At 67.9% G+C, this 57,671-nt stretch carries 42 protein-coding genes (2 of these 42 cut by a window edge); 11 read left to right on the top strand and 31 right to left on the bottom strand.

What is annotated here, in order from left to right; translation table 11 throughout:
* The 8 genes from WS57_RS23690 to WS57_RS23655 form a co-directional block, all read right to left on the bottom strand.
* Nucleotides 1-939, bottom strand: the 5' portion of a protein-coding gene (locus tag WS57_RS23690) for a cytochrome C (protein WP_081337659.1). Its footprint begins 450 nt before the window's first position; 939 of the gene's 1,389 nt are visible here — the first part of the coding sequence; the start codon lies at nucleotides 937-939; its stop codon lies off the left edge, out of view.
* Between the two features lie 153 nt (nucleotides 940-1,092).
* Nucleotides 1,093-2,802 carry a c-type cytochrome gene (locus WS57_RS23685; RefSeq protein WP_069244911.1) on the bottom strand — a complete coding sequence of 570 codons (1,710 nt, stop codon included), beginning with the start codon at nucleotides 2,800-2,802 and terminating at the stop codon, nucleotides 1,093-1,095.
* Nucleotides 2,799-3,629 (bottom strand): hypothetical protein, encoded by an 831-nt coding sequence (locus tag WS57_RS23680; RefSeq protein WP_059514376.1) that lies wholly within the window; start codon nucleotides 3,627-3,629, stop codon nucleotides 2,799-2,801. The genes WS57_RS23685 and WS57_RS23680 overlap by 4 nt, the downstream gene beginning before the upstream one ends.
* Before the next feature lie 23 nt (nucleotides 3,630-3,652).
* Complete coding sequence (locus WS57_RS23675; RefSeq protein WP_069244910.1) at nucleotides 3,653-4,474, bottom strand: outer membrane lipoprotein-sorting protein; 822 nt, start codon at nucleotides 4,472-4,474, stop codon at nucleotides 3,653-3,655.
* Nucleotides 4,475-4,546: 72 nt separating this feature from the next.
* Nucleotides 4,547-5,041, bottom strand: a complete 495-nt coding sequence (locus WS57_RS23670) for a hypothetical protein (RefSeq protein WP_040127010.1) — start codon at nucleotides 5,039-5,041, stop codon at nucleotides 4,547-4,549.
* On the bottom strand, nucleotides 5,038-13,515 hold the full coding sequence (locus WS57_RS23665; protein ID WP_167361738.1) for an Ig-like domain-containing protein: 8,478 nt from the start codon (nucleotides 13,513-13,515) through the stop codon (nucleotides 5,038-5,040). The genes WS57_RS23670 and WS57_RS23665 overlap by 4 nt, the downstream gene beginning before the upstream one ends.
* A 17-nt stretch (nucleotides 13,516-13,532) precedes the next feature.
* On the bottom strand, nucleotides 13,533-15,182 hold the full coding sequence (locus WS57_RS23660) for a multicopper oxidase domain-containing protein (protein ID WP_009687438.1): 1,650 nt from the start codon (nucleotides 15,180-15,182) through the stop codon (nucleotides 13,533-13,535).
* 61 nt (nucleotides 15,183-15,243) lie between these two features.
* Entirely contained in the window at nucleotides 15,244-16,827 is a 1,584-nt protein-coding gene (locus tag WS57_RS23655) for a multicopper oxidase domain-containing protein (protein ID WP_009687437.1), read from the bottom strand.
* A gap of 733 nt (nucleotides 16,828-17,560) precedes the next feature.
* Between WS57_RS23655 and WS57_RS23650 the strand changes: the two genes are divergently transcribed.
* From WS57_RS23650 to WS57_RS23635, 4 genes are all read left to right on the top strand, one after another.
* A complete protein-coding gene (locus WS57_RS23650; protein WP_009687436.1) occupies nucleotides 17,561-18,385 on the top strand; it encodes an IclR family transcriptional regulator in 825 nt (274 codons plus the stop codon).
* Between the two features lie 249 nt (nucleotides 18,386-18,634).
* On the top strand, nucleotides 18,635-19,999 hold the full coding sequence (locus WS57_RS23645; protein WP_040127005.1) for an MdtA/MuxA family multidrug efflux RND transporter periplasmic adaptor subunit: 1,365 nt from the start codon (nucleotides 18,635-18,637) through the stop codon (nucleotides 19,997-19,999).
* A 15-nt stretch (nucleotides 20,000-20,014) separates the two neighbouring features.
* Nucleotides 20,015-23,128 (top strand): MdtB/MuxB family multidrug efflux RND transporter permease subunit, encoded by a 3,114-nt coding sequence (locus WS57_RS23640; RefSeq protein ID WP_040127004.1) that lies wholly within the window; start codon nucleotides 20,015-20,017, stop codon nucleotides 23,126-23,128.
* Between the two features lie 3 nt (nucleotides 23,129-23,131).
* On the top strand, nucleotides 23,132-26,440 hold the full coding sequence (locus tag WS57_RS23635) for an efflux RND transporter permease subunit (protein WP_069244909.1): 3,309 nt from the start codon (nucleotides 23,132-23,134) through the stop codon (nucleotides 26,438-26,440).
* 133 nt (nucleotides 26,441-26,573) lie between these two features.
* Here WS57_RS23635 and WS57_RS23630 read toward each other — a convergent pair whose 3' ends face one another.
* The 5 genes from WS57_RS23630 to WS57_RS23610 all read right to left on the bottom strand — a co-directional run bounded on the left by WS57_RS23630 (nucleotide 26,574) and on the right by WS57_RS23610 (nucleotide 32,042).
* On the bottom strand, nucleotides 26,574-27,275 hold the full coding sequence (locus tag WS57_RS23630) for a helix-turn-helix domain-containing protein (RefSeq protein WP_069244908.1): 702 nt from the start codon (nucleotides 27,273-27,275) through the stop codon (nucleotides 26,574-26,576).
* Complete coding sequence (locus WS57_RS23625; RefSeq protein WP_060254955.1) at nucleotides 27,253-28,215, bottom strand: AraC family transcriptional regulator; 963 nt, start codon at nucleotides 28,213-28,215, stop codon at nucleotides 27,253-27,255. Before WS57_RS23625 ends, WS57_RS23630 begins: the two co-directional genes overlap by 23 nt.
* Nucleotides 28,216-28,245: 30 nt before the next feature.
* Nucleotides 28,246-29,334: a porin gene (locus WS57_RS23620; protein ID WP_069244907.1), complete on the bottom strand. Its 1,089-nt coding sequence runs from the start codon at nucleotides 29,332-29,334 to the stop codon at nucleotides 28,246-28,248.
* A gap of 79 nt (nucleotides 29,335-29,413) precedes the next feature.
* A complete protein-coding gene (locus WS57_RS23615; protein WP_069244906.1) occupies nucleotides 29,414-31,618 on the bottom strand; it encodes a xanthine dehydrogenase family protein molybdopterin-binding subunit in 2,205 nt (734 codons plus the stop codon).
* A complete protein-coding gene (locus WS57_RS23610; RefSeq protein WP_040126998.1) occupies nucleotides 31,602-32,042 on the bottom strand; it encodes a (2Fe-2S)-binding protein in 441 nt (146 codons plus the stop codon). The genes WS57_RS23615 and WS57_RS23610 overlap by 17 nt, the downstream gene beginning before the upstream one ends.
* A 230-nt stretch (nucleotides 32,043-32,272) precedes the next feature.
* Between WS57_RS23610 and WS57_RS23605 the strand changes: the two genes are divergently transcribed.
* Complete coding sequence (locus tag WS57_RS23605) at nucleotides 32,273-32,656, top strand: VOC family protein (RefSeq protein WP_059603755.1); 384 nt, start codon at nucleotides 32,273-32,275, stop codon at nucleotides 32,654-32,656.
* Nucleotides 32,657-32,816: 160 nt separating this feature from the next.
* Here WS57_RS23605 and WS57_RS23600 read toward each other — a convergent pair whose 3' ends face one another.
* Nucleotides 32,817-34,304, bottom strand: a complete 1,488-nt coding sequence (locus tag WS57_RS23600; RefSeq protein WP_069244905.1) for an NYN domain-containing protein — start codon at nucleotides 34,302-34,304, stop codon at nucleotides 32,817-32,819.
* A 245-nt stretch (nucleotides 34,305-34,549) separates the two neighbouring features.
* Between WS57_RS23600 and WS57_RS23595 the strand changes: the two genes are divergently transcribed.
* On the top strand, nucleotides 34,550-35,179 hold the full coding sequence (locus WS57_RS23595; RefSeq protein ID WP_040126995.1) for an NAD(P)H-binding protein: 630 nt from the start codon (nucleotides 34,550-34,552) through the stop codon (nucleotides 35,177-35,179).
* Nucleotides 35,180-35,264: 85 nt separating this feature from the next.
* Here WS57_RS23595 and WS57_RS23590 read toward each other — a convergent pair whose 3' ends face one another.
* Nucleotides 35,265-35,813: a peroxiredoxin gene (locus tag WS57_RS23590; protein ID WP_040126994.1), complete on the bottom strand. Its 549-nt coding sequence runs from the start codon at nucleotides 35,811-35,813 to the stop codon at nucleotides 35,265-35,267.
* A gap of 278 nt (nucleotides 35,814-36,091) precedes the next feature.
* Between WS57_RS23590 and cdpA the strand changes: the two genes are divergently transcribed.
* The gene (cdpA, locus tag WS57_RS23585; protein WP_194796380.1) at nucleotides 36,092-37,834 is read left to right on the top strand and encodes a cyclic di-GMP phosphodiesterase CdpA; all 1,743 of its coding nucleotides are present in this window, start codon (nucleotides 36,092-36,094) and stop codon (nucleotides 37,832-37,834) included.
* Nucleotides 37,835-37,858: 24 nt separating this feature from the next.
* Nucleotides 37,859-39,355, top strand: coding sequence for an HDOD domain-containing protein (locus tag WS57_RS23580; RefSeq protein ID WP_059514345.1), 1,497 nt, complete (start codon nucleotides 37,859-37,861; stop codon nucleotides 39,353-39,355).
* Nucleotides 39,356-39,457: 102 nt separating this feature from the next.
* On the opposite strand, the gene WS57_RS23575 is transcribed toward WS57_RS23580, so the two are convergent.
* From WS57_RS23575 to WS57_RS23540, 8 genes are all read right to left on the bottom strand, one after another.
* Entirely contained in the window at nucleotides 39,458-40,252 is a 795-nt protein-coding gene (locus WS57_RS23575) for an ABC transporter substrate-binding protein (RefSeq protein WP_059482621.1), read from the bottom strand.
* A 272-nt stretch (nucleotides 40,253-40,524) separates the two neighbouring features.
* Nucleotides 40,525-41,577: a succinylglutamate desuccinylase gene (gene astE / locus WS57_RS23570; protein WP_069244904.1), complete on the bottom strand. Its 1,053-nt coding sequence runs from the start codon at nucleotides 41,575-41,577 to the stop codon at nucleotides 40,525-40,527.
* A complete protein-coding gene (astB, locus tag WS57_RS23565; protein WP_059603767.1) occupies nucleotides 41,561-42,901 on the bottom strand; it encodes an N-succinylarginine dihydrolase in 1,341 nt (446 codons plus the stop codon). Before astB ends, astE begins: the two co-directional genes overlap by 17 nt.
* A 14-nt stretch (nucleotides 42,902-42,915) precedes the next feature.
* Nucleotides 42,916-44,379 carry a succinylglutamate-semialdehyde dehydrogenase gene (gene astD / locus WS57_RS23560; RefSeq protein ID WP_069244903.1) on the bottom strand — a complete coding sequence of 488 codons (1,464 nt, stop codon included), beginning with the start codon at nucleotides 44,377-44,379 and terminating at the stop codon, nucleotides 42,916-42,918.
* Between the two features lie 7 nt (nucleotides 44,380-44,386).
* Complete coding sequence (gene astA / locus WS57_RS23555) at nucleotides 44,387-45,418, bottom strand: arginine N-succinyltransferase (protein WP_040126987.1); 1,032 nt, start codon at nucleotides 45,416-45,418, stop codon at nucleotides 44,387-44,389.
* Nucleotides 45,415-46,467, bottom strand: a complete 1,053-nt coding sequence (gene aruF / locus WS57_RS23550; RefSeq protein ID WP_009689375.1) for an arginine/ornithine succinyltransferase subunit alpha — start codon at nucleotides 46,465-46,467, stop codon at nucleotides 45,415-45,417. The genes astA and aruF overlap by 4 nt, the downstream gene beginning before the upstream one ends.
* A 31-nt stretch (nucleotides 46,468-46,498) precedes the next feature.
* Nucleotides 46,499-47,731 (bottom strand): aspartate aminotransferase family protein, encoded by a 1,233-nt coding sequence (locus tag WS57_RS23545; RefSeq protein ID WP_009689374.1) that lies wholly within the window; start codon nucleotides 47,729-47,731, stop codon nucleotides 46,499-46,501.
* Nucleotides 47,732-48,179: 448 nt separating this feature from the next.
* The gene (locus WS57_RS23540) at nucleotides 48,180-49,430 is read right to left on the bottom strand and encodes an IS256 family transposase (RefSeq protein WP_038455837.1); all 1,251 of its coding nucleotides are present in this window, start codon (nucleotides 49,428-49,430) and stop codon (nucleotides 48,180-48,182) included.
* Between the two features lie 334 nt (nucleotides 49,431-49,764).
* Here WS57_RS23540 and WS57_RS36145 point away from each other — a divergent pair, with 334 nt between their 5' ends.
* The 3 genes from WS57_RS36145 to WS57_RS23530 are packed head-to-tail and all read left to right on the top strand — an operon-like array spanning nucleotide 49,765 to nucleotide 51,305.
* Nucleotides 49,765-50,334, top strand: coding sequence for a PAAR domain-containing protein (locus WS57_RS36145; protein ID WP_081337658.1), 570 nt, complete (start codon nucleotides 49,765-49,767; stop codon nucleotides 50,332-50,334).
* Nucleotides 50,335-50,337: 3 nt separating this feature from the next.
* Entirely contained in the window at nucleotides 50,338-50,970 is a 633-nt protein-coding gene (locus WS57_RS23535) for a type VI secretion system amidase effector protein Tae4 (RefSeq protein ID WP_059477889.1), read from the top strand.
* Nucleotides 50,967-51,305: a hypothetical protein gene (locus WS57_RS23530; protein WP_059515475.1), complete on the top strand. Its 339-nt coding sequence runs from the start codon at nucleotides 50,967-50,969 to the stop codon at nucleotides 51,303-51,305. The genes WS57_RS23535 and WS57_RS23530 overlap by 4 nt, the downstream gene beginning before the upstream one ends.
* 131 nt (nucleotides 51,306-51,436) lie before the next feature.
* Here the strand turns inward: WS57_RS23530 and WS57_RS23525 are convergent, their stop codons facing one another.
* From WS57_RS23525 to hpnJ, 8 genes are all read right to left on the bottom strand, one after another.
* Entirely contained in the window at nucleotides 51,437-52,477 is a 1,041-nt protein-coding gene (locus WS57_RS23525) for a GlxA family transcriptional regulator (protein ID WP_009693189.1), read from the bottom strand.
* 25 nt (nucleotides 52,478-52,502) lie between these two features.
* Nucleotides 52,503-53,303, bottom strand: a complete 801-nt coding sequence (locus WS57_RS23520; RefSeq protein WP_040126984.1) for an ABC transporter ATP-binding protein — start codon at nucleotides 53,301-53,303, stop codon at nucleotides 52,503-52,505.
* A 21-nt stretch (nucleotides 53,304-53,324) separates the two neighbouring features.
* Entirely contained in the window at nucleotides 53,325-54,038 is a 714-nt protein-coding gene (locus tag WS57_RS23515) for an ABC transporter permease (protein WP_006401214.1), read from the bottom strand.
* Nucleotides 54,035-54,724 (bottom strand): ABC transporter permease, encoded by a 690-nt coding sequence (locus tag WS57_RS23510; protein WP_009690868.1) that lies wholly within the window; start codon nucleotides 54,722-54,724, stop codon nucleotides 54,035-54,037. Before WS57_RS23510 ends, WS57_RS23515 begins: the two co-directional genes overlap by 4 nt.
* A 298-nt stretch (nucleotides 54,725-55,022) precedes the next feature.
* Nucleotides 55,023-55,580, bottom strand: coding sequence for an outer membrane protein assembly factor BamE domain-containing protein (gene bamE, locus WS57_RS23505; protein ID WP_009690867.1), 558 nt, complete (start codon nucleotides 55,578-55,580; stop codon nucleotides 55,023-55,025).
* Nucleotides 55,581-55,665: 85 nt separating this feature from the next.
* Nucleotides 55,666-56,697, bottom strand: coding sequence for a lysylphosphatidylglycerol synthase domain-containing protein (locus WS57_RS23500; RefSeq protein WP_059605567.1), 1,032 nt, complete (start codon nucleotides 56,695-56,697; stop codon nucleotides 55,666-55,668).
* Nucleotides 56,694-57,578: a hopanoid biosynthesis-associated protein HpnK gene (hpnK, locus tag WS57_RS23495; RefSeq protein ID WP_059515473.1), complete on the bottom strand. Its 885-nt coding sequence runs from the start codon at nucleotides 57,576-57,578 to the stop codon at nucleotides 56,694-56,696. The genes WS57_RS23500 and hpnK overlap by 4 nt, the downstream gene beginning before the upstream one ends.
* A gap of 3 nt (nucleotides 57,579-57,581) precedes the next feature.
* Nucleotides 57,582-57,671, bottom strand: partial view of a hopanoid biosynthesis associated radical SAM protein HpnJ gene (gene hpnJ / locus WS57_RS23490; protein WP_310722223.1) — the 3' end only. It continues 1,353 nt past the right edge of the window; only the last 90 of its 1,443 coding nucleotides appear in the window; the start codon falls outside the window, past its right edge; it ends in the stop codon at nucleotides 57,582-57,584.

Genomic DNA, 57,671 nt, shown 5'->3' with positions numbered 1-57,671 from the left:
GGTCCCGAAAATCGGGAAATTGTTCGCGTCGTTCGGATAGACGTCGACGCTGAAGCCGAACGCGCCGACCATCACGCTATGCGGCCCCCAGTCGTGGGTCAGCGCGATGCGCGCATACGGGTTGTAGCCGCGCAGATAGATCTGCGGGTGATTCGGGTTTCCCTCGTTGTTCCCGTGGCTCAGGAACGACCAGATGCCGTCCGCGGTGCTGTAGGCGGTCAGCTCCGCGTACAGCAGCTTGTTCCAGTACACGTAGGCGCCCGTGCCGACCGCCTGCGTCGCGAGCGAGCCGCTTTCGAGCACGGGAAGGTTCGGGATCTTCGCAACCGGGCTGATGGTCGACGAGATGTACGGATAGCCCCATGCCGGCGCGGTGTTGAACACGTCCTGCACGGTCGGGTTGTTGTGCACCGTCACGCCGACGATCAGGTCGTTCGCCGGCGTCATGATCCGGTCCACGAAGCGAAAGTCGGTATTGTCGGACGTCCAGTGGCCTTTCCATCGTCCGTTCGGGTCCTGATGATCATGGGCAATGTAGGTGAACTGCGCGAAGCCGCCGAGATGGTCGGTGATCTTCCCGGCGAGGAACACGCTCGCGAAGTCGAAGATCGGCAGGCCGTCCTTCGGGCTGACCGGGTTGCCGCTCGCGTCGCTGTTGAAGCGCGTCTTGGTCAGATCGCCGACCGCCATCGCGGCAAGCGGAATCGTGCGTTCGCCGAGCGTATAGCCGTTCAGCTTGAACATGCGCCCGTACGGCGTCAGTTCCGGAAACTGTCCGCCGGCATGGCACGCGACGCAGCTCTGCCCGGTCTGTCGGGCAAAGACCGGCAGCGCGTGCGCGACGGACGCCTGAAACAGGACGAGCGCCGCAAGCACGGCCATCCACGCGAAACGCATCCGGCGATGACGTGCGTCATGGCCGGCCAGAGAGGTGCTCATGGCTGTTTCCCCCACACCGAATGTCGTCACGCGCCGACGCAAGCGCAGAGCGGCGGGTGATGTCTTCATTGTGCGATCCGCCGATGCAAGCCGACATGGGGCACCCTCCTCCTTGCATGGTCAGACACCTACTCAATCTGTGCGCGGGCCGGCTCAGGGAACGACCCAGTCGCCGTCCGCGCGAACCGTCGTCCGGTCCGCGCCGGCGAACCGGACGATATAGCCGCCCTTCGACGCAAAGCGCTGCCCGGGCGCAAGCGTCAGGCGCGGGTAGTAGCCGGTCAGGATGCGGCGTTCGAGCATGTCCTCGACGCGCTCGACCAGATACTCGCGCACGAACGCATCCACCAGATGGCTCAGCGTCTCGGCAAGCAGCCCGCACGCGAGATACGTATCCGCCTGCACCTGCGGGGCGACGATCGGAATCTGCCGGATCGCGAACCATCCGAATGCGTAGTCGACGCGCACGCGCCGGGCCGCCGGCAGGTCGAACGGGTATGCGATGCGCGTCACGCCGCGCCACTCGGGCGGCAGCGGCGCGTCGTCGAGTCCGCCCACCAGCCCCGACATGAAGACCAGGTCGGACGTCGGCGGCACGCGATCGAGCGCCGCGAGGTCGGGCGGCCTCAGCCACAGCACGAGCACGTCGCCGCGCGGGATCCGGCGCAGGGCGTCGGCGACGCGTGCGCCGGGCGCGAGCGCGCGATTCGACACCGCGATGCCGCGCGTCTTCAGCGCGGCCGCCAGCGCCTGCGCGCCGCGCTCGCCGTTGTCGCCGGCCCGAAAGACCTGCCATACCGTCGTCGCCGTCTTCGCCGTCTTCGACGCCGGCCGGGCGCCGAGCTCGTCCTCGATCCGCTTCGCGATCAGGTCCGATTCGAGCAGCACGCCGCGCGAGAAGTACACCGAATAGAAATCGTGATCGGTGCCCACCGGGACTTCGACGTTCGGAAACAGGCACGGCACCGCCGCCTCTTCGCAGAAGTCGTGAACGGGCGCCCAGTTCCTGCCGCCGAGCCCCGACACGACGGCCAGCACCGGCTGTCGCGCGAGAAATTGCGCCAGCTGCGCCCGCCAGGTGTCGGGCGGCCCTGTGAGCTGCCACACGTGCAGCTCCCAGCGGCGATTGACCATGAACATCATCTTGCGCGTCGCGCGCAGCGGCGGCGTCGCGCCGATCGGAAACGCGTTCTTGTCGGCGAAATAGTGCTGCAGCACGTCGAGCATGCCGGCCCGTTTCACCGGGTCCGCGTCGGGGGTGATGATCGTCGCGAAGTGCAGCACCGTGTCCGTGACGCCCGCCGGCCTGCGCGCGTCGAGCCGCTTCAGGTATCCGCTCAGCGCGGCCATGTCCGCATCGCTCAGCGCATACTGCGGCATCAGCCTGCCGAGCGGCTTGCCGTCCGCGTCGATGCCGTCGCGCACGGCGCGCGCCAGCGTCGCCTCGGTGTACGGCTCGCGATCGACGCGCATGCCGGGCACGAACGGAATATCGAGATCCTCGGCGGTCTGCGCGCGCGGATGCACGAGATAGCGCCAGGTGATCGGCGGAATCGTGTTGTTGCCCTCCTTCGATCCGAGCCCGCTGCGCCGATGGCAGTTGATGCAGGCGGCGGCCGCGCCGTGCAGGCGCACGCCGTCCTGGTGCACGGCTTCGAGCGGTGCGCCCGAGCCGAGCACCCCGCGCTCGAAGATCGCTGCGCCTGCATCGACCGGCGCGGTCTGCGCCACCCCGTCGGCGCAGACCGCGGTGCGCACGCACGCGCATAGTGCCGCCAGCAGCAGCCAGCGCAGCGGCACGCTGCGTGACGCGATCACGCGAGCCGCCGCGCGGTCACGCAGCCGCGCCCCGATCGCGTTCATGGTCGCGGCATCGGCCGGCCGACGCCCGACGGCACGGGCGCCGCGTCGGCATCGATCGCAACGGGGCGGCGCCCGGACGACGGCGGCCGCGTGAAGATCGCGTCGTCGAGCGGCGGGTTCAGCGTGACCTTGTCGATGACGAGCACATCCTTGTGCGCCGACGAAGCCGCCCCGCTCTCGATCCGGAACGGGATCTGCAGCTCGCCGACGCGCCGGTAGTCGCCGTAGCGCGCCTCCACCGTGACGGGACCGTGCGGGCCGCGCACCTCGCGGTCGATCTTCACGTCGAGGAAGCTCCGGCTGTCGATCCACAGATGCCGGACCGCACCGGACGGCAGCTTCAGCGCCAGGCGGTAAGCCTCGTGTCCGTCGACCTGGTCGACGCCGTCGAGCGTGACGCCGACGCCCTTCGCGCCATGGTCGATCAACGGACCGTCGATCACCTGTTCGTCGCTCGCGGAACGCGCCTCGTCGACCGTGTACGGCCGCATGCTCGCGCTGCCGCCGTTCGCGCCCTGCTTCCAGCCTTCGCGGCCGTCGAACATGCGCACCGCCTTCTGGTTCATCACGGTGATCTCGAAACGCGTCTTGTTCGGCCGCTTCAGCGCGAGGACGAACGGCATGCCCTGCACCGGCGCGTTCGCGCTGTCCACGTGACCGAACCAGACCATCGTCTGGACCTTGCGCCACGCATCGAGCCCGCCGCGCGCCGCGACGTTCTTCTCGACGATCTGGTCCGCGCCGAGCCCCTGCCCCGGCACCTGCCCGCACGCGCACAACGCGGCCGCGACGCAGCCGGCCAGTATCCAGGCCCCGATTCGGCTCATGATGTTCGCCCCCGTGCGTGGTTTCAGCGGCTCGTGACGTGCGTCGCGAAGCTGATCGGCGGCTTGCCGAACAGCGCGTCGTCGGCCGCCTCGTTCAGGGCGACGTGCTCGATCGTGATCCGGTGCGTCGCCTTCACGCCGCTCACGACGGTCTCCATCGTATGCGGAATGACCAGGCCGTTTTCCTTCCGATACTCGCGATAGAACACCGCGACGCTATGCGTGCGGCCGTCCAGCACGCGCGGCTCGCCGTCGATCTTCAGTTCGAGGAAGCTCGACGCGTCGATCCACACGCGCCGCTGCGCGCCGTCCTTCATCGTCAGCTTCAGCACGTACGCGCGATGCCCTTCCACCTGTTCGGTGCCGAGCGCCTCGATCGTGGTGCCCTTGCTCGCGTAGTCGATCAGCGGCCCGTCGAGCTCGGCGGAGTCGGCGGCCGACTTCAGTTGCGCGGGCGTATACGGTTCGACGTCGTTGCGCCCGAGATACGGCCGCACGAGCCAGCCCCTCGAGCCGTCGTACACCTGCAGCGCCGTGCGCTGCTCGAACTGGATCTCGAGCCGGCTCTTGTGCGGCCGCTTCAGCGTCAGCGTAAACGGCAGCCTGACGTTCTTCTTGCCGCCCGCGTCAAGCTCGCCCGTCATCTTCATCGTCGAAATCGCACGCCACGCCTGCAGCCCGCCGCGCGCCGCGACGTTGCGCTCGACGATCTGCGCGACGCCCATGTGCGACGCCGATGCCGCCTGGGCATTCCCCGCCGCCGAGGCAGCAAGGGCTGCCTGGCCACAAGTCAGGAAAGCGGCGGCGCAGGCCGCCGAGATCGACTTGAAAAGAACCCGATTCATGATTTCTTCTCCTCGCGAGGCCGGCCATCGGTTTTCCCCCGGTCCGGCCGGCCGCGCAGATGGGGGATGTGATTACTCGACCACCAGCCCGTCGATGTGCAGCGAACCGATCAGCACGCTGACGCGGTCGCCGCGCTTGATCGGATTGCCCTTGTTCGAAAACACCATCCAGTACTCCTGACCGACCTCGAGATTGCCGGTCTGCCGCAGCGCACCGACCTGGTCCATGGTCGGCACGACGAGCATCGCATGGCTCGCCTCGCCGTACAGATAGGCGGTCGCCCGATTGTCGGCGAGCAGCCGGGCCTTGCGCGGATCGGCGACGCGATAGCTGAAGCGAATCAGGTTGCCGGACGCCGTGCTGCGCACGTGCAGATCGTCGATGCCCCGGGCCAGCCGATAGTACGCACGCGCCTGTCGCGGCAGGCTCACCGGCTGGTACGGCGAGTGCCGGCGAGCGGCCGGCGCGCCTTCGCCGGCCACGGCCGGCGCGGGCCGGACCGTGGCGACGCATGCGGCGCCGGCGAGCAGCGCCGCCGCTATGGTGTGAAAGGTCGAGTGCTTCATGGCAGCGTCCCCGTGACCGGCTTCAGCGCGCCGCTTACCGTGTTGAGCAGGCCGGTCGGCGCAGAAGCCGGCGCGACAACTGGCGCGACGACCGGAGCAACGACCGGCGGCACGACCGGCGCAACGACCGCCGGCCCAACCTGCGGGACGTTCGGCGCGAGGATGCCGGCCAGCAGCGACGACTGGCTGCCCAGCGCGAGCGGGTCGATCTGGCTGCTGGGCAGCAGCCCGGGCAGGCCGATCCCGACGAACTCGACCGCGCCGATGTCGTAGCCGTGCGGCTGGGGCCGCGGCGTCCCGAAGATGTCGTGACGCGGCGCACCGTTCGCCGTGGCCGCGCCGATCGCCGGCGACGTGGACTGGATCGAATAGTTGCCCAGCATCACCCTCGAACCCGAGCTGCCGGCCGGCAGCGCCTCGTTGACCAGCGACAGCGGGCCGTACGACATGTTGATCCACTGGTTGCCTTCATCGGGCGTGGCCGTCGGCATCAGGCCGAACAGCGGATTCGGCAGCACCGCGTCGGCGATCCCGGGCGGCACGGCGAAGCCGTTGCCACCGGCTTCCGGCGGCACGCGCGAGCCGTTGCAGTACTGGCTCACCGTCTGCGGGTTTGCGCCGAGGTTGTCCGCGGCATAGCCGGCCGTGCTCGTCAGGATCGAATGCTGCGGATTCATCGTCAGCCCCGACTGGTGATTGCCCGGCCCGGTGTCGCCGTACGCGCCGATATCCCAGTACATCGGCGGCGTCTGGCCGCCCGTCACGCAGAAGCCCGTCGCGTGGCCCGTCTGGTTCAGCACCGGGTTCAGCGTGACCGCGTTCTGCACGCCCGGGATGTTCGGGTTCGGCTGCGAACTCACCGAGATGTAGAACGAGCGGTTCTGCCAGAACACGTTGTTGGTCAGGACCGGGTTCGAGAACTTCGTGCAGTTCGGCTCGCCCGCGGGGCACGTCACCTGCCCCTTGAAGCCCGCCGGCGGCACGAACGCCGTCATCAGGTTCTGCGTGTGCGACGCGGTCTCCAGGCCGGCCGGCTGCGGCGTCGACGTCTCGATGAAGCTGCTGCAGGTCGGGTCCGGACTGTTCGGGCTGCTCGTGCATCCCGGCGGCGGCACGTTCGACTGCGACGCGGCCGGCGTATTGAAGAGCACGCCCGCCGACGCCGTCGCATCGTTCGCAATCACCGTGTTGTTGACGAACTGCACGCGCACCGCATCCTGCAGCGAGACGCCGCCGCCGGACCAGCCCGCCACGTTGTCCGCGATGATGTTGTTGATCACGCTGACCTGGTACCACCTGCCCGGATTGGCGAGACTGCGCTGCACATCGGTACCGTTGACGCCCTGCAGCCGCAGGCCGCCGCCCTTGCCGCTTTCGGCCGTGTTGCCCATGATCAGGTTGCCGTCGATCACGAGGTTCGGGCCGACCCCGTCGGACAGCTGCGGCGCGCAATCGACGTCGACCGTCGAGTTCTCGCAGAACGTGCCGTCGGGCGGCACGCCCTCCGCGATCATGCCGCCGCCGTACGTCGGCAACGTCGGGTTGGTGCTCTGGTTGAACAGCACGACGTTGTGCGACAGGTCGCCGTCGTAGCTGAAGCCGAAGTGCGCGACGCCGCCGCCGTCACCGCTGCTGATGTTGCCGCATACCCAGTTGTAGTTGAAATGGTAGTAGTCGGAACCCGAGCAGAAGGTCACGCCGCCCGCCGAAGACGGCGTGGTCGAATTGATCTCGTCGCCGTACGACGCGTTCGACGTCACCGCGTTGTGGTGGACGTTGACGTGCGTGTTGTACATGTACGCCAGCTGCGTCACGCCGTCCGCGGCGATCGTCCCGTCCGGCACCTCGACCTGTCCGACCGTGATGCCGCCCGTGAGCGTGCCGGCGTTGCTCGTCACGCGGTTGTTCGATACCTCCGTATAGTGGTTCCAGCCGTGCAGGAAGATCCCGCCGCCGCCTTGCGAGCTGTTGGTGAACGTGATGCCGTCGATGCGCGACGGGTTGCACAGGAAGTTGCTGTAGTTCGGGTTGGACGGATCCGTCGTGCAGTCCCGCGCGGTCAGCGGCGTGCAGATGCCGTTCGCCGTGCAGTTCGCGCTCGGCCGCACGCCCTTGCCGACCACCGTGATGCCCGCGCCTTCATAGGCGCCCATCAGCGACGGCTCCATCAGCAGTTCGCCGAGGTTGCCGTTCAGCGTGCTGTCCCAGCCCACGGTCGGTTCGAGCGGGATCGGGTCCGCGTGCCCCTGCATCAGCTTCGAGCACTGGTAGGTCCCGGACGGATCGTACGGGTTGTTGGTCGGCGAAACCGGTTTCGACGGGTCGTACGTGGCCGTCATCAATCCGCCGTCCAGCGACGTGCCGAACAGGCAGTCCACCAGCCGGCGCCACGGTTCGAGCTTGCCCGACGGATGGGTGTTCGCGTTCACCGTCACCGACGGCGCGCCGACGCCCTGCAGCCGCACGGGCTTCCACATCACCAGCATTTCGTTGTACGTACCGGGACCGACGACGATCATGTCGCCCGCGCTCGCGTTGTCGATCGCGCTCTGGATCGCGTTGTTCGCGCCGTTCTCGCCGCTGACGTAGGTCGGCTGCTTGCCGCCGATCGTGACCGTCACCGTATCGATCGAGTGCTTGTCGCTGTCGGTCGAGATCACGAGTTCGCCGCACTGCGCCGCCGGCGCACCCATCTGGCGAATCGTGCAGCTCGACGCCGCCGCGCCGCCGGGACCGAGCGGCAGACTCAGGTCGGGCACCTTCACGACGATCTTCGAATCGCTCCACGACACGACCGGCGCGGTGACACCGGCAATCGTCACCTTGCCCTTGCCCTGCGTCGAGCCGAATCCGTAGTGCCGCGTGATGAACTTCTGGTTGAACGGCGCGCTGGTCTGGCTCGGTCCCGTGTACGCATGGTTCGGCACCTGCTGATCGCCGAGCGCGTTGATCGTCAGCTGATGGTTCGGCATGCTGACCCACGGCCCCGTCCCGCCGCCGGGAAGCGGATCCCCGGTGACGCTCGAGATCGCCGGCGTCGCGTCCGGATACGCGCAGTCGGGCTGGTTGTAGCCGTCCGCGAACGACTGCACCGGCACGACCGGCGTGTCCATGTACTGCGTCTGCCCGGGCATGAACGGAATCTCGTAACAGAACTGGCTGTACGCCGGGTTGTACATCGGATCGGCGATCATCTTGCCGGGATGAGTCGGATCGGGAATCGGGCCCGGATCGTTCATGCAGGTCACCATCATCGTCGGCGCATAGCCGGTCGGGTTCGGCGGGTTCACTTCCCAGGTCGAGTAGGTCAGTCCGTTGTAGATGCCCCATTGATCGGAATACGTGCGCGAGATTTCATTGCCGGAGAAGTCCTTGAACGACACCGGCACGTTCGGCACCGCGAACTTTTCGCCGAACTGCGGCGAGTACGGGTCGAACTCCGACGAGAAGTCGTCGAGCATGAAGCCCGTATAGTGCGCGGCCACGTGCGTCGAGCTGAAGATCCAGAACTTCGCGAGCACCGATTCCTCGTCCGTCAGCACGACTTCCTTGCGGTCGCACAGGTGGCGCGACGCGCCCGCGAACGGTGCGACTTCCTTCGAGCCCGGGAACAGGCTGATGTAGTCGGGCACGATGCGCAGCTCGCCCACGCACGGCCAGAAGCGTTCGACGCTGCCCGTGTCGCCTTCCGCATGCGGCGTCGAGCCGAGGTCGGTCGTCGGGTTCTGCGCGTTGTTCTGGTTGTAGGTCGAGTTGACCGCGGCCTGGTCGGGCAGGATGAAGACCGCACCGATGCCGGCGAACTGCTGCGTGACCGGCGCGATGTAGTTGTCGCCAATCAGGATGTTCTTGTCCTCCTCCTTCACCAGCTCGTAGCCGGGCGGCACGATGATTTCGACCACGTACTTGCCGGGCGGCAGCATCGGCGTGCCGTCGACCGGGTTCTTGCCGACGCAGATCTTGCAGTTCGACGCGACCGGCTTGCCGCTCGAATCGGTCGCCGTCACGCTCGGGAACTTGTACATCCCGTCGAACGGCGCAGGCTGGATCTGATTGAACACATGCATGCCGTCGTAGCACTTGTACTGCGCATTCGCCGGCAGCTGGCGATGCTGCGGATCGAGCCAGTTCGTGCTGTTCTTCAACGTGAAGAAGAACGGATCGCTCGTGTTCTGCCCCGGGCAGTTCATGTTCGGGTTGCCGTCCGCGCGGAAGCCCTGCGCCCAGTCGTCCCAGCTCGAGGTCTTGGTCGTATCGACGAGCGTCAGGTTGGTGGTGCCGTCCGTGGCCGTGCCCTCCTGGTACAGGTTCACCGTCACGTTCGGCACGTTGGGCGTCCACTTGGTGTGGATCAGCAGCGTCGGATCGTCGAACGGCCGCGTCGACGCATAGATCACCTCGCCGCGAATCCCGCCGTTCTCGCCCTTCGCAAACGGCGCCTTGCCGAATTCGATGAACGAGCTCTGGCCGGAGAAGCCCTGCCATGCCTCCGACGTGACCCACGGCGGATCGACCCGGCCGGTCGAGCCCGTGCCCGTCGATGCGCAGTCGGCGTCCGCGCAGTAGCGCGCGCCCGGCACCTGCAGGTTCGACGGCAGCGGCACGGTTTCGACCGTGTTCGCGAAATTCGCCGCAATCGTCGAATTCCCGCTGCCCGCCTTGCCGGTCCCGTCGACCGGCCCGCCCGCGTCGTACACGACGTGCGTGCCGCTGGTTTTGTAGCGCGTCATGTCGTCGTCCACCACATACCAGTTGAACAACGGGAAGATTTCGTTGAACGGCGCATAACCGTTCGCATCCGTCGTGTTGAAGTTCGAATAGCTGCCGTCGCGGAACCGCATGTTGGTCGACGCCAGCGCGATGCCGGGATCGTCCGGATGCGAGATGCCGTCGCCGTGCAGGTCGATGAAGGTCCGCGTGTAGAGGTTGGTCTGCCACTGCAGCACGGACACGTCGCCGAGATCGACCGTCGTGCTGCCGTCGGCCGCGGGAAGCTGCGTCGCGCGGGCCAGCCCGTCGACGATCTGGTCGTTCCACTGGTCGAACACCGTGATGCGCGTCGTGCCGCTGGGCAGCCCGCTGATGCTGAAGCGACCCTCGCTGTCGCACTTCGTGAAGCCGTAGTCCTCGCCGTCGGGATCGCCGACGCTCACGTAGCATTGCGAAAACGACAGCGCATCGTGCGACCCGCTGCTGTACAGGTTCTCGTTCGGCGGGCGGCTGTAGTGCAGGTTCGTCACGCGCCCCTTCACCGTGTTCGGGCACGGGCCCGTGTCGCAGATGCCCGTCTTCGCCGCGTTGGTCCTGCGCGCGTTGATGGTCTTCGGATTCGCGAAGCCGATCGACACGTGATAGCCCGCCGGCCCGAACTCCTGGAAGTACGCGGGGCCGCCGATCTTGATGAACGCGTCATGCGCCTTCTGGCCGTCGAGCGTGTTGGTCTGCAGCCACTCCTCGCCGCGGCCGATCCGGTCGGCGGCGGGCGTCGCGATCACGCCGTAGCGGCCCGGCATCAGGTTCGCGATGATGGCCTGGCCGACGAGCGGCGACAGCGTCTTGCCGTCCGATTCGTACTTCGGGCAGGTCGGGATCATGCCGACCAGGCCGTCGGTCGCCGACGAAATCGGACATGCGTTGAGCCCGGTCGACGGATCGATCGTGCCCTGCAGCGAATTCGACAGCGGCATGTTGAACATGTCGTAGGTCATCTGCCCGGTCGGGTCGCCGGTGCCGCCGGCGTCGTCCCACAGCTTGATCTCGAAGCCGCCGAGGCCCGGTTCGCGCGCGGTGCCGAACGCATCGGTGCCGCCGCTGACGTCGACTTCGCCGTTCAGCGGCGCGTCGTCCTCGAACACGAACACCGACAGCTTGGCGGTCTGGTACGGCGTTTCCGTCAGCAGCACGTTGAGCTGCCCGGCCTGCCCGCTTCCCGTCTGCCCCGCCTTCGCGGCCGCGATCTGCGCGGGCGAAATCGTCGCGCCGCCCATGCCGTGCCCGCACTTGCCGGTGCCCGGCGCGAAATCCGCGCCGCTCGGGCCCGACGGGCAGTCGAGCGCGATGCTGAACTGGCGCTTGCCGTCGGGCGACACGCCGCCGCCGTTCACGAACGTATTGCCGGCATCGCCCGGCAGGATGGAGATGTAGTAGTGCTTGGTCGGATCGAGCGCCACGTATTTCGGGTCGACCGGCGTCTGCTGCGACACGTTCGCACCGGTGCGGCACGCGCCGTTGCCCACGTCGCAGACGGCCGGCACGTGCGTGTTGTGCACCGGGTCGAACACCGTCTGGCCCGATTCGCACGCGACGGTGCCGACGCACCCGGACGCAACCACCGGCATGTAGCTCGTATGGAAATTCGTACCGAGGCTCGGGACCGGCAGCGGCGGACAATTCGCCGGCCTTCCCGACGCGGCATTCACCTGGCAGGCCGGATCGATCTGCATCGTGCGGTCTTCCTCGATGATCCACCGATAGTCGGTCAGCCTGACCATCTTGTTCGGCGCCACCGCGTCCGGCTGCATGCTGGGCGCGTCCATCACGTTCACGACGAGGCCGCTGCCCGGGTTGAACGTCAGCGTCACGGTCCCGGCATTCGGGCTCGTCTGGTTCTGCGTATTGGTGACCTTGTACTGGAACGTCATCGTCTGCGCGGCGCCGCCCATCGGCGGGGCCGTCGGCACGGCGGTAAACGAGCCGTCCGCGTTGAGCGTCACGGTGCCGTTCGTCGCGCTCGAGGCGACGATCTGCGCGGTGAGCGGCAAGCCGGCCGGATCGCTCGCGCTGGCCAGCACGCCGGGCGCGCCGACCTGCAGCTGCGACGCGATGTTGCTCGAGAACGCGGCATTGCCGGCGCTCGGCACCGACAGGCAGTGGTTGCCGGTCGTACAGGCGGTCAAGGTGACCTTCGCCGTCACCGGCGGCGCGCCGTTGGTCGACTGATAGACGAAACTGTCGTTCGCCATGCTGCTCGACAGATAGGTAAACGTACCGTCCGTATTCAGCGTCAGCGTGCCGCTGGCCGGCGGCGTCTTCACCTTCACGCCATACACGCCGGAATCCGCGGCGATCACGCCCTTGGCCGGATCGGACACGCTCAGCGTCGTGCCCGGCACGAAGTAGTAGTTGGTGCCCGTGGCGGTCGGCGTCTCGCCGATGCCCGCGGTCGCCGACGGCTCCGCGTTGTTCACGGCGATATAGGCCTGCATCCCGCCGTCGCGCTGGTTGTTCGTCGACAGGCTCAGTTCACGGTCGTACACGGGCATCGCGGCCGCGGCCGGCGCGTTCACCAGTATGTCGTAGGTCTTGCCCGCGGCCATGAACACGGAATTCTGGATGCGCGGACGCCCGGGCAGCACGTTGCCGTCTTCGGCAACGAGCGTCACGCCCGGCACGGCCGGGTTGCCGGTCTGCGCGCCCACCACGGCCGGAACGTGCATGCGCAGCCCCGCGTTCACCAGTCGTACGAGGATCTGCCCGGTCTGCGCGGGCACGTTCGCGCTCGGCGGGAAGGCCGATGCGTTCGGGTTGGTGCGATCGAACGCGACGCCGTTGATCAGGAAATAGCGCGGATCGTAATTGACGACCGGCGGGTAGCAGGTGCCGAACGATGCGGACTTCGAATCGCCGCATCCGCCGGGCTGCCCCGACCACGCGGCGGTTTCGCTGAAGCCCTTCGTCGCGACGGCCGCGGCGACCGCGGCGTTCTGCACCGGATCGATCTCGCTCATCACGAGCGGCACGTCGGCGTCGTAGCACGACGCCGTATGGGGATAGGCCTGCTTCGTCGATGCGCAGGTCGAGCTGGCCACGGCCGGGCTCGTCACGACCAGCACGCCGTACAGGCCCATCGGCCCCTGGATCGACGGGTGCGTGCCCGACTCGAGCAGATAGGTGCCCGGCTTCAGGTTCGGCCAGGTCAGCGCGGTATGCGATTTCGGATCGGTCGACGGCGCGACCTCGGTCCCGAACGACTGGACGCGCGGCCCCTGCGCGGGCGGCACGAACGACGCCAGCGGCGCGTTCGACGTCGCGGTGACGATCGGCCAGGTCGTGGCGGTCTGGGTCGGATGCACGGGGCTCGGCGTCGTGGTCGGCGCATTGCCGAGACCGCCGCCGAGCTGCCCGACGAGCACGAGCGACGTCGGCACGGGCGCGGGCAGGTTGTTCGTCAGGTTGATCTGCAGCTGGCCCGCCGGGACCGTGACCACGACCGGCGACCAGTTCGCGCCTGCGCCGGGATTCGCCGCCGCGCAGGTCGCGTTGGTGGTCGGCGCGGCCGCGACGGCGGCCGGCGTGCAGCTGTAGCCCCACATCGGCACGGACTGGCCGTCGGGCAGCACCGCCACGGAGGCCTTCGCCGTCAGATTGACGACCGACTGCGCGAAACAGGCCTCGCCTGCCGCCAGCAGCATCGATGCCGCGACCCCGGCCTTGAACAGGCCCAGCAGGGTCATCGTGAGTTTGGTGGTTCTCATCGCCGTTCTCCCCGCCCTCAATTGGATTCGTCGATCGGAAATACCGGGGGGTCGACGAGCATCATCATCATCATTCCGCCTGGGAAGATGTTGTTCGTCGTGATTTCCCGTTCGTTATGCGAGTGCCACATGAACGCGAAGCCTGCTTCCGTCGCCGGCGGGTTGAGGATCGTGTTGCTCGGTGGCGATGTGCCCGTCGGCGCCGTGGCGCGCGTGGTCGCATCCGGTCCGAGGTAGGGACTGCCGCCGTACCACGCACCGTTGGTCAGGATGTTCGAGTCCGGCAGCGTGACCGGCCCGCCGCTCGCGACCTTGCCGAACGGCGCCTTCTCGAGCGCCTTGCCATGGTCCTGGCACCACTCGTAGTAGTTCGGCGCATTGCGCGGGGCCGGCGGGTTCGATGCCGTCGTGTAGTAGCCGTTCGCATCCGGGATGCAGACCGAGCCGTCGCCCGCGTAGTGCCCGTAGACGTCCCAGTTCAGCCCCTTGCCGGTCCAGTAGAAGATGCCGTCCATCGTGAGGCCGGGCGTCGTGGTGGTCGTGAACAGCAGCGGGCCCGCCGGCAGCGGCGGCTTGCCGGGGTTGTTCGGGTCGGGCGGCGTCAGCAGCAGGTTGCCGTCGCGCGCGAGCACGCGCACGTGGTTGCCGTGCTCGTGGAACGGATGCTGCCAGCGACCGGTGCCGATGATGCGCAACAGCACCAGTTCGCCCGGGTGCATGTGCGGATTGCCGTTGTACGGCTGGTGCGGGTACTGGGGCGCATAGTTCGGATCCATGTCGTCCGGCATCGAACGGCCGTTGACCATGAAGTACGCCGGGTGATACGGCTCGGTCTCGACCGTCATGCAGCCGGTCGGCCTCGTGCAGGAAGTATTGGCCGCCACCTGCTGCTCCGCCTGCTGGTGGATGCGCGGATCCATTTCGGAGAACTGAAAAAGATATTCACGATCGTAGCAGGCTGCGCTGTTGTCGAACGCCGCCGGTGCGTTGCGGAAATCGTGCTGCCCGAACGGCCGGCCCGCATCCGGAAAGGCCATGCAACCCGCCGTGTTGACCGCGGTATTCGGCAGCACGATGATCGCGCCGTACAGTCCCATCTCGACCTGCAGGTCTCCCTGCGTGCCGCTGAAGTACGTGTGCGTGCCCGGTGTCGCCGCGACGAACCTGTAGGTGACCGTCGCGCCGTGCGGCGCTTCCTGCGCGAGCAGCCCCGGCACGCCGTTGTTGGCGCCGGTGCCGCTGCAGGTCTTGCCGTCCGCGCTCAGCGTCCCGGTACACACGACGAATCCCGGGAACAGGATCGACGTGTTGCCGGCGGCGGCCGGCAGGTTGTTGGTGAGCGTCACGGTGATGACGTCGCCCTGCCGCACGATCAGCGTCGGGCCGGGGATCTGCATCGTCGGGCATGTCGCGCCGGCGATCGCCGACGGCGAGAACACCGGCGGCGTTGCGCTGTTCGCCGCGCAGCCATAGCCCCACGAATAGACGCTCGTGCCGTCCGGCTGCGTAATGCGCGCCTCCTGGGCCGTGAGGTTGAAGACCTTGCCGGTGATCCCGGGCGCCGCGGCGTGCGCGTGTATCGACAGCAGCGCGGCGAGCGTCGCGACGCCGATCCGTACGAGACGGACGAGCGTCGCGCGCCACGCGTGGTGAGTGATGTGTCCCACGGTTTTCTCCTCAGTGCAGGACTACGCGGCCGGCTCGCGCGAGACGCGCGAGCCCTCGCCTTCAAAGAGTGCAATGCTTGGTGATCGGATCCACCGCACTGCAGACATGAATTTCGGTCATCAGGCCGCCGAAGTTCTCCTGATCGTTCGACAGGTGATCGAGATTCGGCGTGTACAGATAGAAAATCTGGCCCGAGTGGTATTTCGTCTTGTCGCTGGCGTCCAGAATCAGGTCGAGCGATTCGCCGCCGCCGAGCGTGATCGAATTGGTGTCGTAGGCCATGTTGTTGCCGGCCATGTCGCGCAGCATGCGGGCGTTGATCGCGATCACGTGCATCGGGATGCCGAGCGACGCGAGCGTCTGGTATTCGGTCACGTCGAGGTCGGAAATGCGCAGCAGCGCGCGGCCGCCGGCCGGGATGTTGATCAGCGTCGGCAGCGGCTGCGACGGGTGCATGGCGGAATCCGACGAAGGCGTCGACATCGGCCCTTGCGTGACCGTGTCCGGATAGCTGCGGCCGTTCAGCATGAAGAACTTGTCCTTCATGTCGGTGAACGGTTCCGGATTGAACGTCATGCCGACGAAGTGGAAGTTCGGATCGAAGCCGTGGATCTGGATCGGATACTCGACGTCGTACGCGGTCGAGCCGTCGCCGTCGTTGTACGCATAGAGCGACAGCGTTTCCGGCGAGGTCGCCGGGATGTTCGGATTCGCGGCGCGCAGCAGACCGTTGTTGTGCGCCGGCAGCGGCGTCGAACAGAGTATGTCGTTGCCGCAGCGCGTCCTCAGGTCCGCCTGTTGCGTGACCAGCGCCTCGTACAGCGACACGCCCTTCGGCACGCGGTCCTGGCGCGGGCGCACGTAGATCTGCCCGACCATGCCCATTTGCAGGTGCTCCGGCGGCGTGATGTGGCAGTGCCAGAAATAGGTGCCGGCATCCGGCGCCAGGTAGTAGTAGGTGAAGCTCGCGCCGATGTTGATCGCCACGGACGCATCGGGCACGCCGTCGTAGAACGACGACGCGTTCGGATAGCCATGGAAGTGCACCGTGTGCTTCTCGAACAGGTCGGGACGCATGATCATCCCGACGTTGGTCAGCGTCAGGAAGAATTCGTCGTCCTCGTCGATCGCCATCAGCGGCGCCGGTTCGTTGCCGTTCATCACGCCGATGTCCATGATCGGGCGCGGGTCGACGTGCCCGGTCAGCGCGCCGCCGGCGTCCGGATCGGGCGCGAGGCCGACCGCGCCGTTGTAGGTCGGGTCGGTTCGCGGGTCGCCGACGGTGTTGAATACCGACGCGAGCTCCGTACCGGGCAGCCCGGCCTTGACGTCGGCCAGCCCGGAGAGCGGACCGAACGCGAACAGGTAGGTCTGCACGCCGTTGGCCATCGTCGCGTAGCCGTCGCCGCCGGAGATCTGCTGGCACTTGATCGCGCCGTTGATGGCGCCGGTCGCGGTCGAGGCCTGTCCGGTATAGGTCGGTTTCGTGTAGGCCGGCTCGCCGACGCCCGGTGCGAGCGCGGTCGGGTGGGCAGGCGTGGTGAACGGGCATTGGACCCGAAACGACTGCGCGAACGCGGGAACGGTCGACAGCGCCAGCAACAGTGCCGCCACACTGCTGCAATATGCGCGGGTACTGAACATATGACCTCCATCCGAGGGGTCCGCCAGCGACACGCGCTGGCCGTCATGCTCTGCTGCAGACGCGGGCCGCGAAGCTTTCACGGCCCGTACCGGCATTCTGCAGATACGCACGACGGGCCGGGATGGGTCACCCCCCTACTTTTGCATAGGGGGTCTCCGGCGAATGACGCGCATCGTTCGGGCGGGGTGCGCCAGGACTTGCGGCGGCCGAATGCCGACGCCGCGCGAAGCGGATCGAGACGACGGAATCGAGGCGCGCGCCGGACAGCGCAGCGGCGCCAGGGGCGGGATGACGGGCGACGCGGTAGACTTCGCGGTGGCGCCACGGCTGCGTTTCGGCCGTGGCAGCGGGCTTGCCGGCCTGCGAACGGAAGGCGAAGGGCAAAAAAAAAAGCGCCACGGAGACCGTGGCGCTAAAAAAGTTCTAGCCATTCCGAGGGCCGTGCTAGAACCTGAGAGACTGCGCGAAACACCGTTGCCGGTTAAACTCCTGAAACGATGTTTCGAAAACGTGAGACATTCTTTCCGTTTCCGTCCGCCAAGTCAAGCGGTATTTGCACGGGTTCATGCACTTTCCGGCAAGGCTGCTTTGGGGGTTTTCCTAATAAACCAAGGGTGAACCCGTAAAATCGCACCGCATGACCGATTCACATATCGAACATGCATGGTTTGACAATTATCTGACAATACCAACAAAATTGAAATCGAGTTTCGGAAATAGAGAGAATCCCTCGTGTCGACATCTGTAACTTCTGCCGCCCCCCGGGAACGCGAATCGTCGCCCGACGAAATCACCGCGCTCGCGCGCGGCCTCGCCGTCCTGCGGCGCATCGCGGCGGCCGACGCGCCCGTCAGCAACCGGGAGCTGACCGAACTGACCGGCATCCCGAAGCCGACCGTGTCGCGCATTACCGCGACGCTGGTCAGCGCCGGCTTCCTGTTCCAGCTGCCCGACAGCGAGCGCTTCGTGCTGACCGCGTCGGTGCTCGAGCTGAGCCACGGCTTCCTGCGCAACTTCGACATCCGCGCGCGCTCGCGGCCGTTCATGATCGAGCTGGCCGAACGCACGTCGCTGTCCGTGCACCTCGCGGTGCGCGACCGGCTCGACATGGTCGCGATCGACGTGATCCGGCCGCGCTCGGCCGTGCTGGTCACGCGCCTCGAGATCGGCTCGCGGATGGACATCGCGCGCACGGCCGTCGGCCGCGCGTATCTGGCCGCGCTCGAAAACGACGAGCGCCGCGCGCTGATCGACGCACTGCGCGCGTCGGCCGGCGACGACTGGCCGCACGTGCATGCGCGGCTCAATCCTGCGCTCGACGATGCGATGCGCGAGGGCTACGCCATCGCGATCGGCGAATGGCGCGAAGGGCTGAACGCGGTCGCGGCCGGCTTCGTCGGACCGTCGGGCCAGCGTTATTCGGTGAACTGCGGCGGCGCGTCCAGCCAGTGCCCGCCCGAATGGCTGCACGAGCACGTGGTGCCGGCGCTGCACGAATGCATCGCGAAGATCACGCGCGAGATCGGCGGCGCACCGGCCCGGCGCATCGCGGTGTAATCGGTTCGTCATCGTTCTGTCGCGTTCTGTAACGACCGTAACCCGTTGAAAGATAGAGCACTGGACTCTAACGGGGACGGGACGTAGGATCATGCCCATCGTCGCACCGCCGTCGCGGTGCGCACTGCTCTTTCCCGCGCGGGCTGGAGAGGCCCGGGCCGAGCCGGGCCCGCCGCTCCGGCAGCCGAAGCCCGCCCGCCGCCCGCAGCCCGTTTCCGGCACGCCGCGCCGTCTTCCTGACAGAACACGATGGACAACCAACAAAAGCCCACGCCCCCTTCAAAAGATCCCGTGCCGCCCGCCCGGCCCCCGCGCCGCAAGCTGATCGTCGGCGTGCTCGCGGTCGTCGTCATCGGCGGCCTGCTGTGGTGGCATCCGTGGAGCCGCACGCCGGCCGGCAAGCCGGCGGCCGGCGGTGCGGCAAGCGGCGCCGCCGCAGGCGGCGGCCATCGCGGCCGCGGCGGCCCCGCTGCGATGGCGAACGTTCCGCAGCCCGTGCAGGTCGCGCCCGCGACCAAGGGCGAGATGCCGATCGTGCTGAGCGCGCTCGGCACCGTGACGCCGCTCGCGAACGTGACGGTCCGCACGCAGCTGTCGGGCTACCTGCAGTCGGTCGCGTTCCAGGAAGGCCAGATCGTCAGGAAGGGCGACGTGCTCGCACAGATCGACCCGCGCCCGTACCAGGTCGCGCTCGAGAACGCCGAGGGCACGCTCGCGCGCGACCAGGCGCTGCTCGCGACCGCGCGCCTCGACCTGAAGCGCTACCAGACGCTGCTGTCGCAGGACTCGATCGCATCGCAGACGGTCGACACGCAGGCCTCGCTCGTCAAGCAATACGAAGGGACGGTGAAGACCGACCAGGCCGCGATCGATTCCGCGAAGCTGAACCTCACGTATGCGCGCATCACGGCGCCCGTGTCGGGGCGCGTCGGCCTGCGGCAGGTCGATCCGGGCAACTACGTGACGCCGGGCGACACGAACGGCATCGTCGTGATCACGCAGCTGCAGCCGATGAGCGTGATCTTCACGACGTCCGAAGACAACCTGCCGCAGATCCTCAAGCAGGTGAACGCGGGCCAGAAGCTGTCGGTCACCGCCTACAACCGCAACAACACGATCCCGCTCGAGACGGGCTCGCTCGCCACGCTCGACAACCAGATCGACACCAGCACCGGCACCGTCAAGCTGCGCGCGACCTTCGAAAACAAGGAAGGCCTGCTGTTCCCGAATCAGTTCGTCAACACGCGGCTGCTGGTCGACGTGATGCGCGATGCGACGATCGTGCCGACTTCCGCCGTGCTGACGGGCTCGATCGGCCAGTTCGTGTATGTCGTCAAGCCCGACAACACGGTGACGGTGCGCAAGGTCAAGACCGGCCCGGTCGACGGCGAACGCACCAGCATCATCGACGGCGTCGCACTCGGCGAGCGCGTCGTCACCGACGGCTCCGACCGGTTGCGCGAAGGCTCGAAGATCTCGATTCCGGCCGACAAGCCCAAGGGTGCGTCAGGCGCAGGCGCGGCATCCGGCGCGCATGCGGCGTCGGGCGCATCGGGCGCGGCCGGCCGTCACGGCGGGCACAAGCGCGGTGCATCGCAGGCAGCGGCCCAATAACGCGCGGGCCGCTCGATGAATCCATCCCGCCTCTTCATCCTCCGGCCGGTCGGCACCGCCCTCCTGATGGCGGCGATCATGCTGGCCGGCCTGGTCGCGCTGCGCTTCCTGCCGCTCGCCGCGCTGCCCGAAGTCGACTACCCGACGATCCAGGTCCAGACCTTCTACCCGGGCGCGAGCCCCGAGGTGATGACGTCGTCGGTCACGGCGCCGCTCGAACGGCAGTTCGGGCAGATGCCGTCGCTGAACCAGATGTCGTCGCAAAGCTCGGCCGGCGCGTCGGTGATCACGCTGCAGTTCTCGCTCGACCTGCCGCTCGACATCGCCGAACAGGAAGTGCAGGCCGCGATCAACGCGGCCGGCAACCTGCTGCCGTCGGACCTCCCTGCCCCGCCGATCTACGCGAAGGTCAACCCGGCCGATGCGCCGGTGCTGACGCTCGCGGTCACGTCGAAGACGCTGCCGCTCACGCAGGTGCAGGACCTGACCGACACGCGCCTCGCGATGAAGATCTCGCAGATCGCCGGCGTCGGCCTCGTCAGCCTGTCGGGCGGCAACCGCCCGGCCGTGCGGATCCAGGCGAACCCGACCGCGCTCGCGCAGTACGGGATGAACCTCGACGATCTGCGCACGACGATCTCGAACCTGAACGTCAACACGCCGAAGGGCAACTTCGACGGCCCGACGCGCGCCTACACGATCAATGCGAACGACCAGCTGACGAGCGCCGATCAGTACAACAGCGCGGTCGTCGCGTACAAGAACGGCCGGCCGGTGATGCTGACCGACGTCGCGAAAGTCGTGGCCGGCTCGGAGAACACCAAGCTCGGCGCGTGGGTCAATTCGGAGCCCGCGATCATCCTGAACGTGCAGCGCCAGCCCGGCGCGAACGTGATCGCGACCGTCGACGCGATCAAGGCGCAGCTGCCGAAGCTGCAGGAAACGCTGCCCGCCGCGCTCGACGTGCAGGTCGTCACCGACCGCACGACGATGATCCGCGCGGCCGTGCGCGACGTGCAGTTCGAGCTGATGCTGTCGGTCGTGCTGGTCGTGCTCGTGATGTACCTGTTCCTCGCGAACATCTACGCGACGATCATCCCGAGCCTGTCGGTGCCGCTGTCGCTGATCGGCACGCTCGCGGTGATGTACCTCGCCGGCTTCTCGCTGAACAACCTGTCGCTGATGGCGCTGACGATCGCGACCGGCTTCGTGGTCGACGATGCGATCGTGATGATCGAGAACATCGCGCGCTACGTCGAGGAAGGCGATTCGGGGCTCGAGGCCGCGCTGAAGGGCTCGAAGCAGATCGGCTTCACGATCATCTCGCTGACGGTGTCGCTGATCGCGGTGCTGATCCCGCTGCTGTTCATGGGCGACGTGGTGGGCCGCCTGTTCCATGAATTCGCGATCACGCTCGCGGTGACGATCGTGATCTCGGCGGTCGTGTCGCTGACGCTCGTGCCGATGATGTGCGCGAAGCTGCTGCGCCATTCGCCGCCGCCCGAGAGCCACCGCTTCGAGGCGCGCGTGCATCGCACGATCGACTGGGTGATCGCGCGCTATGCGGTCGCGCTCGAATGGGTGCTGAACCGGCAGCGCGCGACGCTCGTCGTCGCGCTGCTCACGCTGGTGCTGACCGGGCTGCTGTACGTATTCGTGCCGAAGGGCTTCTTCCCCGCGCAGGACACCGGCGTGATCCAGGCGATCACGCAGGCGCCGCAGTCGATTTCGTACGGCGCGATGGCCGAGCGGCAGCAGACGCTGGCCGCCGAGATCCTGAAGGATCCGAACGTCGACAGCCTGACCTCGTTCATCGGCGTCGACGGCTCGAACATCACGCTCAACAGCGGCCGGATGCTGATCAACCTGAAGGCGCGCGACGCGCGTTCCGAAACCGCGAGCCAGATCATCCGCGACCTGCAGCAGCGCGTCGCGAACGTGACGGGCATCTCGCTGTTCATGCAGTCGGTGCAGGATCTGACGATCGACTCGACGGTCAGCCCGACGCAGTACCAGTTCATGCTGACGAGCCCGAATTCCGACGAATTCGCGACCTGGGTGCCGAAGCTCGTCGCGCGGCTGCAGCAGGAGCCGTCGCTCGCCGACGTCGCGACCGACCTGCAGAGCAACGGCCAATCGGTCTATATCGAGATCGACCGCGCGAGCGCCGCGCGCTTCGGCATCACGCCGGCGACCGTCGATAACGCGCTGTACGACGCGTTCGGCCAGCGCATCGTGTCGACCATCTTCACGCAGTCGAATCAGTACCGCGTGATTCTCGAATCGGAGCCGAAGGACCAGCACTACGCGCAGTCGCTGAACGACATCTACCTGCCGTCGGCGGGCGGCGGCCAGGTGCCGCTGTCGTCGATCGCGTCGTTCCACGAGCGGCCATCGCCGCTGCTCGTGTCGCACCTGTCGCAGTTCCCGTCGACGACGATCTCGTTCAACCTCGCGCCGGGCGCGTCGCTCGGCGAGGCGGTCAAGGCGATCCAGGCCGCCGAGCAGGAGATCGGCCTGCCCGCGTCGTTCCAGACGCGCTTCCAGGGCGCCGCGCTCGCGTTCCAGGCGTCGCTGTCGAACCAGCTGTTCCTGATCCTCGCGGCGGTCGTCACGATGTACATCGTGCTCGGCGTGCTGTACGAGAGCTACATCCACCCGATCACGATCCTGTCGACGCTGCCGTCGGCCGGCGTCGGCGCACTGCTCGCGCTGATGCTGACCGGACACGACCTCGACATCATCGGCATCATCGGCATCGTGCTGCTGATCGGCATCGTGAAGAAGAACGCGATCATGATGATCGACTTCGCGCTCGAGGCCGAGCGCGTCGAGGGAAAGCCGCCGCGCGAGGCGATCTACCAGGCGTGCCTGCTGCGGTTCCGGCCGATCCTGATGACGACGCTCGCCGCGCTGCTCGGCGCGGTGCCGCTGATCGTCGGCGCCGGCGCCGGTTCCGAGCTGCGTCAGCCGCTCGGGATCGCGATCGCGGGCGGCCTGATCGTGTCGCAGGTGCTGACGCTGTTTACGACACCGGTGATCTACCTCGGCTTCGACGCACTCGCGCGCCGCATGCGCGGCTGGTTCGAACGCCGCGGCCCGGCCGCCGGCACGCATACGGATGCGTAAGCGATGAACCTGTCGCGTCCCTTCATCACCCGCCCCGTCGCGACGACGCTGCTCGCGCTCGGCGTCGCGCTCGCGGGCCTGTTCGCGTTCATCAAGCTGCCCGTGTCGCCGCTGCCGCAGGTCGACTTCCCGACCATCTCGGTGCAGGCTTCGCTGCCGGGCGCGAGCCCGGAGACGGTCGCGACCAGCGTGACGAGCCCGCTCGAACGGCACCTCGGCTCGATTGCCGACGTCACCGAGATGACGTCGACCAGCACGGTCGGCAATGCGCGGATCATCCTGCAGTTCGGGCTGAACCGCGACATCGACGGCGCCGCGCGCGACGTGCAGGCCGCGATCAACGCGGCGCGCGCCGACCTGCCCGCCGCGCTGAAGAGCAACCCGACCTATCGCAAGGTCAACCCGGCCGATTCGCCGATCATGATCGTGTCGCTGACGTCGGAAACCTCGTCGGCCGCGAAGCTCTACGATGCCGCATCGACGGTGCTGCAGCAGTCGCTGTCGCAGATCGACGGGATCGGCCAGGTATCGGTGAGCGGCTCCGCGAACCCGGCCGTGCGCGTCGAGCTCGAACCGCAGGCGCTGTTCCACTACGGAATCGGCCTCGAGGACGTGCGCGCCGCGCTCGCGTCCGCGAACGCGAACAGCCCGAAGGGCGCGATCGAGTTCGGCCCGCAGCACTTCCAGCTCTATACGAACGACCAGGCGTCGCAGGCCGAGCAGTACCGCGACCTCGTCGTCGCGTACCGCAACGGCGCGGGCGTGCGGCTGTCCGACCTGTCCGAGGTCGTCGATTCGGTCGAGGACCTGCGCAACCTCGGCCTGTCGAACGGCAAGCGCGCGGTGCTGGTGATCCTCTACCGCTCGCCCGGCGCGAACATCATCGAGACGATCGACCGCGTGCGCGCGGCGCTGCCGCAGCTCACCGCGTCGCTGCCGGCCGACATCACGGTCACGCCGGTGCTCGACCGTTCGACGACGATCCGCGCGTCGCTGAAGGACACCGAGCGCACGCTGCTGATCGCGGTCAGCCTGGTCGTGATGGTCGTGTTCCTGTTCCTGCGCAACTGGCGCGCGACGCTGATCCCGAGCGTCGCGGTGCCGATCTCGATCGTCGGCACGTTCGGCGCGATGTACCTGCTCGGCTTCTCGATCGACAACCTGTCGCTGATGGCGCTGATCGTCGCGACCGGCTTCGTCGTCGACGACGCGATCGTCGTGCTCGAGAACATCGCGCGCCACATCGAGAACGGCACGCCGCGGCTGCAGGCCGCGTTCGACGGCGCGCGCGAGGTCGGCTTCACGGTGCTGTCGATGAGCATCTCGCTGGTCGCGGTGTTCCTGCCGATCCTGCTGATGGGCGGCATCGTCGGGCGCCTGTTCCGCGAGTTCGCGCTGACGCTGTCGCTCGCGATCGCGGTGTCGCTCGCGGTGTCGCTGACCGTCACGCCGATGATGTGTGCGCGCCTGCTGCCCGAGACGCACGACCCGCGCGCCGAAGGCCGCTTCGCGCGTTTCCTGGAACGCTGTTTCACGCGCATGCAGCGCGGCTACGAGCGCTCGCTGTCGTGGGCGCTGCGCCGGCCGCTGCTGATCCTGCTGATCCTGTTCGCGACGATCGGGCTGAACGTCTACCTGTACGTGATCGTGCCGAAGGGCTTCTTCCCGCAGCAGGACACCGGGCTGATGATCGGCGGCATCCGCGCCGACCAGGCCACGTCGTTCCAGGCGATGAAGCAGAAGTTCACCGAGATGATGCGGATCGTGCAGAGCAACCCGAACGTGAAGAGCGCCGCGGGCTTCACGGGCGGCACGCAGACCAACTCGGGCTTCATGTTCGTTACGCTGAAGGACCGCACCGAGCGCAAGGTGTCGGCCGACCAGGTGATCCAGCAGTTGCGCGGGCCGCTGTCGAACGTGGCCGGCGCGAGCACGTTCCTGCAGTCGGCGCAGGACATCCGCGTCGGCGGCCGCCAGAGCAATGCGCAGTACCAGTTCACGCTGCTCGGCGATTCGAGCGCCGACCTCTACAAATGGGGGCCGCTGCTGACCGAGGCGCTGCAGAAGCGCCCCGAGCTCGCCGACGTGAACTCCGACCAGCAGCAAGGCGGCCTCGAGGCGATGGTGACGATCGACCGCGCGACGGCCGCGCGGCTCGGCATCAAGCCCGCGCAGATCGACAACACGCTGTACGACGCGTTCGGCCAGCGCCAGGTCTCGACGATCTACAACCCGCTGAACCAGTACCACGTCGTGATGGAAGTCGCGCCGAAATACTGGCAGAGCCCGGAGATGCTGAACCAGGTGTGGATCAGCACGTCGGGCGGCAGCGCCAACGGCTCGCAGACCACCAACGCGGCGGCCGGCACCTACGTCGCGACGTCGGCCGGCACGTCGAGCGCCGGCACGGCCGCCACCAGCGCCGCGGCGATCGCGTCGGATTCGGCGCGCAACCAGGCGCTGAACTCGATCGCATCGAGCGGCAAGTCGAGCGCGTCGTCGGGCGCGGCCGTGTCGACCTCGAAGTCGACGATGATCCCGCTGTCGGCGATCGCGACCTTCGGCCCGAGCACGACGCCGCTGTCGGTGAACCACCAGGGGCTGTTCGTCGCGACGACGATCTCGTTCAACCTGCCGCCGGGCGTGTCGCTGTCGCAGGCGACGCAGGTGATCTACCAGACGATGGCGCAGATCGGCGTGCCGCCGACCATCGTCGGCAGCTTCCAGGGCACCGCGCAGGCGTTCCAGCAGTCGCTGAACGACCAGCCGATCCTGATCATGGCCGCACTGCTGGCCGTCTACATCGTGCTCGGGATCCTGTACGAGAGCTACATCCATCCGATCACGATCCTGTCGACGCTGCCGTCGGCCGGCGTCGGCGCGCTGCTCGCGCTGTTGCTGTTCAAGACCGAGTTCAGCATCATCGCGCTGATCGGCGTGATCCTGCTGATCGGCATCGTGAAGAAGAACGCAATCATGATGGTCGACTTCGCGATCGACCAGACTCGCAACGGCCACAAGTCGTCGCTCGAAGCGATCCACGAGGCGTGCCTGCTGCGCTTCCGGCCGATCATGATGACGACGATGGCCGCGCTGCTCGGCGCGCTGCCGCTCGCGTTCGGCAACGGCGACGGTGCCGAGCTGCGCGCGCCGCTCGGGATCGCGATCGCGGGCGGCCTGATCGTGTCGCAGGTGCTGACGCTCTATACGACGCCGGTCGTCTATCTGTACATGGACCGGCTGCGCGTGTGGGGCGAGAAGCGGCGCAACCGCCGCGGGAATTCGGGCGGGCCGGCGGTCGCGGGCGAGTGACGGCAGGCTGGGCACGGGGCCGACGCGCAGCCTGCGCCGCCCGTCGTCCCGCGTGCCGGCCGGCGCGGACTCCGGCCCGGCATCGAAACGTGGTGGGTGGCCTGCGCCGGCGCATGCGCGCCGCGCGCGGCAGTCAGCAGTCGGCCGCCGCGGCCAGCGTGCGCGACAGGCGTCGCGCTGCGTCGTCGATCAGCGCGGGCACCTGCCGCCATCGCGCATCGTCCGGCGCATCGAGCGCGACACCGATCGCCAGCGCGCCGCGCGCATCCAGCGGCATCGCGACGAGGCCGGGCGCGCGCTGCGATGCACCGCGCAGGCCCAGCCGCCAGACGGGCGGCGCGCCGCGTTCGGCTGCCTCGCTCCTGTCGCCCCCGCCGCCTGTCTCGCCCGCCTCCGCGGCCAGCCCGTTGAACCGTGCACCGACGCGCGTGACCACGCACGCGGCCCCGGCGGGCGCCGCCTGCGCGAGCACGACGACGTCCGCGCCATCGCGGCCGAGCAGTTGCGCGGCCAGCCCAGTGCGCGCGCACAGCGCGTCCAGCACCGGCTGCGCCTGCTTGACTTGCGGTTGCGCATCGAGATACGCGGCCGCGACCCGCGCGCTCGCCGGCCCGGGCCGATAGCGACCATGCGCGTCGACGACGAGAAAACCTTGTAGCACCAGCGTTTTCAGCAATCGCGCGACGGAGTTGCGCGGCGCGCCGAGCCGCGCTGCCAGTGCCGCGCCGCTCGCGCCGCCGGGCGCGGCCGCGACCGCGCCGAGAATCGCGAGCCCGCGCGCAAGCGCCGGCACGCGGTAGCCCACGGCGCCGTCATCGTTGCCGGGCGAGGTCATACAGATCCCGTGCGTTGCGCGCATAGCGGCGCGGCGCCATCCCCGACCAGCGGTGGAACGCGCGCGCGAACGCCTTCTCCGACGTGTAGCCGACCCGCTCCGCGATCTCGATCAGGCGCAGCCTGCCCTGCGCGAGCTCGCCGCTCGCCAGATACATCCGGTACGCGGTCAGGTGGCCGATCGGCGTCTCGCCGACCAGCTCGGCAAAGCGCGCGCAGAACCGCGAGCGCGACATGCCGGCTTCGGCGGCGAGACTCGCGAGCTGCCAGTTGCGGCGCGGGTCGCGGTGCATCAGCGCCATCGCGCGGCCGATCTGCGGATCGGTCAGGCCGCGCAGCCAGCCCGTATGATTGGCCGACGACTGCAGGTGCGCACGCAACAGCTGCACGAACAGCACGTCGGCGAGGCGCGTCGCGGCCACGGCCCAGCCCGGCTGGCAGGCCATCGATTCCTCGATGAAGCTCTGCAGCGTGCTCGCCAGCCACGGCGCGACGGCCGCGTCGTGCGCACGCACGTGGATCAGCGTCGGCAGCACGGAGAACAGCGGGCTGCGCACGATGTCGCGATACACGACGATGCCCGTATAGAGCTCGCTGGTCGCCCCGCCGCCGCCGGCGACGAATTCGAGCGGCGTGTCGAAACGCGGCCGGATGCCCTTGTCCGCCATCAGCGTGTCGAACGGCACGGGCGGCTCGTCGAGCGACGACGCCATCACATGCTCGTCGCCGTGCGGCAGCAGCACGAAGTCGCCCGGCTCGACGTGCACCGGCGGCGCCCCCGCGACCGACAGATAGAACGGACTGCCCGCGCAGGTGCGAAACGGCGCGCCGGCGACGGCCGGCTTGCGGATCGCCCACGGCGCACTCAGCGTGAAGCGCCCGGTGACGACCGCGTCGGCCCGCAGGTCGGTCAGCACGTCGCTGAGAAGGTCGATCGTCATCGTCGGAGTCTCCGTGGTGCGCGCCGCCGGCTAGAAGCGCTGCTGAATGCCCGCCATCACGCCGACCTGGTTCTGGCCGGCGCCGACCGTGCCGCCGGCCGCCACCGCCGACGTGCCGAGCGCGCTGTTCATCATGTAGCCGACCGACGCATAGACCATCGTCCGCTTCGACAGGCTGTAGTTCGCCCGCGCGACGAACAGGTTCGAGTCGGAGCGGCCGCGCAGCAGATAGCGCAGGGCCTGTGCGTCGAATGATAGCGCCGGCGTCGCGTAGAGCGTGCCGCCCGCGAAGAAGAGGTCCGACTGGCTGTGGACCGCGGCCGCCGTGTTGCGGCGGATCCAGCCCGCGCCGAGTTTCGCGATGCCGAATTTCACGTACGCGTCGACGATCGTGCGCGTGTCGGTATAGCCGGGGCTCGACAGCGGCGCCGATGCGCCGGTGCCGCCGTGCATCACGTCGTACGAGGCGGCCGCGCCGAGCTGCGGCGCGTCGTACGCGACCATCATCGTGTATTGCCGGCATGCGACCGGGTCGCCCGGCACGTTGCCCGCGCAGTTGGTGGCCGACGGGCCGGCCGGGCCCGCGCCGTCGCGTCCGGTGCTGTAGGTGCCGCCGAGCGTCAGGCCGCCGAAGCGGCCGAGATAGCCGAGCGCGTTGTCGCTGCGCGCGTTCGGCAGATAGCTGTCGAAGCTCGCCATCGAATGGATCGACGGGCCGATCACGTCGGCATTGAGCAGCACGAGCATCGACATGTTCATCTGCCGCCCGAGCGTGAGCGTGCCGTACGGCGATTCGATGCCGAGGTTCGCCTGCCGGCCGAACAGCCGGCCGCCGTAGTTCAGTGCGCCCGAATTCATCGCGAAGCCGTTCTCGAGCACGAAGAACGCGCGATAGCCACCGCCGAGATCCTCGACGCCGCGCACGCCGAAGCGCGACGGCACTTCGCCGGTCAGCGCCGGCATGCCCGCGACCGAGCCGCCGCCCGCCGCGTTGTTGTAGTACTGCACGCCGGTGTCGACGATGCCGTACAGCGTCACGCTGCTTTGCGCGTGCGCGCCGGTCGACACCGCGGCTGCGGCAAACGAAACGGCCGTCGCGGCCGTGCGGAACGTTTTCATCGAAATCTCCAGACCTGTCGTATCGTTGTGCTTATGAAGGCCGGCGATGCCGGCCGGTGGGAAAAAGCGCGGCGGCCGCTCAGCTCGCGAGCGGCGTGTCGAACGGCATCGAGCGCGGGCGTTGGCCGGTGGCGCGCCAGATCGCGTCGGCCACCGCCGGCGCCACCGGCGGCAGCGCGACTTCGCCGCAGCCCTGCGGATCGCGGTCGCTGTCGACGATCACCACTTCGATCCTCGGCATCGCGGCCAGCCCGAGCAGCGGGTAGTCCGCGAAATTGCGCTGCACGACCGCACCGTGCTCGAACGTGATCTCGCTGCGAAACGTATTGGTCAGCGCGAAGCCGACGCCGCCCTCGACCATCTCGCGAATCAGCAGCGGATTGATCGCGCGGCCGCAGTCGATGCCGCAGACGATCCGCTCGAGCTTCACGCTGCCGCCCGTCACGCGCAGCTCGGCAATCGTCGCGACATAGGTGCTGAACGCGCCGCCGCGCCCGGTGTAGAGCGAGTACGCGACGCCGCGCGACACGCCGGCCGGCGCGCGGCCGAACCAGTTCGCGCGCGCGGCCGTCGCGTCGAGCACGCGCAGCGCGAGCGGGTCGTGCTTGAGCAGCGCGCGCCGGTAGCGCACGGGATCGGCCCGCACCGTATGCGCGAGTTCGTTCACGAAGCTTTCGAGGAAGAACACCGTCGAGGTGCTGCCGACGCTGCGCATGAAGCTGACCGGAATCGGCTGCATCACCGTGACCGAATCGACGAGCAGGTTCGGCACGTCGTAGCAAAGGTCGTACAGGCCGTCGAGCATCGTCTCGTCCCAGCCGCCCGCCTTGTCGTAGCGGTCGCGCTTGATCGCCGCGTACAGCGAATGGCCGGCGACGCGCGCATGCAGCGCGACCGGCAGCCCGTCGCTGCCGAGCGCGGCGCGCAGGCGCGCGGACGCGCAGGGCCGGTAGAAGCCGTGACGGATGTCGTCCTCGCGCGAGCGGATCACCTTGACCGGCCGCCCGACCGCCTTCGACGCGACGGCCGCATGCACGACGAAATCGGGCACGTACTTGCGGCCGAAGCTGCCGCCGAGGAACGTCGTGTTGACGATCACCTTCCCGGCCGGCACGCCGAACAGCGACGACAGCGTCCAGCGCACCTTGTCCTGGCCCTGGATCGGCCCCCACACCTCGATCTCGTCGGCGCGCACATGCACGGTCCCGTTGACGGGCTCCATCGTCGCGTGGACGATGTACGGCGTGTGATAGTCGGCTTCGACGACGGTGCCGGCCTCGGCGAGCCGGCGCGCGGGTTCGCCGATGTGCGTCGCGACCACCGCGTGCGGCGCCTGCAGCGCGCCCTTGCGCTGCGCGAGGATCGTCGCGCTGTCGAACGGCGGCGTCGCGCCCGCGTCCCATGCGACGTCCGCCGCGTCGCATGCCTTCTTCGCCTGCCAGTAGGTCTGCGCGACGACGATCACCGCGTCCTTCGCGAGCACGACGTCCACGACGCCGGGCATCGCGCGCAGCGCGTCGCGGTTGTGCACGGCGGTCGGCCGGCCGTTCAGCGTCGGCGCCATCGCGAGCGCGCCGACCAGCATGCCGGGCACCCGCACGTCGATGCCGTAGATCGCGCTGCCGTCGACCTTCGCGGGCACGTCGAGCTTGTGCAGCGGACGGCCGATCAGCGTGTGCGCGGAGGCCGGCTTCAGCTTCGGCTGCGGGTCGTGCGGCAGCTTCGCCGCGTCGTCGACGAGCGCGCCGTACGACAGCGACCGGCCGCTCGGCGGATGGACGACACGGCCGTCGCGCGTCACGCACTGCGTGTCGCGCACGCCGAGCCGCGCGGCGCCGGCGCGCAGGAACGCCGAGCGCGCCTGCGCGCCCGCGATGCGCAGCCGCGTGTAGAACATCGTCGCCGACATCGACGCGCCGACGAACTGCTGCGGCGCCTCGTTCGCGGCGTCGATCCGGTACGCGTCGCGCCCGGTGACGAACTCGATCGTCACGCTGCGCCAGTCGGCGTCCATCTCGTCGGCCAGCACCTGCGGCAGCCCCGTGTAGACGCCCTGCCCGACTTCCGCCTGCGACAGGCCGATGATCGTGCGGCCGTCGGCGTCGACGCGCACCCAGTCGTTGATCTCGCGAAACTGCGCGCCGTCGCCGGCCGCATGCACGACGTCGCCGATCGCGAGCGGCAGCAGCAGGCTGCCCGCGAGCGCGACGCCGCCCTTCAGGAATACGCGCCGCGACGCGCTCGGCGCGACACGCGCGTGCACTGCGTCAGCCGGCCGCGACATGGATCGCCTCGCGGATGCGTTGATAGGTCGCGCAGCGGCACAGGTTCGTGACGGCCGCATCGATCTGCGCGTCGGTCGGCTTGCGGTGGCGCGCGAGCAGCGCGGCCGTCGCCATCACCATCCCCGACTGGCAGTAGCCGCACTGCGGCACGTCCTTCTCGATCCACGCGCGCTGCACCGGATGCGAGCGGTCGTGCGACAGCCCCTCGATCGTCGTCACCGCGCGGCCTGCGACGCCGGCCACCGGCAGCACGCACGAACGCGCGGCTTCGCCGTCGAGATGCACGGTGCAGGCGCCGCACGCGCCGATCCCGCAACCGTATTTGGTGCCCGTCAAGCCGGCCGCGTCGCGCACGACCCACAGCAGCGGCGTGTCGGGATCGCCGTCGAAATCGAACGGCTGGCCGTTCAGCATGAAGCGCATCGTCTGTCTCCCTGTTGCGCGTCGCCGTTCGCCATCCGGCGGATGGCGGCGATCGCCTGACAGGGATTCTTGGCGGCGTAAAAAACCGCGCCAATGACCTTTGCTCCCGAAAAAGTAGCCGATCGTCCAGATCGTTCCGGCCGACGACGCGCGGCGGCTGCGGCCGGTCCGGCTTGAACGCCGGCCGCGTTCGACTATCGTCTGTGCATGGGTACTGCCGGGAATCCGTCATGAACGTCCAGCTGAACCATACGATCGTCTGGTGCCGCGACAAGCGCGCGTCGAGCCGCTTCCTCGTCGATCTGCTCGAACTGCCCGCGCCGACGCCGTTCGGCGCGATGCTGGTAGTCCCGCTCGACAACGGCGTATCGCTCGATTTCTATGAAAAGGACGGCGAGATCGCGTCCCAGCACTACGCTTTCCTGCTCGACGAAGCCGGCTTCGACCGCGTGTACGCGCGCATACGCGACCGCGGGCTGCCGCACTGGGCCGATCCGGCGAAGCGGCAGCCCGGCGACATCTACCGTCACAACGGCGGACGCGGCGTGTATTTCGACGATCCGGACGGGCACTTCCTCGAGGTGATGACGCGGCCGTATGCGCTGAACGGCTAGGGCCGCGGGCGGCCGGGCCGGCGGGCGCCGGCCGGTGTGCCGGGGCGGCAATCGATACCGCCCCGTTTCCGGCACAGGCCGGGCGATACGTATTGCGCGGCCCCGCGTCCGGTCGCGTCCTGCTTGCGAACCGGAGCGGCTGCGGCCGCGACGGCGACCGTTACTCGGCGGTCGTGGCCGTCTTGCGCGGCCGACGCGCGCGCGGCGCCGCCTTGCGGGCCGGCTTCTTCGGCTTGGCAGCGGCCGGTGCGTCGTCGACCGGCGCGGTGTCGGTCGCCGCTTCGTGCACCGGTTCAGGCGCCGCTTCATGCGCCGCCTGCGCGACCGGCTCGGCCACGACCGCCTCGGCCTGCGCCGCTTCGGCGGGCCGGCTGCCGGCATCCGCGGCGTCGTGCGGCTTCGCCTCCGCCTGCGCGGCGTCGCCCTGCTGCGCGTCCGCATGCCGGTCGCCGCCATGATGCTTCGCGCCGCCGTGCGCGGCATCCTCGTCCTTCGCTGCCGCGCGACGCTCGCCGCCCTTCGCGGCAGCGCCCTTCTTCGGACTGGCCTTCTTCGCGGCGCTCTTGCGTGCGCGCTTGCGGCCGTCCTTGCCGTCGCCGTGCGTGTCGGCCGCCTCGACCGCCACGGACGCCGACGCCTCGACTTCGTCGATGCTTTCGACGAAGGCCGGCTCGACCGGCGCGGCTTCCCGCGCGCGCGGCTCGCCCTGCCCGCCGCGGCGGCGCGATTCGCGCTCGCCGTGCGCCGGCTCGGCCGCACGCGCGCCGTGCTGGGACGCCGCATGCTGCGCCGCGCCGGCGTCCGCCGCGACCGGCTCCGCGGCCGCCGCATGACGCGCGCGCGACACGAACGCGCCCGACTTGTCGTCGCGCCCCACTTCGAGCAGCCCGCGCGCCTGCGCTTCGTCGAGCAGGTTGCCGAACGCGCGGAATCCGTAATACGACTCGTTGAAATCCGGCTTGCGGCGCTTGATCGCGCTCTTGAGCACCGACGCCCAGATCTTGCCGACGTCGTCGCGCTCCGACGCCAGCGCGTCGAAGGTCTCGACCGCCAGCGCGATCGCCTCGGCCCGGCGCATCTCCAGCTCGGGCTTGCGCGACGGCTCGTCGGGCCGCTTCGCGCCGCCGTTGCCCGCGCGCTGCTGTTCGCGCTTCGCGAGCGCACGCTGTTGCTCGCGCACCAGGTCGTCGTAGAAGATGAATTCGTCGCAGTTCGCGACCAGCAGGTCCGAGGTCGACTTCTTCACGCCGACCCCGATCACCTTCTTCGCGTTCTCGCGCAGCTTCGACACGAGCGGCGAGAAATCCGAGTCGCCGCTGATGATCACGAAGGTGTCGACGTGCGACTTCGTGTAGCAGAGGTCGAGCGCGTCGACGACGAGCCGGATGTCGGCCGAGTTCTTGCCCGACTGGCGCACATGCGGAATCTCGATCAGCTCGAAGCTCGCCTCGTGCATCGCCGCCTTGAAGCCCTTGTAGCGATCCCAGTCGCAATACGCCTTCTTCACGACGATGCTGCCCTTCAGCAGCAGCCGTTCGAGCACGGGCTTGATGTCGAACTTCTCGTACTTCGCGTCACGCACGCCGAGCGCGACGTTCTCGAAGTCGCAGAACACCGCCATGCTGATGTTGTCGAGGGGTAATGCCATGTGTACTCCAACCGGTTGGCCGACGCGTTGTATTGCGTAGCGGCAGGAAATGCGTGGCGCACATGATAGCCGGTCGGCGGCGCATCGCCCGCATTCGCGCGCCGACACGGCGTAATGTGCGCCGGCGCACCGTAGACGATATGCCCCCCTTTACGTCGCCGCCGCCGGCCCAATTCGACATACACTTGAGTATCGGTCGTCCGTCCCTATCTGGAAGGACGACGCATCGATCAAGGAGCGGTTTCATGACGACGAAGGTACTGCTGATTGGCGCGACCGGCCGCACGGGCCAGGCCTGTGCGGATCTGCTGCTCGAGCAGCCGGAATTCGAGCTCACGGCGCTCGTGCGCCGGCACGGCTATGCGCTGCCGGGCGCGAAGGTCGTCGAGGCCGATCTGACGGGCGATTTCTCGCACGCGTTCCAGGGCGTCACGCATGTCATCTATGCGGCCGGTTCGGCCGAGTCGGAAGGCGCGGCCGAAGAGGAACAGGTCGACCGCGACGCGGTCGCGCGCGCGGCCGAGTATGCGCTCGCGTACAACGTCCAGAAGCTGGTCGTGATCAGTTCGCTGTCCGCGTACTGGCCCGAGCGCAGCCCCGAGGCGCTGCGTCATTATTCACAGATGAAACGCGAAGGCGACGAGCGCGTGATCGCGTCGGGCGTCGACTACGTGATCCTGCGCCCGGGCCCGCTCGCCGACACGCCCGGCGTCGGCAAGATCGCGCTGACCGAGGAGCGCGTCGAGCCCGCGCCGCCGGTCTCGCGCCAGGACGTCGCGTGGGCCGCGATCGAGGCGATCAAGCTCGGCATCTCGCGCAAGATCATCGGCTTCGTCGGCGGCAGCGTGCCGATCGAGCAGGCGCTGCGCGCGTGACGCGCGCGCAGCCGGCGAGGCGACCGCCGGCCCGCGCCTGCCGGCGCGAGCCGCCCGCACGGGCGGCGTTCGCGCCGCCTCGCCGTTACGGCTTCGGATGCGCGTCCGCCCACGCCTTCACGGCGGCCAGCGTGTTCTCCACGTGCTTGTCGGGCGACAGGCTCGTGTATTCATACAGAATCTTCCCTTCCGGCGAAATCACGTAGGACACGCGGTTCGCGCGGTCGAGCGCCGGCAGCTTCGCGTCGTACTCGCGGATGATCTTCGCGTCCGGGTCGGCCGCGACCGGGAACTTGCTGCGGCACTCGCTCACCGAAAACTTCGTCAGCGTGTCGATATTGTCGGCGGATACGCCGATCACCGTCGCGCCGTACGCCTTGTAGCGGTCGACCGCGTCCGCGAACGCGTGCGCCTCGATCGTGCAGCCCTTCGTGAACGCGGCCGGGTAGAAATACAGCACGACCGGGCCGTGCTTCAGCGCATCGGCGAGCGAGTACGTGTAAGTCTTGCCGCCCAGCGACGCCTGGGTCGTAAAATCGGGCGCCGCGTCGCCCGGCTTCAGTTCCGCCTGCGCGAGCAGCGCATGGCCGGCCACCAGCGCCGCGACGGCGCCCACCAACAGTTTTCGCTTCATCTGCGTCCTCATTTCTTATAAAGTCAGCCTCGTTGCAGGCCGCGCCGGCGCTCGACCGCCGCATGCGCGTGCCCGATCCGGCCCGGCGGCAGCGCCGCCCGCGGGCCGGTCCGTTAAAGATTCGCCGCAGTCTGCCGTTATTCCTACCGGACAACCGGTTCCAGCCCTTCACGTCAGCGAGAAACATGGAAGCCAACAGGAAACAGACGCCGCGCAAGGGCCCCTGGCGGAGCGCCCTGCGTACGCTGCGCCGCTTCGCATGGTCGGGCGGCGCGCTGATGCCCGCGCGCGCCGGCGCGCCGCGCCGCGACGACACCGTACGCAACTGGCTGGAACAGACGGTCGGCACGGTGGACTTCCTCGCCCATGTCGACCGCGAACTGCGCTTCCTGTACGTGTCCGACGCCAGCCTGCGCTTCATCGGCTACCACCGCGACTATCTGCATACGCTGACGCTGCGCGACCTGATCGCCGAACAGGATACCTCGGCGCTCGAAGGCCTGCTTGCGCGCGCCGCGCGCTCGGGCCAGGTCGAGAAGGCGACGATGTGCATCGTCAAGTCGCTGACCTACCCGCTCGACGTCGAGCTGCGCGCGGTCAAGAGCCGCCACCACGGCGTCGACGGCTTCGCGATCGCGGCGTTCGACGTGTCGTCGTGGCGCGCGCTCGAGGCGCGCCTCACCTACGAGATGCATCACGACCCGATGACGGGGCTCGACAACCTGTCCGCGCTCGTGCCCGCGCTGATGCGCGCGCAGCAGTCCGCCGACGAGGGCGGCACCTGCGCGGCGCTGCTGCTGCTCGATCTCGACGACTACCAGCGGATCAACCGCGCGCTCGGCTACGACGCCGGCGACACGCTGCTGCGCGAAACCGCGCAGCGGCTGCGCACGCTCGTCTCGCCCGGCGAGCGGCTCGCGCGCGTCGCGAGCGACAAGTTCGCGGTCGTGCTCGGCGCGCCGGACCGCGCGCAGGCCAGCGACGCGGCGGGCGCGCTCGCGCGCCGGCTGCAGGCCGCGGTCCGCGAACCTTACGTGTATCACGGGCAGCCCGTGCACCTGTCGGCGAGCATCGGCATCGCGCTGTACCCGGACGAGCGGCCGCCGTCGCATCGCGCGCAACACCACAGCCCGCTGCTGCGGCGCGCGGACCATGCGCTCGCCCAGGCGAAGGCCTCGGGCGGCAATGCGCTCGCGTTCCATACGCCGGTCGACGATCCGGCCGACGCCGAGCGGCTGAAGCTCGAAGCCGACCTGTACGACGGCGTGCGCAACGGCGAATTCTCGCTGCACTTCCAACCGATCACGCGCAGCCAGTCGGGCGCCGTGGTCGGCGTCGAGGCGCTGATCCGCTGGCGCCATCCGGTGCACGGCCTGGTGCCGCCGGCGACCTTCATCCCGCTCGCCGAATCGATCGGCCTGATCAACTATCTCGGCAACTGGGTGCTGAAGGCCGCGTGCATGCAGCTCGTCGCGTGGGACCGCCAGGGCCTCGCGCTGCAATACGTCGCGGTCAACGTGTCGCCGCAGCAGTTCCGCGACCCGCGCTTCACGCAGAGCGTGCGCGAGGCGATCACGCTGACGGGCATCGACCCGCGCCGCATCGTGCTCGAAATCACCGAAAGCCTGCTGATGCACGATCCCGCGCACGCGAAGGAACTGCTCGAGGAACTGACCGAGCTCGGCATCCGCTTCGCGATCGACGATTTCGGCACCGGCTATTCGAGCCTCGCCTACCTGCAGCGCTTCCCGCTCGCGAAGCTGAAGATCGACCGCAGCTTCGTCGAGAACCTGCTGACCTCGCGCAACGACCGCGCGATCGTGTCGGCGGTGGTCGGCCTCGCGCAGACGCTCGACCTCGAACTCGTCGCGGAAGGCGTCGAGACCGAGGCGCAGCGCGAATTGCTGACCGAGATGGGCTGCAACCATATCCAGGGCTGGCTCGTATGCCAGGCGCTGCCGTCCGAGGAACTCGCGCGGCGCTTCGAGGCGCAGCAGCTGCGCCTGCACGCGGCGGCCTGACGCGCCCGCGAACCGGACAGACGCATGTCAATCACCGAACACCTGCCGCCGACGGCCCTGCTCGACAAGCTGTGGGCCCGGATGAACGAACGGGGCGACTTCCCGCTGCTGTCGGAATCGCTGCGCGCGACGATGGCCGCGATGAAGAACGACGACCTCGACTTCACCGCGCTCGTCCGGGTCGTGCTGTCGGATTTCGCGCTGACGCAGAAGGTGCTGCGGCTCGCGAACTCCGCGATGTACATGGCGTTCGGCGGCAACATCACGACCGTGACGCGCGCGCTGATGGTGCTCGGCATGGACGCCGTCGGCCATCTGGTGGTCGGACTGAAGCTCGTCGACCACTTTCACCACAGCACGCCGCGACGCATCGACGCGAAGCTCGAGCTGAACCGCGCGCTGCTGTCGGGCTGCGTCGCGCGCAAGCTGACCGAGCGCGCCGAGCTGCGCTCGGGCGAAGAAGCCGTGGTCTGCACGCTGATGCGGCAGGTCGGCAAGCTGCTGGTGGTCTGCTATCTCGACAGCGAATGGGACCGGATCCGCCGGCGCGCGGCCGAGCTGAACGGCGACGAAGCGGCCGCCTGCATCGAGGTGCTCGGCGTCGGCTTCGACGAGATCGGCCTCGAGGCCGCCGCGCGCTGGCGGCTGCCCGACCTGATCCGCGCGGGCATGGCCGACGACGCGCACGCGAGCGTGGCCGACGCGCACGACGACGGCGGCCCGCACGGTACGGCGCTCGCCGACGAAGACGACCCGGACGGCCGTGCGCACTGGCTGCGCGCGGTGAGCCGCTGCTCGACCGACGTCGCGGGCGCGCTCGCGATGCCCGCGAGCCCGCAGCGCGACGCGCGCATCGTCGCGCTCGCACAGCACTACGCGCCGATCCTCGATACGGAGTCCGGCACGCTGGTCGAAATCGCCGAGCAGCTCGCGCGCGAGGAAGCGAGCGACACCGTGATGCGCGAGATCGTCGAGCTGCGCGCGAACGCCGACGCGATCGCGCGCGCGCAGGCCGAGCCCGAGGCCTGCCTCGAAGCCGGCCTTGCCGACCTGCGTGCGCTGCCGTCGGAGCACGTGCTGACGCCGGTGCTCGCGCTCGCGTCGGAAAGCCTGCTCGCCGGCCTTGCGTTCACGCGCACCGTGATGTTCGTGCGGCACGCGGACGGCACGTTCGCCGCGCGGCTCGGCTTCGGCCCCGACGTCGATGCGGTGCTCGACCGGCTGCGCTTCGACGAACGCTTCGAGCCGGACGTGTTCCATCTCGCGATCACCAACTCGGTCGGCATCTTCATCGAGCAGGCGCAGGAGCCGAAGATGCTCAGGCGGCTGCCCGCGTGGTACCTCGACGCGTTCGACGACACGCGCGCGTTCGTGCTGCTGCCGGTGCGCGTCGGCACGACGACGGTCGCGCTGCTGTACGGCGACTGGGCCGGCGCCCAGCCCGCGCGCAAGATCGCGCAGCAGGAAATGGCCGTGCTCAACGAGCTCGCGCGCGAACTGAGCCGGTTCTTTCCCGCGTAGCCTCGCGCTCGCCGCTGCGCATCCGCGCCGGCGACGCCCCGCCCCCAAAAGCAAACCGGCCGCATGAGCGGCCGGCTGCGAGCGTGCAATGAAACGAGACGCTTACTTGAGCGTGACGGGCACGCTGAAATACTTCTTCGCGAGATTGTCGATCGTGCCGTCGGCCTTCAGCTCCTTCAGCGCCTGATCGAGCGCGGTCTTCAGCGCCGCGTCGTTCTTGCGCAGGCCGAAGCCGACGCCCGAGCCGAGGATCTCGGTATCGCTGACGGTGCCGCCCGCGAACGCGAAGCCCTGGCCTTGCGGCTTCGACAGGAAGCCCTTCGCGCCCGCTTCGGAATCCTGGAAGGTCGCGTCGAGGCGGCCCGACTTCAGGTCCGCATACGCGAGATCCTGCGTCTGGTACGGCACGACTTCGACGCCGGCCGGCGCCCACTTCTTCTTCGCGTACGCTTCCTGGATCGTGCCCTGCAGCACGCCGACGCGCTTGCCCTTCAGCGACTGCGGGGTCGGCAGCAGGCCGCTGCCCTGCTTCGCGATCAGCTGGTTCGGGATCGTGTAGATCGGATCGGTGAACGCGATCGCGTGCTTGCGCTGGTCGGTGATCGTCATGTCCGAGTTGATCGCGTCGAACTTGCGCGCCTGCAGCGCGGGGATCAGGCCGTCGAAGTCGTTCTCGACCCACACGCACTTCGTCTTCAGCTTCGCGCACACCGCGTTGCCGATATCGATGTCGAAGCCGGTCAGCTTGCCGTCGGGCGTCTTGTATTCGAACGGCGCGTACGAAGCCTCGACGCCGAACCGGATCTCCTTCAGGTCCGCCGCAACCGCGCTGCCGGCCGCCACTGCCGATGCCGCCACCGCCGCGTACGCGGCCACTTTACGCCAATCCAACTTCATCAAATGCTCTCCTCGATACTCGAATGTTCCGGAACTACGGGCGCATGCATCATTGCAGGGTCGGATGACAACGGCAATCGCGACGCCGCGCCGTGATGCGGCGCAACAGCCGCAAGGCCGCGATTGTACCAACCCGCGCGGCCCGGCACGGCAAAGCGCGCGATGCTGCGCTGCGCGCAGGCGTGCCCCGGACCGCACGCCGAACTTGCAAGACGATGTCGCAAACAGGCAAGGCACGGCGCGCAGCCGCCGCCGCGCCGTGCACCGGCAGGTCAGACGAGCGACGCGAGCGTCTCGCGCGTCGTGTCGACGACGAGCAGGCCCGCGCGCAGGCCCGGCTTCACGGCCGGATTCGGGAACACGATGCGCTCCTCGTCGTGCCGCACCGTGTAGCGGTAGTCGCCGTCCTGCGCGAGCACCGTGCCGCGCGCGAACGCGGTGAAGTTCGCGACGTCGGCCGCGACGAACAGCTCGAGCGCGTCGCTTTGCTTGGTGATCTGGTCGATCACCGTAAACACGCGCGGCAGCGGCGCATCGGCGTCGCGCGGCGTGCCCGACACGAGCCGCCGCACCGCGCGATCGGCGCCGTCGAAGCGCGTCAGGTCGTTCTGGCCGAACGGCCGCACCTTGCCGAGCTCCAGCGTGCAGGCGAGCGCGCCGCACTGCTCGGCCGTGAAATGCGAATAGGTGTTGCCCTTCGCGGTATGCAGCAGCACGGCCGCGATGCGCGCATCGCCGAGCCATTCGACCATCGCGCGCGACGGCGGCGCGCCCGTGTGCGGCAGCAGCGCGAACTGCTCGAACACCGACGCGCGGATCGCCGTATGCATGTCGACATGCCAGCGTGCGCCGCCCGCCGGCGCCGCCGCGAAGAACGCGCGGGCAACCGCTTCGAGCTGCGCGGCGCGCGGCGCCTCGCGGCTCGTCGGCACCTGCGCATGGCGGCCGCTGAACAGGCGGTTCAGGTCGTCGTCGAGGTAGCGCTCGCCCGCACGCATCGCCGGCACGTTGCCGAGCACGACGAGCAGCCGGCACGCGAGCGGCAGCGCGCCCGCCGCGAGGTCGCGCACGAGCCGCGACAGCAGCTCGATCGGCGCGGTTTCGTCGCCGTGCACGCCGGCCGACACCAGCACGCTGGCGCGCGGCGCAGCGGCCGGCGCGTGCGGTTCGAGCGCGAGCAGGCCGTCGCCGAGCCAGTGCCAGCGCAGCGCGCCGCCCGCGCAGGCGCCGCCCGTCACGGCCGGCGCATCGCCGGCGAGCGTGAATGCGAGAAAATCGTCGAGCATCGGCGTGCCGGACATATGCGGCTCAGCGCTGGAATTCATACAGCGAACCGACGCGCAGGATCTGCGTGAGCTCGTCGAGCGCCGTGCGCGACTCGTCGAGCAGCGCCGGGTCGGCGAGGTCTTCCGGCGCGAGGCGATCGCGGTAGTGCTTGTCGATCCACGCGTCGAGCGATGCGAACAGCGTGTCGTTGATCCACACGTTCGATGTGACGGCCGCGCGCTCCGCATCGTTCAGCACGACGCGCAGGCGCAGGCAGGCGGGGCCGCCGCCGTTCTTCATGCTCTCGCGCAGGTCGAACACCAGCACGTCGCGGATCGCGCCGTTGCCGGCCGCGAGCTGGTCGAGATAGGCCGCGACGTTCGCGTTCTCGCGGCACTCCTGCGGCACGACGAGCACCTGCGAGCCGTCCGCGCGCGACAGCAGCTGGCTGTTGAACAGGTACGACGTGACCGCGTCGTTGACGCTCACCGCCGCATCGGGCACCTCGATCACGTTCAGGCGCGCGCCGCGCGCGTCGAGCGCGGCGGTCAGCGTGTCGTAGACCGCCTGCTTGTTGACGAACGCGCGCTCGTGCGTGAACAGCGTGTCGCGGTTGCCGACCGAGATCACGTCGTTGTGGAACACGCCCGCATCGATCACGTCCGGATCCTGCTGTGCGTAGACGGTCGCCGCTTCCGCAAGCCCGTGCCGATGCGCGACCGCGCGGCTCGCCTCGAAGGTCTGGCGCGCCGGGAAGCGCTTCGGCTCCGGGCCGCGGCGGTATTCGGCGCGCCCGTACACGAAGAACTCGACGCCCGGCTTGCCGTATTCCGCGCAGAAGCGCGTGTGGTTCGCCGCGCCTTCGTCGCCGAGCGCCGGCGTGCCGGTCAGCGCCTCGTGCACCGCGAAGTGCGCGGGATCGGCGAACAGCGTCGACAGCGTGCGGCGCGTCGCTTCGTGCTCGATCGCGCGGTGCAGCTTGCTGCACAGGTTGGCCGGCGTGAAATGCACGCGGCCGTCGTTGGTATCGGCCGACGGGCTGACGGTGGCCGCGTTCGCGGTCCACATTGCCGAGGCCGAGCTGGCCGCGGCCAGCAGTTCGGGCGCCTGCTTCGCGGCCTTCGCGATCACGTCGGCGTCCTTGCCCGAGAAGCCGAGCTCGCGCAGCAGGCGCAGCGACGGCCGCTCCTGCGGCGGCAGCACGCCCTGCACGAAGCCGAGATCGGCGAGCTGCTTCATCTTGCGCAGCCCCTGCTTCGCGGCGGCCTTCGGGTTCGCGGCCGACTTTTCGTTGTTCAGCGACGCCACGTTGCCGAACGACAGCCCGGCGTAGTTGTGGGTCGGGCCGACGAGTCCGTCGAAATTGGCTTCTTGTGCGTTCATCGTCGCTCCGTCGATCAGAAATGCAGGCCCGGCGACAGGCTCGCGGGCAGGGTCAGTTGGGCGCTTTCCACCGACGCCATCGGGTACGCGCAGTAGTCGGCCGCGTAGTACGCGCTCGGGCGATGGTTGCCGGAGCGGCCGGTGCCGCCGAACGGCGCCGCGGACGATGCGCCGTTGGTCGGCCGGTTCCAGTTGACGATCCCTGCGCGGATCGTGCGGCGGAAGTGCTCCCAGGCGCGGGCGTCGTCGGCGAGCAGGCCCGCCGACAGCCCGAACGCCGTGTCGTTCGCGCGCTCGATCGCTTCGTCGAACGTCGCGTAGCGGACGATCTGCGCGAGCGGGCCGAAATGCTCTTCGTCGGGCAGGTTCGCCAAGCCGGTCACGTCGAGGATCGACGCGTTCACGAAGCCCAGGCGCGGATCGCGCTGCGTCATCGCGATGATCGGCCTGGCGCCCTGCTCGACCAGGCGCGCCTGCGCGTCGACGAGCTTCGCGGCCGCGCGCGCCGAGATCACCGCGCCCATGAACGGCTGCGGATCGGCATCGAACACGTCGGCCGCGATCTTCGACGTGACGTCGGCGAAGCGCGCGAGGAAGCGGTCGCCGAACGCGCCCTGCGGCACGAAGATGCGGCGCGCGCACGTGCAGCGCTGGCCGGCCGACAGGAACGCCGACTGGATCGTGTGATGGACGGCCGCGTCGATGTCCTCGACCTCGCCGATCACGAGCGGGTTGTTGCCGCCCATTTCCAGCGCGAGCACGATCTCCGGGCGGCCGCCGAACTGACGGTGCAGCAGCGTGCCCGTGTCCGAGCTGCCGGTGAAGAACAGGCCGTCGATCTGGCGATGGTTCGCGAGCGCGATGCCGGTGTCCCTCTCGCCCTGCACGAGGTTCAGCACGCCGGCCGGCAGGCCTGCGTCCTGCCACACTTCGACCGTCGCGCGCGCGACGCCCGGCGCGAGCTCGGACGGCTTGAACACGACCGCGTTGCCCGCGATCAGCGCCGGCACGATATGCCCGTTCGGCAAGTGGCCGGGGAAGTTGTACGGACCGAACACCGCGACGACGCCATGCGGGCGATGGCGCAGCACGGCGACGCCGTCGGCCATGTCCTGGCGCTTCTCGCCGGTGCGTTCCTGATACGCCTGGATCGAGATGCCGACCTTCGCGGCCATCGACGCGACTTCGGTGCGCGCTTCCCACAGCGGCTTGCCGGTCTCGCGGCCGATCGCGGTCGCGATCGCTTCCTTACGCTCGTTGAGCAGCGCCGCGAAGCGCTTGACGATCGCGCAGCGCGCTTCGAAGTCGAGCGCCGACCAGCCGGCGAACGCGCGGCGCGCGCTCGCGACCGCGCGATCGACGTCGGCCGCCGATGCGCTGGCGCCCTGCCACGCGATCTCGTCGGTGCCCGGGTTGCGCGAAGCGAACACGGGGCCCGAGCCTGCGACCCAGGCGCCGTCGATGAAGAGTTCCGTCATGATTCGTTTATCCCTGTTTGACTTTGAGCGGCAGCACGCGGACCGGATCGCCGGCCTTCACGTCGAGTGCGACGGCATCGTCGGCCGACAGCACGAACGAGCCGTTCGCGACCACGCCCGGCGCGACGCCGACGCGGAAGTCGCCCAGCGACGTGTTCGACACGAGCGACTTCGGCGCGTCTTCGCGCGCGTCGGGCACGCCGATCGCAACCGGCACGACGACGCTCTCGCGCACCGTGCGCAAGTCGTTCACGTGGCATTCGAGCACCGGGCCCGCGTCGAAGATGTCGACATGGTTCTGGTAGCGCAGCCCTTCCGCCTCGAGCATCTTGCGGGCCGGCAGCGTATCGCGGTGCGTGAGGCCGACCGCATCCTGCGCGTCCTGCGGCAGCAGGTCGACGTACACCGGATAGCGCGGCATCAGCTCGGCGAGGAACGACTTGCGGCCGTGCGAGCTGAGGTAGTCGGCTGCGTTGAAATCGATCTGGTAGAAGTGCGAACCGACCGCGCGCCAGAACGGCGACGTGCCGTCGTCGTCGAAGTGGCCGCGCAGTTCCGCGCAGATGCGTTCCGGAAAGCGGTCGCGGAACTGCGCGATGAACATGAAGCGCGAGCGCGACAGCAGGCCGCCGACGCCGCCCGTGCGATAGCGCGGGCTCAGGAACAGCGAGCACACCTCCGCGTAACCGGTCAGGTCGTGCGAGATGTTTAGCGCGGACATCCGCGTCCACACGCCGAGCTCCTGGCTCGCATGCACGACCGTGCTGACGCGATAGTTGTAGAACGGCTGTTCGAGGCCGACCTGCGTCTCGATGCCGCACACGCCGGCGATGTCGCCCGTCTTCGAATCTTCCATCACGAAGAAGTAGCCGGCCTCGCCGGGCGCGGCCTCGCCCGCGAGCGTGCGGCGCGTGCGCTCGATGCGCGCGGCGAGTGCGTCGCGGTCGGGCTTGAACGTGGTCAGCCCCGGCCCGGTTTCCTTGGCGAGCGACACGAGCGCGTCGACGTCGCCCGTTTGTACGACCCGAACGACGATCATGCTGCGTCTCCCTTCAATTCCTCATCGTCGCGGCGGTGCAGCGGCACGCAGCGCACGACATCGCCATCCTTCACATCAAGCGCCGCGCGCACGTCGCCCGCCAGCGGTGCGTCGGCCGCATCGCCCGGCAGATCCGCGAGCACGCAGCGGAACGATTCGCCGCTGCCGGACGACACCATATAGGCCACATCGCCCTGCTGATGCGCCGCTTCGCGCACGACGCGCTCGGCGCCGTGCTTCACGCATGCGGTGCGGTCGACCTGCGCGGTCAGCACCGGGCCTGCATCGAAGATGTCGACGAAGCGGTCGGGCTCGAAGCCTTCTTCGAGATGGATGTCGTACGCGAGCAGCGCCGTCTGGTTCGGCTCGCCGAGCACGCGCTGCGCGGCTTCCGGCAGCAGCGGCACATAGAGCGGATAGGCCGGCATCACTTCCGCGATGAAGGTGCGGCTGCGGCCGCCCGACGCGATGTCGACGTCGGTGAAATCGCGGCCGAAGAACTTGCGGCCCACCGCTTCCCAGAACGGCGACGCACCGTTTTCGTCGCTCACGCCGAGCAGCAGCGTGAACACTTCCGGCGTGAAGCGGCGGCGGTTCGCGGCGATGTACATCATGCGCGCGCGCGAGATCAGGTGCGCGGCCGCGTCGCCGCGCAGCGACGGGTCGACATAGAAGCCCGCGAGGCGGCTCTTGCCGGTCAGCTCGTGCGACATCGTGAGCGCGTGGATCTTGCGGTTCACGTGCAGTTCGCGCGACGCGTGGATCAGTGCGTCGTTGCGAAACGCGTAGAACGGCTCCGAGTAGCCCGCCGCGGCCACGATGCTAGCGGTGCCGAGCAGCTTGCCGGTCGTCGAATCCTCGAGCACGAAGAGGTAGAACTCCTCGCCGGCGAAGTCGACGTCCGCGCGAAACGAATCCTCGGACAGCGCGACGCGCGCTTCGAGCGCCGCGCGGTCGTGCGGCAGCGAGTGCAGGACCGGCTGCGCGGTGCGCGCCATGTGCGCGAGCGCATCGAGATCCGTGAGTTTGCCGGGGCGAACAAATAGCATCGTCGTTCCTGTTCTGCGATGGGCGCGCCGCTCAGCGCGCGGTGGCTTCCTGTGCGGCGAGCACCTGTTCGACCGCCTTCTCGAAGCGCTTCATGCCTTCGTCGAGCTCGTCGAACGGAATCACCAGCGACGGCACGAAGCGCAGCACGTTCGGGCCGGCGATCAGCATGATCACGCCGTGCTCGGCGGCCGCGGTCACGAAGTCCTTCGCGCGCCCGTCGAAGGCGGCGGTCAGTTCCGCGCCGACCAGCAGGCCCTTGCCGCGCACTTCCTTGAAGATGCCGAAGCGTGCGTTGATGCGTTCGAGCGCGCCCTTCAGGCGCACGCTGCGTTCGCGCACACCTTCGAGCAGTTCGGGATTGCCGATCAGTTCGACGACCTTGTCCGCGATCGCCGATGCGAGCGGGTTGCCGCCGTACGTCGTGCCGTGCACGCCGACCTTGAAATGCGCGGCCAGTTCGTTGGTGGTCAGCATCGCGCCGATCGGGAAGCCGTTGCCGAGCGCCTTCGCGGTCGTCAGGATGTCGGGCGTGACGCCGGTGTCCATGTAGGCGTAGAACTGACCGGTGCGGCCGACGCCGGTCTGCACTTCGTCGAAGATCAGCAGTGCGTCGTTGGCATCGCACGCTTCGCGCAGCGCCTTCAGGAAGGCCGGATCGGCCGGGATCACGCCGCCTTCGCCCTGCACCGGCTCGACGATCACCGCGCAGGTTTGCGGGCCGATGGCGGCCTTGGCGGCTTCGATGTCGTTGTACGGCAGGTGCTTGATGCCGGCCGGGACCGGGCCGAAGCCTTCCGAGTACTTCGGCTGGCCGCCGACGCTGACCGTGAAGAACGTGCGGCCGTGGAACGACTGCACGAACGAGATGATTTCGAATTTGTCGGCGCCGTGGCGATCGAACGCGACGCGGCGCGCGAGCTTCAGTGCGGCTTCGTTCGCTTCCGCGCCGGAGTTCGCGAAGAACGCGCGGTCGGCGAAGGTCAGCGATTCGAGGCGCTTCGCGAGGCGCAGGACCGGCTCGTTCGTGTAGCCGTTGCCGATGTGCCAGAGCTTGCGGCTTTGTTCGTCGAGCACCTTCAGCAGTTCAGGATGGCCGTGGCCGAGCGACGTGACCGCGATCCCGCAGGCGAAGTCGATGTATTCGCGGCCAGCCGTGTCCCACACGCGGGAGCCCTCCGCGCGATCCGGCACGAACGGGGCGGGGGAAAATACCGGCACCATCACTTCGTCGAATGTCTGGCGGGTCACGGTCGAGGTCGTCATGGTCGTTCCTTTCGGTTTCGTAAGAGGGTTCAACAGGATCAAGTTTAGGTAAGGGTGACGCAAGCGTCTTGCGGAATTGCGACGGGTTCTATCGGAAGCGGATAGTGCGGGGTATTTTGCCCTCTCGGGCGGGGGGTACGTGGTTTTGGTTCGTATTTTTGGGGGGCTTTTGGTGGTTCGCTTAGGTGGTCGTGAAGCACCTGTGATCGTGTCGGTCTATTAGTGTCGCCCCTGCGCGGGGCGGCGGTTACTTTTCTTTGTCTTGCCAAAGAAAAGTAACCAAAAGAAAGGCGCTTGGGATAACGCATGGCTTCCCGGTGCCGTGGCCAACGGAGTGGTTCGCACCTAAGTGTCCGCGCCAGGCAAGAATGCGGAGTGGTTCGAGCAATGGATCCGACCCGCCGCACCGGGGGTGTCAGGATTTCCGTGTTCAAGGCGGGTGGAGTAATTACACGGAAGGCCGAACGAATCGATCTGCGTAAAGGATAGCGAATTGGTTCATGGCCGTCTTCCAGTCGTGAGCGGCGCTCCCCCAGTTCGCGGTGATGTTGCGCAAGGCCAGCCAGATGAGCTTGGTGGCAGCCTCGTCGGTCGGGAAGTGACCACGGGTCTTGATGATCTTGCGCAACTGCGAGTTGATATTTTCAATCGCGTTCGTCGTGTAAATGATCTTGCGCACACCCGGCGGAAACGCAAAGAACGGGATCACGCGATCCCAGGCGTTGCGCCACGCGCTACTGACAGTCGGGAATTTCTGACCCCACGGCCCATCCGCAAACGCATCGAGTTCGGCCTGAGCGGCTTCCGCGCTGGGAGCGGCGTAGATCGGCTTGATCGCCGCGGCCAAGCCTCGGCGGTCCTTCCAACTGGCGTAATCGAGGCTGTTGCGGATGAGGTGGACGATGCAGGTCTGCAGCGTGGTGGCCGGGAACACGGCGGCCAGCGCTTCGGGCATGCCCTTGAGCCCGTCCGTGACGGCAATCAGGATGTCGTGAACGCCGCGCGTCTTCAGATCGTTGAACACCTTCATCCAGAACTTGGCCCCCTCGGTATTCTCGATCCACAGGCCCAGGATTTCCCGCGTGCCGTCGGGCAGCACGCCCAGCGCCAGATAGACCGCCTTGTTGCGCACGACGGCGTCTTCGCGAATCTTGACCCGCAGTGCGTCGAAAAACACGACCGGATACATCGGCTCAAGCGGTCGGGCCTGCCAGGCGGTTACTTCGGCCATGACCTCGTCGGTGACCGAACTGATGAAGTCGGGCGAGACCTCGGTGCCGTACTGTTCCAGCAAGAAGCCCTGAATCTCGCGTACGGTCATGCCTCGGGCATACATGGCGACGATCTTGTCGTCGAAGCCCGTGAAGCGCCGTTCGTGCTTGGGAATCAGGATGGGTTCGAAGCTGCCGTCGCGGTCACGCGGCACCTCGATACGGATCGGGCCGTCTTCGGTCAGAACCGTCTTGGCCCCTTTGCCGTTGCGCTGATTCGTGGCGTTGACCGGCTTGGCAGCACCGGGAGGGTAGCCGAGATGATGGTTCATCTCGCCGCCCAGCGCCCGTTCGATCAGCGCCTTCTTGAGCGCCAGCGTCGCGGCGTTGATGGCTTCGGCCGTCATCGGACCGTTGCCGAACTGCTCGAGCAGCTCGGCCGGAATCGCCGGCAGAGCCGCCGGCTGGGCTTTCGGTTTGCGAGGCATAAACTCTCCTTGGGAGCATGTTATGCCTTAAACACAAAATTCCTGACAGGCCCGCCGCACCACCCGACGAAGTGGTATACCGCCCGCTGGCTCCGTCCTCGCTTCGCTCGGCCGACAGGGACACACCCCTCAAACAACGCAGGCGGTTCATTGCCGCCAGCAGGACGGCGGCGCCGGATGCCAAAAATGGCGATCCTCCCCACGCGCGCTCCAAGTTCGCCCTTCGGGGTCGCGCAATCGATCGACGTGGCGCGATCTCAAACGTCTCGAACAATATCGAGATGGCCCTTTGCGCCGCGCGACTACGATTGAGACTTTCCGCGAGGGACCCAACATGAATAGAAGAATTGCAGTCGTCGGCGATAGCCTGTCAAGCGGCGGAACAATCCGCTCATATGACGGACCACGATTCTTGGTTCGCGGGCATCAAGTAGCCTTGATCGGCGGTAGTGCATTCTGCTCGGCCTGCCAAAGCACCGGCATCATCGCAAAAGCCGGCGGCCCCTATCGACTCAAGTTTCAGGGCGAGGTTGCGCTCGACGGCGATATTGTCCTGTGCGGCTGCTCGACTCCACCAAGCATCGTTGCTGAGCTTGCAGATCGAGCGTGGTGCGATGATCGACTAAAGGGTCTGGGAGAAGTCGTTTCCAGCCGCACGGCAACAGGCGGTGTCAGGTCGCTCAAGAAGGGTGCATTTGATGAACAGATCAAGGCTGCGACTGACGGCAGTATTCCCGTCGGCCCAGACGGTTACCCGTATTACATCGAGACAGCCGACGGCCGCATCCATTCTGGCGTACTCGACGCAAGCGGCGAGCTACCGCGCATCAACACCGGCGATGAATCGGGAAACTACACCGTGTATTGGGGTGACGAAGCCATAGCAAAAAATATTGCGGGGTGAGCCATGCCTAATCGACCTACAAAGGTCCGCACGAACGACACCCCAAATTCAAAGAAGCCCGTGCAACTACAAGCCTTGTCCTTCCAAGCGCTTTGGAACGCGTACCCGAAGAAAGACCCCTACGATGACCCGACCGGCGAATATGCCAATCAATGCGCCATTCGCATGAGCGTCGCGTTTCACGGCATTGGAAGCGACATGAAGTCGTTTTCTCAAAACGTGCTGAAGCCGATGCCTGGCAAGAAGACACTGGGGCGCCTGCTACTTGGCGGGAAAGCGACAGCGACGCGCGCTTACGAACTCGCTGAATGGTTGAAGCTTCGCCCGTTCCTCGGTCTCGGCAAACCTGAAAACATTACCGGTTCGGATTGGCAGGACAAGGTAAAAAATCGAACCGGTATCATCTACTTTTTCGGCTACTGGCGTCAGGAGGGCGACTCAGCCGACTCGCTGAGCGGTGGCCATATCGATCTCTGGAACAAAGACACGCTCACGCCTTCGCTCGTGAACTTCCTTCGATTCCGCGTCGGCATGTCGCAGTTCCGCAGCCTTCGCTCCTACCTGACCGGCAGCGACGATAACTGGTTTTCCGATCTATCGAATTCGAAAGAAATCCTCTTTTGGGAAGTGAAATGAAGCGTACGGTACTGGCGGTTCTAGGTATTGCATGGGGCTTGTTCGTCACATGGGCGTCCATCTATGCAGCGAATCATATTCACTGGCCCGAAGTGAAATCACATGCAACCGGATGCAACGATATGGAGCACTGCGCACCGCATGCGAGATTCGTCGCCGAATTGCTTGCGTCACTGCTATGGCCTGCCGTCGTGTTCGGTATGCTGAACGCCGTGGCCTATCGACGATGGTCGGGGCGCAGTTGGTCTATCGCTTTCGGCGTCGCGACGCTGCTGGCGATCCTGTTCTATGTCGCCCCCTACGCCATACCCTCATTTGGGCTTGCCCACGACTAATACTGCATTAAGGAAAGCCAATTGAGCCCACCGCCCCGCGCAGGGGCGACGCTAATAGACCGACACGATCACAGGTGCTTCACGGCCACCCAAGCGGACCACCACCCACCCCCAACCCCAACCCCCAGCCCTCAATCCTTCCCGCGCTCAACGAGCGCCCCCGCCCGCGGTTCACTGCCCCCACCCGTCTGCTTCTCGAGCCACGCCCTTCGATCCTCCCGCGGCGTCACCCCAAACCGCTCCCGATAGGCATTGGAAAAATGCGCAGCCGAAGAAAACCCGCATGCGAGACTGACCTGAACGACCGACTTGCTGGTCCGCTGCAACTGGGTGCGCGCCTTGAGCAATCGCAGATTGAGGTAATACTTGGAGGGCATCGCCCCGAGATACTGCCGAAACAGCCGCTCCAGTTGCCGACGCGACACCCCGACCAGCCCGGCGATTTCATCGGTCGTCAGCGGATCCTCGATATTCGCTTCCATCAGCAGCAACGCATCGTTGAGCCGAGGATGCCGCTCGCCCGGCGCAGTCACGAAAGGAATGCGCTGCCGCTCCTCGCCGCTGCGCAGCGTGCCCGCCCCGAGCGCATCGGCAATCCGCTCCGAAAGCTCGGGCCCGTGCTCGCGGCCGATCATCGCCAGCATGAAATCGACGGTGGCCTGACCGCCCGCACAGGTCGCCCGGTCCCGATCGATCTCGAAGATCTGCTGCGTGACGATCGACCGCTCGAACTGTTCGGCAAACTGCTGATACGTCTCCCAGTTCACGCTCACGCGATACCCGGACAACTGCCCGGCCATCGCAAGCCACCACACGCCGTGATGTATGCCGCTCACCAGCGGCGTGCGCGGCCCGACCCGCGCGAGACTCGCGAGAAACAGCCGATAGTCGGCGAACTGCTGAAACCGCTCCGACACGACGATCAGCCAGTCGCACGCGATCGCATCGTTGAACGCTGCATCGGCATGCCACTGCGCACCGCCGGCGAGCGGCACCGGCCGCCCGTCCCACGAGCACACCTGCCAGCGGTACAGCAGGCGCCCGTCGATCTCGTTCGCCAGGTTCAACGCATCGACGATCGGACCCACGCCCGACATCGACACGGGCGGCAATGCGACGATCGCCACCTGCGTCGTGCGGGTGGCGCCTGCGGGACGAGACACCGGTACCACGTGCAGCCTGCCTGTTCCGTTACCGTTACTTGAGGCTGCCCGACAGGAACTGCTTCAGCCGCTCGCTCTGCGGGCGCACCAGCACCTCCTTCGGATCGCCCTCTTCCTCGGTCCGCCCCTGGTGCAGGAACATCACGTGGTTCGACACGTTGCGCGCAAAACCCATCTCGTGCGTGACGACGATCATCGTGCGGCCTTCCTCGGCCAGCTTCTGCATCACCTTCAGCACTTCGCCGACGAGTTCCGGGTCAAGCGCCGAAGTGGGCTCGTCGAACAGCATCACGTCGGGATGCATCGCGAGCGCGCGCGCGATCGCGACACGCTGCTGCTGGCCGCCCGACAGGTGCGACGGATACTGTTTCTCCACGCGCGGCGGCAGGCCGACCTTCTCCAGATACTCGCGCGCGCGCTCCTCGGCTTCCTTCTTCGAAATGCCGAGCACGTGCACGGGCGCTTCCATCACGTTCTCGAGCACGTTCATGTGCGCCCACAGATTGAAGTGCTGGAACACCATCGCAAGCTTCGTGCGAATGCGCTGCAGCTGCTTGTGATCGGCCACCTCGAGCGCACCGGCCTTGTCGGTCTTCGTGCGCACGGCTTCGCCGTCGACGACGATCTGCCCCGCATTCGGCCGTTCGAGGAAATTGATGCAGCGCAGGAACGTGCTCTTGCCCGAGCCGCTCGCGCCGATGATGCTGATGACGTCGCCCGCTTTCGCGTTCAGCGACACGCCCTTGAGCACCTCGTTGTCGCCGTAGCGCTTGTGAATGTCGACCGCGGCAAGCTTCACGGAAGCGGACGCGCTCGTTTGAGTGATCTCGGCCAACTGGCTCTCCTCGAAGTGAAATCAATGACGGCCGGCCGCGAGATACGCGAGCCAGTGGCGCTCCGCGCGACGAAACGCCGCGACGAGTGCGAACGATACCGCAAGATAGATCAGCGCGGCGATCCCGAACGACTGGAACGCCATGTAGGTCGCCGAATTCGCATCGCGCGCGACCTTCAGGATGTCCGGCACGGTCGCCGTGAAGGCGACGGTCGTCGCGTGCAGCATCAGGATCACCTCGTTGCTGTACAGCGGCAGCGCGCGGCGCAGCGCCGACGGCAGGATCACGCGGCGATACATCGTGAACGGCGTCATCCCGTAGGCGCGTGCGGCCTCGACCTCGCCGTGCGGAATCGCGCGGATCGCACCGGCAAAGATCTCGGTCGTGTACGCGCAGGTGTTCAGCGCGAACGCGAGAATCGCGCAGTTGAAGCCGCTCCTGAAGAACGCGTCGAGCAGCGAGTGCGAACGCACGAACTCGAGGCTGTACATGCCCGTGTACATCAGCAGCAGCTGCACGTAGAGCGGCGTGCCGCGAAACACGTAGGTGTAGAACCGCACCGGCATCGACACCCACTTCTTCTTCGACACGCGCGCGACCGCGAGCGGCACCGCGCACACGAAGCCGAGCGAAATCGACGCGACGAGCAGCCACAGCGTCACCGCAAGGCCGGACAGGCGCTGGCCGTCCCAGTAAAGGAACGCCTTGCCGAATTCCTGGAGGATCTCGATCATAGTTCTGCGTGCCGCACGCCCATGGAATAACGCTTCTCGAGCTGGATCAGCACGAGGTTGGAAACGGTCGTGATCGCCAGATAGATCAGCGCCGCGACGAGAATGAAGAAGAACATGTTGAAGGTGCTCTTGCCGGCGTCCTGCGCGGCCTTCACGACGTCCGCGAGACCGATGATCGACACCAGCGCGGTCGCCTTCACGAGCACCTGCCAGTTGTTGCCGATGCCCGGCAGCGCGAAGCGCATCATCTGCGGAAACATGATCCGCACGAACACGCGCATCCCGCTCATGCCGTACGCGGCGCCCGCTTCGAGCTGGCCGCGCGGCACCGACAGGAACGCGCCGCGGAAGGTCTCGGTGAAGTACGCGCCGTAGATGAAGCCGAGCGTCAGCACGCCGGCCACGAACGGATCGATGTCGATCTGGTCCCAGCCGACGAGGTCGGTGAACTGGTTCAGCCAGATCTGGATGCTGTAGAACAGCAGCAGCATCAGGACGAGATCCGGCACCGAGCGGATCAGCGTCGTATAACCGGTCGCGATCGCTCGCAGCACCCGGTTGTGCGACAGCTTCGCCACCGCGCCGATCAGTCCCAGCGCCACCGCAGTGGCAAGCGACAGGACCGACAGCTCGATGGTCTGCACGGTGCCGGCCCACAGGACGGGGCCAAAGCCGTAAAGGAACACGCGCGTCTCCAGAGTTGGAATGGTTGCCGACGCGAATGCGTGTCACGCGCCGGGCTGACGCGGATAGTCGCAAGCGAAAAGGATTGCCTCAAATCACCGTGCGCCCGTTTGCTGCGTCGCAGCAAATCTTCCCGTTATTTGAAACCGTGCCCTACCGCCCTGTTTCAAAAGGAAAAAAGCCGCTTCCTGACAGCCGGATAACACGTCGGGAAGCGGACTTTTTGCAATTTTCCGGTCGCTTTTTCGATATAGCGACGAGGCGCGGCCGCGAACCGGCGGCAGGCGCATGCGGCGGCGCTCAGCGCCCTTTCAGGATGTCCGAGCGCGACGTCGTGTAGACCAGCCCGTCCGGGCCGAAATGGACGTTGAAGAACGCGTCGGTGTTCACGCCGTCCTCGAGCCAGCGCCAGCTCCACACCGTCTCCGGCTTCAGTGGATACTGCGCGACCTCGCCCGGCTTGCCGAGCAGCCGCCGCACCTCGTCCTCGGTCATCCCGGGGCGCACCTTCGCGAAATTGTCGGCGGTCAGCACCTGCGTCGCGCCCGTGTAGCGCCCGTTCGCATCGAGGTCGACGAACCAGGTCTGGTTGCCCATCGGGCCGCGCGGATATTCGAGCCGCTTCGAGCCGTCGGTAAACGTGCGCTCGGTCTCGGGCCTGCCCATCGTGCCGCGCACGTCGGCCTCGGTCGACTCGCCGACCTTCAGCCCCTTGAGCAGCAGCGGCGCGGGCTTGATCGCGTTGAAGAAGTCCCTGATACGTTGCACGTCGAACTCGCCTTGCTTGTCGTCGCAGCCGGTCAGCGCCAGCGCAGCGGCCAGCAGCGTCACGGGAAGCAGCCGGAAACGAAAGATCATCGGAAGAAATGCATGTCGAGAAAACACGCGGCAAGCATACCCGCGCGACGCCAAAAGCGCGAGACGGGCGCGCGGCCCGTCTCGTTCAATGCGTCGTTTCGGTTTCGGCCACCCGCTGCGCCGCCGCATGCGGGGCGACCGGCGGTGCAGCGATCCGCCGGCGCGTGCGCAGCAGTTCGGCGACCTGCCACGACACCAGCGACAGGCTGCTGAACAGCACTTCGCGGCCGCGCTTGACGAGCGCCAGCGACAGCGCGGTGTCGCGGTCGACGCCGAACATCTGCGCGAGCAGCACGACGGTCGCCTCCTGTACGCCGAGCCCGCCCGGCACCATGAACGCCGCATGCCGCACGGCCTGCGTCATCGCCTCGATCGCGATCGCGCCGCCGATCGACACCGGATGGCCGAGCAGCGCGAGCGCCCAGTAGATTTCGAGCGCGCCGAGCACGTAGCCGGCCAGCTGCCAGAAGAACGCGCCGAACAGCAGCGGCGTGCGCGACATCAGCGCGTCGATGTCGGCGTCGAGCCGCTTGCCGTCGACGCCCTGCAGCAGTCGGTGCGAATCGCCGAGCAGGCGGCCCGCGAAGCGCTCGATCGCGTGGAAGATCCCGCCGCGCCGCATCAGCACGACGCCGAGCACGGGCAGCGGCAGCGTCAGCAGCAGCGCGACGCCGATCGTGCCGCCGCCCATGTCGTGCGTCGTCGCGAGCAGCAGCACGAGGCCGAGCGCGGCAAACGCATACTGGACGACGATCGTCACCAGCACCTCGACGATCACCGACGCCGTCACGCGGCTCGCGTCCGACACCTGCCAGCGCGCGAGCCGGATCCCGACCAGCTCGCCGCCGATCCCGACCACCGGCAGCAGCCGGTTCACGGCCTCGCGCACGGTCGCGATCCACCACAGGAACGGCAGCGACGCGCGCCGGTCGAGCAGGCGATGCCACGCATACGCATCGAGCAGCAGCGGCAGCGCATGGAACGGCACGAGCCACAGCAGCGCATAGCCGGCGCGCGCGAGCATCTGCACCACGTCGCCGACGCCGTCGCGCAGCCCGAGCGCAACCAGGATGCCGATGCCGATCGGCCAGCCGAGCCATTTGATCCACTTCATCATGACGGCTGCGCTCCCGGCCGGCGCGACGGCCGCGCGGCACGCGCGGCCCCGGGGTGGCCGAACACGTCCGCGAAGCCGCCGGTCGCGACGCCCGCCGCCTTCAGCGCGGCCGCCACGCGCGGCGACAGCAGCGCATCGAGTTCGTCGGCCGGGCGGTAGGCCGCCATCGTCGGCGTGATCGGGCCGTCGCCCGCTTCGGCCGGATGACAGTAGATCTCGCCGACGCCCGGCGGCAGCTTCGCGAGCGCGTCGAGCAGCACGGCCTCGTCCATCGCGCCGGTGTGCTCGATCCCGACCACGTAGTCGTTGTGCGCGAGCCCGGCGCGATCGAGCCGCGCGCGCACCAGCGCGATCCACGGCCGGAGCCACGCGGGCGCGCTCGTCTCGTAAGGCAGCCGCACCGCGCGCAGCCCGTAGTCGCGGCCGATCTCGACGATCATCGACAGCACGGTCGGATGCAGATGGAAGTGCTTGTGCGCGTTCACGTGATCGAGCGGCAGGCCGCTCGCCGCGAAGGCGTCGAACTGCGCACGGATCTCGCGGCGCAGCTGCGCGCGCACGTGCGGCAGGAAGAAGAAGCGACAGCCGTCCTTCGCCATCGCGTCGCCGAACCGCCCGTCAGGGCCGACGAGCGCGGGAATCTCGTGCGCGGGCAGCGTGGCCGGGCCGTCCGCGAGGACCAGATGCAGGCCGACCGCGAGCGACGGCAGCCGCCGCGCGCGCGCGATCGCATCCTGCGCGGCCGGCGCGCCGACCATCAGGCTCGCGGCGTTGAGCACGCCGTCGCGATGCGCGCGCTCGACCGCCGCGTTCACACGCGGATGCAGCCCGAAATCGTCCGCGGTGAAGATGAGCGCCCGCGCCGCCCGCCGTGTCGTCACGAATCAGGCCTCGTGCGCGCGCAGGAAGCGGAAGAACTCGACACCCTCGCGCAGGCGGCGCTTCATCATGTCCCAGCTCGTCAGCATCTCGCG

This window comes from Burkholderia pseudomultivorans (assembly GCF_001718415.1).
Taxonomy (GTDB): Bacteria; Pseudomonadota; Gammaproteobacteria; order Burkholderiales; family Burkholderiaceae; genus Burkholderia; species Burkholderia pseudomultivorans_A.
This window is presented reverse-complemented; position numbering and strand designations above follow the sequence as displayed.

Bases quoted from the DNA above. Each gene is read 5' to 3' on its own strand.
- WS57_RS23670 (WP_040127010.1), bottom strand. From the start codon at position 5,041: ATGAAGCACTCGACCTTTCACACCATAGCGGCGGCGCTGCTCGCCGGC.
- WS57_RS23675 (WP_069244910.1), bottom strand. From the start codon at position 4,474: ATGAATCGGGTTCTTTTCAAGTCGATCTCGGCGGCCTGCGCCGCCGCT.
- WS57_RS23595 (WP_040126995.1), top strand. From the start codon at position 34,550: ATGACGACGAAGGTACTGCTGATTGGCGCGACCGGCCGCACGGGCCAG.
- WS57_RS23685 (WP_069244911.1), bottom strand. From the start codon at position 2,802: ATGAACGCGATCGGGGCGCGGCTGCGTGACCGCGCGGCGGCTCGCGTG.
- WS57_RS23500 (WP_059605567.1), bottom strand. From the start codon at position 56,697: ATGATGAAGTGGATCAAATGGCTCGGCTGGCCGATCGGCATCGGCATC.
- WS57_RS23680 (WP_059514376.1), bottom strand. From the start codon at position 3,629: ATGAGCCGAATCGGGGCCTGGATACTGGCCGGCTGCGTCGCGGCCGCG.
- astA (WP_040126987.1), bottom strand. From the start codon at position 45,418: ATGATCGTCGTTCGGGTCGTACAAACGGGCGACGTCGACGCGCTCGTG.
- WS57_RS23530 (WP_059515475.1), top strand. From the start codon at position 50,967: ATGAAGCGTACGGTACTGGCGGTTCTAGGTATTGCATGGGGCTTGTTC.
- WS57_RS23625 (WP_060254955.1), bottom strand. From the start codon at position 28,215: ATGACGATCGACCTTCTCAGCGACGTGCTGACCGACCTGCGGGCCGAC.
- WS57_RS23610 (WP_040126998.1), bottom strand. From the start codon at position 32,042: ATGCGCTTCATGCTGAACGGCCAGCCGTTCGATTTCGACGGCGATCCC.
- WS57_RS23605 (WP_059603755.1), top strand. From the start codon at position 32,273: ATGAACGTCCAGCTGAACCATACGATCGTCTGGTGCCGCGACAAGCGC.
- WS57_RS23545 (WP_009689374.1), bottom strand. From the start codon at position 47,731: ATGACGACCTCGACCGTGACCCGCCAGACATTCGACGAAGTGATGGTG.
- WS57_RS23665 (WP_167361738.1), bottom strand. From the start codon at position 13,515: ATGAGAACCACCAAACTCACGATGACCCTGCTGGGCCTGTTCAAGGCC.
- WS57_RS36145 (WP_081337658.1), top strand. From the start codon at position 49,765: ATGAATAGAAGAATTGCAGTCGTCGGCGATAGCCTGTCAAGCGGCGGA.
- WS57_RS23615 (WP_069244906.1), bottom strand. From the start codon at position 31,618: ATGTCGCGGCCGGCTGACGCAGTGCACGCGCGTGTCGCGCCGAGCGCG.
- cdpA (WP_194796380.1), top strand. From the start codon at position 36,092: ATGCCCGCGCGCGCCGGCGCGCCGCGCCGCGACGACACCGTACGCAAC.
- WS57_RS23640 (WP_040127004.1), top strand. From the start codon at position 20,015: ATGAATCCATCCCGCCTCTTCATCCTCCGGCCGGTCGGCACCGCCCTC.
- WS57_RS23645 (WP_040127005.1), top strand. From the start codon at position 18,635: ATGGACAACCAACAAAAGCCCACGCCCCCTTCAAAAGATCCCGTGCCG.
- bamE (WP_009690867.1), bottom strand. From the start codon at position 55,580: ATGATCTTTCGTTTCCGGCTGCTTCCCGTGACGCTGCTGGCCGCTGCG.
- WS57_RS23540 (WP_038455837.1), bottom strand. From the start codon at position 49,430: ATGCCTCGCAAACCGAAAGCCCAGCCGGCGGCTCTGCCGGCGATTCCG.
- WS57_RS23655 (WP_009687437.1), bottom strand. From the start codon at position 16,827: ATGTTCAGTACCCGCGCATATTGCAGCAGTGTGGCGGCACTGTTGCTG.
- WS57_RS23515 (WP_006401214.1), bottom strand. From the start codon at position 54,038: ATGATCGAGATCCTCCAGGAATTCGGCAAGGCGTTCCTTTACTGGGAC.
- WS57_RS23635 (WP_069244909.1), top strand. From the start codon at position 23,132: ATGAACCTGTCGCGTCCCTTCATCACCCGCCCCGTCGCGACGACGCTG.
- WS57_RS23535 (WP_059477889.1), top strand. From the start codon at position 50,338: ATGCCTAATCGACCTACAAAGGTCCGCACGAACGACACCCCAAATTCA.
- WS57_RS23575 (WP_059482621.1), bottom strand. From the start codon at position 40,252: ATGAAGTTGGATTGGCGTAAAGTGGCCGCGTACGCGGCGGTGGCGGCA.
- astE (WP_069244904.1), bottom strand. From the start codon at position 41,577: ATGAATTCCAGCGCTGAGCCGCATATGTCCGGCACGCCGATGCTCGAC.
- astD (WP_069244903.1), bottom strand. From the start codon at position 44,379: ATGACGGAACTCTTCATCGACGGCGCCTGGGTCGCAGGCTCGGGCCCC.
- astB (WP_059603767.1), bottom strand. From the start codon at position 42,901: ATGAACGCACAAGAAGCCAATTTCGACGGACTCGTCGGCCCGACCCAC.
- WS57_RS23590 (WP_040126994.1), bottom strand. From the start codon at position 35,813: ATGAAGCGAAAACTGTTGGTGGGCGCCGTCGCGGCGCTGGTGGCCGGC.
- WS57_RS23600 (WP_069244905.1), bottom strand. From the start codon at position 34,304: ATGGCATTACCCCTCGACAACATCAGCATGGCGGTGTTCTGCGACTTC.
- aruF (WP_009689375.1), bottom strand. From the start codon at position 46,467: ATGCTATTTGTTCGCCCCGGCAAACTCACGGATCTCGATGCGCTCGCG.
- WS57_RS23620 (WP_069244907.1), bottom strand. From the start codon at position 29,334: ATGAAAACGTTCCGCACGGCCGCGACGGCCGTTTCGTTTGCCGCAGCC.
- WS57_RS23580 (WP_059514345.1), top strand. From the start codon at position 37,859: ATGTCAATCACCGAACACCTGCCGCCGACGGCCCTGCTCGACAAGCTG.
- WS57_RS23630 (WP_069244908.1), bottom strand. From the start codon at position 27,275: ATGACCTCGCCCGGCAACGATGACGGCGCCGTGGGCTACCGCGTGCCG.